Annotated in this window: 65 protein-coding genes and 2 pseudogenes (1 of these 67 only partly in view); 13 read left to right on the forward strand and 54 right to left on the reverse strand. The window is 51.9% G+C overall.

What is annotated here, in order from left to right; genetic code table 11:
• From C1N62_RS21815 to C1N62_RS21845, 7 genes are all read right to left on the reverse strand, one after another.
• Positions 1-182, reverse strand: partial view of a phage tail tape measure protein gene (locus C1N62_RS21815; protein ID WP_137765839.1) — the start only. Its footprint begins 832 nt before the window's first position; the window shows 182 of its 1,014 coding nt (coding positions 1-182); it begins with the start codon at positions 180-182; its stop codon lies beyond the left edge, outside the window.
• Positions 182-1,021: a hypothetical protein gene (locus C1N62_RS21820; RefSeq protein ID WP_137765840.1), complete on the reverse strand. Its 840-nt coding sequence runs from the start codon at positions 1,019-1,021 to the stop codon at positions 182-184. The genes C1N62_RS21815 and C1N62_RS21820 overlap by 1 nt, the downstream gene beginning before the upstream one ends.
• Positions 1,008-1,814: a phage tail protein gene (locus C1N62_RS23415; protein ID WP_240775852.1), complete on the reverse strand. Its 807-nt coding sequence runs from the start codon at positions 1,812-1,814 to the stop codon at positions 1,008-1,010. The genes C1N62_RS21820 and C1N62_RS23415 overlap by 14 nt, the downstream gene beginning before the upstream one ends.
• A complete protein-coding gene (locus C1N62_RS21830) occupies positions 1,814-3,028 on the reverse strand; it encodes a phage tail protein (RefSeq protein WP_137765841.1) in 1,215 nt (404 codons plus the stop codon). The genes C1N62_RS23415 and C1N62_RS21830 overlap by 1 nt, the downstream gene beginning before the upstream one ends.
• 9 nt (positions 3,029-3,037) lie before the next feature.
• The gene (locus C1N62_RS21835) at positions 3,038-3,385 is read right to left on the reverse strand and encodes a hypothetical protein (RefSeq protein WP_168195931.1); all 348 of its coding nucleotides are present in this window, start codon (positions 3,383-3,385) and stop codon (positions 3,038-3,040) included.
• Positions 3,382-4,026, reverse strand: coding sequence for a maturation control protein (locus tag C1N62_RS21840; RefSeq protein ID WP_137765842.1), 645 nt, complete (start codon positions 4,024-4,026; stop codon positions 3,382-3,384). Before C1N62_RS21840 ends, C1N62_RS21835 begins: the two co-directional genes overlap by 4 nt.
• A 315-nt stretch (positions 4,027-4,341) precedes the next feature.
• On the reverse strand, positions 4,342-5,514 hold the full coding sequence (locus C1N62_RS21845) for a DUF3800 domain-containing protein (protein WP_137765843.1): 1,173 nt from the start codon (positions 5,512-5,514) through the stop codon (positions 4,342-4,344).
• Positions 5,515-5,772: 258 nt separating this feature from the next.
• Between C1N62_RS21845 and C1N62_RS21850 the strand changes: the two genes are divergently transcribed.
• Entirely contained in the window at positions 5,773-6,228 is a 456-nt protein-coding gene (locus tag C1N62_RS21850) for a hypothetical protein (RefSeq protein ID WP_137765844.1), read from the forward strand.
• Between the two features lie 166 nt (positions 6,229-6,394).
• On the opposite strand, the gene C1N62_RS21855 is transcribed toward C1N62_RS21850, so the two are convergent.
• A complete protein-coding gene (locus C1N62_RS21855; RefSeq protein ID WP_137765845.1) occupies positions 6,395-6,805 on the reverse strand; it encodes a type II toxin-antitoxin system death-on-curing family toxin in 411 nt (136 codons plus the stop codon).
• A complete protein-coding gene (locus tag C1N62_RS21860; protein WP_137765846.1) occupies positions 6,802-7,179 on the reverse strand; it encodes a type II toxin-antitoxin system Phd/YefM family antitoxin in 378 nt (125 codons plus the stop codon). The genes C1N62_RS21855 and C1N62_RS21860 overlap by 4 nt, the downstream gene beginning before the upstream one ends.
• Before the next feature lie 165 nt (positions 7,180-7,344).
• Here C1N62_RS21860 and C1N62_RS21865 point away from each other — a divergent pair, with 165 nt between their 5' ends.
• On the forward strand, positions 7,345-7,830 hold the full coding sequence (locus C1N62_RS21865; RefSeq protein WP_137765847.1) for a PH domain-containing protein: 486 nt from the start codon (positions 7,345-7,347) through the stop codon (positions 7,828-7,830).
• A gap of 331 nt (positions 7,831-8,161) precedes the next feature.
• Here the strand turns inward: C1N62_RS21865 and C1N62_RS21870 are convergent, their stop codons facing one another.
• The 11 genes from C1N62_RS21870 to C1N62_RS23420 all read right to left on the reverse strand — a co-directional run bounded on the left by C1N62_RS21870 (position 8,162) and on the right by C1N62_RS23420 (position 14,182).
• Positions 8,162-8,809, reverse strand: coding sequence for a Ref family recombination enhancement nuclease (locus C1N62_RS21870; RefSeq protein ID WP_240775853.1), 648 nt, complete (start codon positions 8,807-8,809; stop codon positions 8,162-8,164).
• Between the two features lie 3 nt (positions 8,810-8,812).
• Positions 8,813-9,103 carry a hypothetical protein gene (locus tag C1N62_RS21875; protein WP_137765848.1) on the reverse strand — a complete coding sequence of 97 codons (291 nt, stop codon included), beginning with the start codon at positions 9,101-9,103 and terminating at the stop codon, positions 8,813-8,815.
• A 20-nt stretch (positions 9,104-9,123) separates the two neighbouring features.
• Complete coding sequence (locus C1N62_RS21880; RefSeq protein WP_137765849.1) at positions 9,124-9,537, reverse strand: hypothetical protein; 414 nt, start codon at positions 9,535-9,537, stop codon at positions 9,124-9,126.
• 164 nt (positions 9,538-9,701) lie between these two features.
• Positions 9,702-10,301, reverse strand: a complete 600-nt coding sequence (locus tag C1N62_RS21885; protein ID WP_137765850.1) for a hypothetical protein — start codon at positions 10,299-10,301, stop codon at positions 9,702-9,704.
• Positions 10,302-10,485: 184 nt separating this feature from the next.
• Positions 10,486-10,980 carry a hypothetical protein gene (locus C1N62_RS21890; RefSeq protein ID WP_137765851.1) on the reverse strand — a complete coding sequence of 165 codons (495 nt, stop codon included), beginning with the start codon at positions 10,978-10,980 and terminating at the stop codon, positions 10,486-10,488.
• A gap of 102 nt (positions 10,981-11,082) precedes the next feature.
• Positions 11,083-11,529 (reverse strand): hypothetical protein, encoded by a 447-nt coding sequence (locus tag C1N62_RS21895; RefSeq protein WP_137765852.1) that lies wholly within the window; start codon positions 11,527-11,529, stop codon positions 11,083-11,085.
• An 83-nt stretch (positions 11,530-11,612) separates the two neighbouring features.
• Positions 11,613-11,957: a hypothetical protein gene (locus C1N62_RS21900; protein ID WP_137765853.1), complete on the reverse strand. Its 345-nt coding sequence runs from the start codon at positions 11,955-11,957 to the stop codon at positions 11,613-11,615.
• 58 nt (positions 11,958-12,015) lie between these two features.
• Positions 12,016-12,381 carry a hypothetical protein gene (locus C1N62_RS21905; RefSeq protein ID WP_137765854.1) on the reverse strand — a complete coding sequence of 122 codons (366 nt, stop codon included), beginning with the start codon at positions 12,379-12,381 and terminating at the stop codon, positions 12,016-12,018.
• Positions 12,382-12,433: 52 nt separating this feature from the next.
• Positions 12,434-12,799 carry a hypothetical protein gene (locus C1N62_RS21910; protein WP_137765855.1) on the reverse strand — a complete coding sequence of 122 codons (366 nt, stop codon included), beginning with the start codon at positions 12,797-12,799 and terminating at the stop codon, positions 12,434-12,436.
• A gap of 56 nt (positions 12,800-12,855) precedes the next feature.
• A complete protein-coding gene (locus C1N62_RS21915) occupies positions 12,856-13,890 on the reverse strand; it encodes a tyrosine-type recombinase/integrase (protein WP_168195932.1) in 1,035 nt (344 codons plus the stop codon).
• Positions 13,853-14,182: a helix-turn-helix domain-containing protein gene (locus C1N62_RS23420; protein ID WP_240775854.1), complete on the reverse strand. Its 330-nt coding sequence runs from the start codon at positions 14,180-14,182 to the stop codon at positions 13,853-13,855. The genes C1N62_RS21915 and C1N62_RS23420 overlap by 38 nt, the downstream gene beginning before the upstream one ends.
• A gap of 659 nt (positions 14,183-14,841) precedes the next feature.
• On the opposite strand from C1N62_RS23420, the gene C1N62_RS21925 reads away from it, so the two are divergent.
• Positions 14,842-15,054 (forward strand): hypothetical protein, encoded by a 213-nt coding sequence (locus tag C1N62_RS21925; protein WP_137765857.1) that lies wholly within the window; start codon positions 14,842-14,844, stop codon positions 15,052-15,054.
• Between the two features lie 163 nt (positions 15,055-15,217).
• The gene (locus C1N62_RS21930) at positions 15,218-16,096 is read left to right on the forward strand and encodes a hypothetical protein (RefSeq protein WP_137765858.1); all 879 of its coding nucleotides are present in this window, start codon (positions 15,218-15,220) and stop codon (positions 16,094-16,096) included.
• A 19-nt stretch (positions 16,097-16,115) separates the two neighbouring features.
• Here C1N62_RS21930 and C1N62_RS21935 read toward each other — a convergent pair whose 3' ends face one another.
• Both C1N62_RS21935 and C1N62_RS21940 read right to left on the reverse strand, forming a co-directional pair.
• The gene (locus C1N62_RS21935; protein WP_137765859.1) at positions 16,116-17,615 is read right to left on the reverse strand and encodes a terminase; all 1,500 of its coding nucleotides are present in this window, start codon (positions 17,613-17,615) and stop codon (positions 16,116-16,118) included.
• A complete protein-coding gene (locus C1N62_RS21940) occupies positions 17,599-18,816 on the reverse strand; it encodes a hypothetical protein (RefSeq protein ID WP_137765860.1) in 1,218 nt (405 codons plus the stop codon). Before C1N62_RS21940 ends, C1N62_RS21935 begins: the two co-directional genes overlap by 17 nt.
• Positions 18,817-19,019: 203 nt before the next feature.
• On the opposite strand from C1N62_RS21940, the gene parM reads away from it, so the two are divergent.
• From parM to C1N62_RS21965, 5 genes are all read left to right on the forward strand, one after another.
• On the forward strand, positions 19,020-20,129 hold the full coding sequence (gene parM / locus C1N62_RS21945; protein WP_137765861.1) for a ParM/StbA family protein: 1,110 nt from the start codon (positions 19,020-19,022) through the stop codon (positions 20,127-20,129).
• A gap of 1 nt (position 20,130) precedes the next feature.
• A complete protein-coding gene (locus C1N62_RS21950; RefSeq protein ID WP_137765862.1) occupies positions 20,131-20,673 on the forward strand; it encodes a hypothetical protein in 543 nt (180 codons plus the stop codon).
• Positions 20,674-21,500: 827 nt separating this feature from the next.
• On the forward strand, positions 21,501-22,064 hold the full coding sequence (locus tag C1N62_RS21955; RefSeq protein WP_137765863.1) for an RNase A-like domain-containing protein: 564 nt from the start codon (positions 21,501-21,503) through the stop codon (positions 22,062-22,064).
• On the forward strand, positions 22,061-22,687 hold the full coding sequence (locus C1N62_RS21960; RefSeq protein WP_137765864.1) for a contact-dependent growth inhibition system immunity protein: 627 nt from the start codon (positions 22,061-22,063) through the stop codon (positions 22,685-22,687). Before C1N62_RS21955 ends, C1N62_RS21960 begins: the two co-directional genes overlap by 4 nt.
• A 54-nt stretch (positions 22,688-22,741) precedes the next feature.
• A complete protein-coding gene (locus tag C1N62_RS21965; protein ID WP_137765865.1) occupies positions 22,742-23,098 on the forward strand; it encodes a hypothetical protein in 357 nt (118 codons plus the stop codon).
• Here the strand turns inward: C1N62_RS21965 and C1N62_RS21970 are convergent.
• From C1N62_RS21970 to C1N62_RS21980, 3 genes are all read right to left on the reverse strand, one after another.
• A complete protein-coding gene (locus C1N62_RS21970) occupies positions 23,092-23,505 on the reverse strand; it encodes a hypothetical protein (protein WP_137765866.1) in 414 nt (137 codons plus the stop codon). The two genes, C1N62_RS21965 and C1N62_RS21970, sit on opposite strands and share 7 nt — an antisense overlap.
• Before the next feature lie 71 nt (positions 23,506-23,576).
• Positions 23,577-23,906: a type II toxin-antitoxin system RelE/ParE family toxin gene (locus tag C1N62_RS21975; RefSeq protein WP_137765867.1), complete on the reverse strand. Its 330-nt coding sequence runs from the start codon at positions 23,904-23,906 to the stop codon at positions 23,577-23,579.
• Positions 23,875-24,111, reverse strand: coding sequence for a ParD-like family protein (locus tag C1N62_RS21980; protein WP_137765868.1), 237 nt, complete (start codon positions 24,109-24,111; stop codon positions 23,875-23,877). The genes C1N62_RS21975 and C1N62_RS21980 overlap by 32 nt, the downstream gene beginning before the upstream one ends.
• Positions 24,112-24,968: 857 nt before the next feature.
• Here C1N62_RS21980 and C1N62_RS21985 point away from each other — a divergent pair.
• Positions 24,969-25,361, forward strand: coding sequence for a peptidase (locus C1N62_RS21985; protein ID WP_137765869.1), 393 nt, complete (start codon positions 24,969-24,971; stop codon positions 25,359-25,361).
• Positions 25,362-25,403: 42 nt separating this feature from the next.
• On the opposite strand, the gene C1N62_RS21990 is transcribed toward C1N62_RS21985, so the two are convergent.
• From C1N62_RS21990 to C1N62_RS22125, 29 genes and pseudogenes are all read right to left on the reverse strand, one after another.
• On the reverse strand, positions 25,404-25,574 hold the full coding sequence (locus C1N62_RS21990; protein ID WP_137765870.1) for a DUF2834 domain-containing protein: 171 nt from the start codon (positions 25,572-25,574) through the stop codon (positions 25,404-25,406).
• Entirely contained in the window at positions 25,574-25,837 is a 264-nt protein-coding gene (locus C1N62_RS21995; protein WP_137765871.1) for a hypothetical protein, read from the reverse strand. Before C1N62_RS21995 ends, C1N62_RS21990 begins: the two co-directional genes overlap by 1 nt.
• Before the next feature lie 181 nt (positions 25,838-26,018).
• Positions 26,019-26,147 (reverse strand): annotated as a pseudogene (locus C1N62_RS23660) (ead/Ea22-like family protein); the annotation flags it as partial.
• A gap of 213 nt (positions 26,148-26,360) precedes the next feature.
• Entirely contained in the window at positions 26,361-27,038 is a 678-nt protein-coding gene (locus tag C1N62_RS22005) for a hypothetical protein (RefSeq protein WP_137765872.1), read from the reverse strand.
• Positions 27,031-27,327, reverse strand: coding sequence for a hypothetical protein (locus C1N62_RS22010; protein WP_137765873.1), 297 nt, complete (start codon positions 27,325-27,327; stop codon positions 27,031-27,033). Before C1N62_RS22010 ends, C1N62_RS22005 begins: the two co-directional genes overlap by 8 nt.
• Positions 27,328-27,342: 15 nt before the next feature.
• On the reverse strand, positions 27,343-27,708 hold the full coding sequence (locus tag C1N62_RS22015; protein WP_137765874.1) for a hypothetical protein: 366 nt from the start codon (positions 27,706-27,708) through the stop codon (positions 27,343-27,345).
• A complete protein-coding gene (locus tag C1N62_RS22020; protein WP_240775855.1) occupies positions 27,705-28,052 on the reverse strand; it encodes a hypothetical protein in 348 nt (115 codons plus the stop codon). The genes C1N62_RS22015 and C1N62_RS22020 overlap by 4 nt, the downstream gene beginning before the upstream one ends.
• Before the next feature lie 30 nt (positions 28,053-28,082).
• A complete protein-coding gene (locus C1N62_RS22025; protein ID WP_137765875.1) occupies positions 28,083-28,283 on the reverse strand; it encodes a hypothetical protein in 201 nt (66 codons plus the stop codon).
• Complete coding sequence (locus C1N62_RS22030; protein ID WP_137765876.1) at positions 28,280-29,449, reverse strand: hypothetical protein; 1,170 nt, start codon at positions 29,447-29,449, stop codon at positions 28,280-28,282. The genes C1N62_RS22025 and C1N62_RS22030 overlap by 4 nt, the downstream gene beginning before the upstream one ends.
• A gap of 232 nt (positions 29,450-29,681) precedes the next feature.
• Positions 29,682-30,377 carry a GDSL-type esterase/lipase family protein gene (locus C1N62_RS22035; protein WP_168195933.1) on the reverse strand — a complete coding sequence of 232 codons (696 nt, stop codon included), beginning with the start codon at positions 30,375-30,377 and terminating at the stop codon, positions 29,682-29,684.
• Between the two features lie 195 nt (positions 30,378-30,572).
• Complete coding sequence (locus C1N62_RS22040; protein WP_137765878.1) at positions 30,573-31,412, reverse strand: SPFH domain-containing protein; 840 nt, start codon at positions 31,410-31,412, stop codon at positions 30,573-30,575.
• A gap of 270 nt (positions 31,413-31,682) precedes the next feature.
• Positions 31,683-32,408, reverse strand: coding sequence for a hypothetical protein (locus tag C1N62_RS23430; protein WP_240775856.1), 726 nt, complete (start codon positions 32,406-32,408; stop codon positions 31,683-31,685).
• Entirely contained in the window at positions 32,405-32,782 is a 378-nt protein-coding gene (locus C1N62_RS22050; protein ID WP_137765879.1) for a hypothetical protein, read from the reverse strand. The genes C1N62_RS23430 and C1N62_RS22050 overlap by 4 nt, the downstream gene beginning before the upstream one ends.
• 5 nt (positions 32,783-32,787) lie before the next feature.
• Positions 32,788-33,795 carry a hypothetical protein gene (locus C1N62_RS22055; protein WP_137765880.1) on the reverse strand — a complete coding sequence of 336 codons (1,008 nt, stop codon included), beginning with the start codon at positions 33,793-33,795 and terminating at the stop codon, positions 32,788-32,790.
• A gap of 354 nt (positions 33,796-34,149) precedes the next feature.
• A complete protein-coding gene (locus C1N62_RS22060) occupies positions 34,150-34,746 on the reverse strand; it encodes a cytidylyltransferase domain-containing protein (RefSeq protein WP_137765881.1) in 597 nt (198 codons plus the stop codon).
• Between the two features lie 3 nt (positions 34,747-34,749).
• Positions 34,750-35,019 carry a hypothetical protein gene (locus C1N62_RS22065; protein ID WP_137765882.1) on the reverse strand — a complete coding sequence of 90 codons (270 nt, stop codon included), beginning with the start codon at positions 35,017-35,019 and terminating at the stop codon, positions 34,750-34,752.
• A 2-nt stretch (positions 35,020-35,021) separates the two neighbouring features.
• On the reverse strand, positions 35,022-35,330 hold the full coding sequence (locus C1N62_RS22070; protein WP_137765883.1) for a hypothetical protein: 309 nt from the start codon (positions 35,328-35,330) through the stop codon (positions 35,022-35,024).
• A 22-nt stretch (positions 35,331-35,352) separates the two neighbouring features.
• Complete coding sequence (locus C1N62_RS22075; protein ID WP_137765884.1) at positions 35,353-35,547, reverse strand: hypothetical protein; 195 nt, start codon at positions 35,545-35,547, stop codon at positions 35,353-35,355.
• 41 nt (positions 35,548-35,588) lie between these two features.
• The gene (locus C1N62_RS22080; protein ID WP_137765885.1) at positions 35,589-36,758 is read right to left on the reverse strand and encodes a helix-hairpin-helix domain-containing protein; all 1,170 of its coding nucleotides are present in this window, start codon (positions 36,756-36,758) and stop codon (positions 35,589-35,591) included.
• Positions 36,759-37,219: 461 nt separating this feature from the next.
• Entirely contained in the window at positions 37,220-37,936 is a 717-nt protein-coding gene (locus C1N62_RS22085; RefSeq protein WP_137765902.1) for a hypothetical protein, read from the reverse strand.
• A complete protein-coding gene (locus C1N62_RS22090) occupies positions 37,933-38,535 on the reverse strand; it encodes a hypothetical protein (RefSeq protein ID WP_137765886.1) in 603 nt (200 codons plus the stop codon). Before C1N62_RS22090 ends, C1N62_RS22085 begins: the two co-directional genes overlap by 4 nt.
• A 151-nt stretch (positions 38,536-38,686) precedes the next feature.
• A complete protein-coding gene (locus C1N62_RS22095; RefSeq protein ID WP_137765887.1) occupies positions 38,687-39,043 on the reverse strand; it encodes a hypothetical protein in 357 nt (118 codons plus the stop codon).
• A 112-nt stretch (positions 39,044-39,155) separates the two neighbouring features.
• Entirely contained in the window at positions 39,156-39,752 is a 597-nt protein-coding gene (locus tag C1N62_RS22100) for a VRR-NUC domain-containing protein (RefSeq protein ID WP_137765888.1), read from the reverse strand.
• Positions 39,753-39,986, reverse strand: a complete 234-nt coding sequence (locus C1N62_RS22105) for a hypothetical protein (protein ID WP_137765889.1) — start codon at positions 39,984-39,986, stop codon at positions 39,753-39,755. It lies immediately after the preceding gene.
• 24 nt (positions 39,987-40,010) lie between these two features.
• On the reverse strand, positions 40,011-40,262 hold the full coding sequence (locus C1N62_RS22110) for a HigA family addiction module antitoxin (protein WP_137765890.1): 252 nt from the start codon (positions 40,260-40,262) through the stop codon (positions 40,011-40,013).
• A 48-nt stretch (positions 40,263-40,310) separates the two neighbouring features.
• Positions 40,311-40,481 (reverse strand): hypothetical protein, encoded by a 171-nt coding sequence (locus C1N62_RS23255; RefSeq protein ID WP_168195934.1) that lies wholly within the window; start codon positions 40,479-40,481, stop codon positions 40,311-40,313.
• A 190-nt stretch (positions 40,482-40,671) separates the two neighbouring features.
• Positions 40,672-40,905: a hypothetical protein gene (locus C1N62_RS22115; RefSeq protein ID WP_137765891.1), complete on the reverse strand. Its 234-nt coding sequence runs from the start codon at positions 40,903-40,905 to the stop codon at positions 40,672-40,674.
• A 9-nt stretch (positions 40,906-40,914) separates the two neighbouring features.
• Positions 40,915-41,349: a peptide-binding protein gene (locus tag C1N62_RS22120; protein ID WP_137765892.1), complete on the reverse strand. Its 435-nt coding sequence runs from the start codon at positions 41,347-41,349 to the stop codon at positions 40,915-40,917.
• Between the two features lie 38 nt (positions 41,350-41,387).
• On the reverse strand, positions 41,388-41,897 hold the full coding sequence (locus tag C1N62_RS22125) for a hypothetical protein (protein WP_137765893.1): 510 nt from the start codon (positions 41,895-41,897) through the stop codon (positions 41,388-41,390).
• 731 nt (positions 41,898-42,628) lie between these two features.
• Between C1N62_RS22125 and C1N62_RS22130 the strand changes: the two genes are divergently transcribed.
• The 3 genes and pseudogenes from C1N62_RS22130 to C1N62_RS22140 form a co-directional block, all read left to right on the forward strand.
• Entirely contained in the window at positions 42,629-44,656 is a 2,028-nt protein-coding gene (locus C1N62_RS22130; RefSeq protein WP_137765894.1) for a hypothetical protein, read from the forward strand.
• A 403-nt stretch (positions 44,657-45,059) separates the two neighbouring features.
• On the forward strand, positions 45,060-45,293 hold the full coding sequence (locus C1N62_RS23435; RefSeq protein WP_240775857.1) for an MbeB family mobilization protein: 234 nt from the start codon (positions 45,060-45,062) through the stop codon (positions 45,291-45,293).
• 270 nt (positions 45,294-45,563) lie between these two features.
• Positions 45,564-45,758, forward strand: a pseudogene (locus tag C1N62_RS22140) (MbeD family mobilization/exclusion protein); the annotation flags it as partial.
• Between the last annotated feature and the right edge of the window lie 141 nt (positions 45,759-45,899).

Below are 45,899 nucleotides of genomic sequence, written 5' to 3' on the forward strand. Positions count from 1 at the left end.
TCAACCAGGTAGCCCGTGCTGTCGTGTATCTCCAGCTCCAGCTGGGGACCCGACAAGTCCGCCACCTCGATGTAAGTGCACCGGGCAATCATCGAGCGCGGGATCTCCGTGCCGTCCTTTGTCACGCTCTGCAAAAAGAGTTGTGTGCGCTTGCTGGTGGCGCTGCCGGCAGTGCCTGCCATCAGACCACCTCCACCAGCTGCACCGCCGGAGCGGGCGGCACAATCGGCGCTACGGTGGTGTAGGATACCCCGTCGCTGATGATTTCAATCTTGCCGCTGCTGGGTGTGCCAAGCCAGGCTGTAAAGAGCGGGGCAATGACGGTAACGGGGATGGCGGCAGCATAGATCCGCTCATTGGCCATTGGCAGGGTCAAATCATTGACCATCGACCCGCGCGGATCGCGCAGCAGACACTCCAGCTCCAGCGGACAGCCCGCCAGGCGGGTTTGGGCGGTGAAGTTGGTGTTGCCATAGGTGGCGAACTGGCGCAGCCAGGTAAGCAAAGCACCCGTCAGGGCGTTGAGCGTCTCCTTCTCGTTGGCCAGTACCATGATCGAGTATTCAATCTCCACCGGGTTGAAGGTCAGCAGCGCACTCGGAACGCCCTTGTCATCGGTCAGGTAGCCCGCATTGAAGTCGTCGACAACAACCGTGTTGTCATGCATCTGGAAGCCCGGAGTGCGCCCCAGGTTGATGATGGGCAGGGCATCTGCATTCAGCTCACCATAGCTATTGGGCTTCTCATCCCGTAGCCCCGCGCCGGCCGCGCGCACCGCCCGCAGGAAGGCCTCCACATCGTCATAATTGCCAAACTTCAGTTTGTCCCGGGCGGAGCGCTTGAGAAAGCGCTTAAGCGGCCGCGCCGTGGCGCGCGTGTCACTCACGCTAAGGCCATCCAGCACCGCTAGCAGGGCATTGGCCAGCCCCGCGTCTACGTCGCTGGTGGAGGACAGCTCACGCTTGCCATTGGGGGCAAACATTTCGCGCTTGAAGCGCATCATCAGCTCATTCTGTGCCATCAAACATGCCCTTATAGCTACGGCTTGGAATGCAGTAATACAACGTGCCCACGGCGGCGGTGCCGTAGTTGAACTTGCGGTGGACATACCACCAGCGCCGCACCGGCTCCCCGCTGGCCATATCCTCCATCCATTCCAGGATTGAGCCGATCGGCACGTCATGGGCGGCAATGCAGAGGATCAGCGCGTCGTCTGGCGCGCCGGTGTTTTCGTCAGTGTCGTTCATGGCATAGAAGTTGGGCATTTCATCGGGACAATCCACCACAACCACCAGCTCCGGATCCGCATAGGCCAGAGTCTCCTGGTTCGGGTCGATTTTCTCGGCCGGCATCACCTCATAGCCATCATCATCGATTTGCACCTCGGACAGGCTGGCCGCGCGGAACAACACTGCGTCGAAGGCGTCAGGGTTAAGCTTTATCGCCTTAATCCAATCCTCACGTACCAGGTCATTAATTGCCTGATGCCCATGGAAGCGAGTACGCAGCCCGCTGACAATAGGGCGGCTGGCAATAGCATCAGGTACAACGGTGCCACTATCAGCCCCGTCTGTGCCCGCAGGCGAAGCCTCAGCAGCATCAATCTCAGTTGTGTCATGTTGTTCCTCAGTATTAGCGGCTACTCCGCCTGTTTCTTTGCCATCACCAGCAGCATCGGCGGTGGGGTCGGTGCCGGTGTCGGCGGCCGGGGAGGCCTGTTCTGCGTCAGGGTGAGGAACATCCCCAGCAGTAGCACCACTGGAAGTAGCCGGCACAGCCGGCACGTCATCGAGCAGATCGTCATAAAACCCCATCAGTTAGTTTTCCCTATTTGCTCAGAGAGCCATTTGTTAAAGGCATTCTCAGCCTGCTTGTCGGTCATGCCGGTCAGTTTCATGGCATCCTTGAAGCCCTGCTTTCTCATGCGGAGCTGCTCGGCCACCAGCTTTTTGGCGTCGTCGCGCTCCTGCTCCGCCTTTTTGGCGCGGGCAAGGGCAAGCTTCAGCTCGGCCGCCTTTTTGGCCGTGGCGGTGCGCGCGCGGGCGGCTTTTTTGCGGAGCTGCTCTATCTGGTCGCGGCTGGTGGCCTGCTTCTTGGCCATGGCCTGCTGGGCGGCCTGATAGCGGGCAAACTCCTTGCGCACCTTGTCTTGGTCAGTCTCGGCGCTCCGGTTGCGCCCCATGGCCTTCTGTTCGTCTTCAGTGAAGGTGCGGGTGGTTTTCTTTTTGTCATCACCAAAGGCAACCTGGGTCGCGGCCTTCTTCAGTTGCTGGCCAAGCTGGCGCTGCCATGTCATCGACTGGAAGCGCGTCATGGTGTGGATCACGTGCTTGCAGGCGACGCCAGTCAAATCGGGGTTTCGCACCTTGGGGAAGGCGTATTCCGCCGGCGGCTTCAGGGCGTAATTGCCGGCCGTGGCCATGTAGCGATACCAATACTGGTGACGGCCGCAATCACAGTCGAAGGAAACGCGGCCGGCGGCCAGCTGGCGGGAGAGGGTCATCAGGGAGGCTTTCTCATCCCCCACGTCCTCTACATACCGATCCCACTCCTCAAAGCGCACCCGCACCAGGTGGTGATCGTCCATTGAGATGTCCGAGGCCTCGACCTTCACCATGGCGGTATTGTGCTGGAGGCGGATGAATATCGCCTTTTTGATGCCGCTGCCGTCATCCACTTTGTTGCTGGCGCGCTGCACATCGATCTTGGTGGATTGCGCCACCAGCTGGGCATAGGTGATGCCTGGCACATCGCTATTGAACTGGGTGCGGTGCGCCATGCGACCGGTGATAAACCGCTTCATGTCCTCGGGGGTGAAGAAGGTCCCCTCTTTTTTCTTGCCCAGCTCAAGGAACTTCTCCAGCTCCTTGTTACGCATCATGGCCGGCGTCAGGGTACGGCGCGCGCCCTGGCGGTTTTTGCGTTGGGTCTTGCGGATCCGGTTAAAAACCTTCAGGAACTCGGCCGCAGACAGGCCATGCGTGGCATAGCGGCCGTTCTCCTTGCGGTCAAAATCTGGGGATGGCATCGCTTATCCTCAGCTGACGTAGAGAGAGCCGGAGATCTCCGGGCTGGTGGCGGAGAAGGTGTTGATCTGCTCACGGATCCACGCCAGGGTAGGCACCGTGATTTCAGTGCCGGCAACCATGGCGTCGCACTCATCCTCCAGCCCACACACCAGCGTGACTACCCAACGCAGCTCGGCAGTGCCCCAGATACGGTAGGCAATCAGGTCAGGGCGATAAATTTCATCGGCCAGGATGTCATAGGCCAGCAGGTCAGAGTCATAGCTCAGGGACTTGGCCATAATCTCCTGGCGCATATAGGCGCGCAGGATGGGATCGGCTACGTTCCGGTCGTCCAGGCGACTAATGGCATCACTCACAGGTAGTTCCCCTTGCCCGTCAGCGGGCTGTAAGAGGCCTGCTCGATAGATTGGCGCTCAAAGGCGCTGACGATAGTCCGCAGGGGATTAAGCGGCGAGGCTGGCTCCTGGGCGCGTGTGAAGCCCAGCATCTTTTCCAGGTATTGGACGCTGGCCACGTTGTTAAAAGTGGTGGCAAAGGTGCACAGCATGGTAAGGCTGTGCTCACCGCGCAGCTGTTCCCAGTCGATACGGTAAATGGTTGACCCTTTCGCATCCCGCGCCACGTCTACCAGGGTGTCAGGAATGTTGAAGCGCCCGCCGGCATTGCGGGGGAAGGTGATTGCTTTCTGGCGCACCAGCTCGCGGTAGATGTCCAGGGCTTCCACCAGCACCGGCTTGCCGCTGGCACCTGCATCCCCCAGGCGCACCCGCACCCCGGCGCGCGCGGTGATGAAGTCGCTGGACTCATCCACCAGCACCTCAAAACCCTTCTGCTCCAAGTCGTGGATTGTCTCAATCAGCTGCTGCTCGAGCTGGTGGCGGTTATCAGGCAGCTTGATGGCATCAGCAATGAACAGCTCTCCATCCTTCCAAGCGGCTTTAGCCAGCATTGGGGGGCTGGTGGTCAGGCAGATGGCACAGATTTTTTTGTTGATCATGCAGGGTATCCCGTGGCGCGCCCGCCTGGATTGGCGAACAGGCTGAAGAATACAGTTACTTACATTTGCCTGGGCATCGAAAATGGGATAGTTATTGCTTTCACAGTGAGGTAAGAGCAGATAAATAGGCTCCGCTTGTAATACTTAAATTACTTGCACTTAGGCTGCTTCGTACAGGTCTCAATCAGCATTGACCAGGTGCGCTTTGTGCTAGAGGCGTATGCTGGTGCATTATGGCACGTTAATTACAGTGCTGGGCAAGAAAATACGGTTAGAAAAAGGCCGCTAATGCGGCCATATTGCGCAGAGAGTTAGCTATTGATATTGGGAGAGATAATCTGCAACTCCGTTCGCTGGATTTATCCCGCCAGTATAGACTGTTCCTAGCTCTTGAGGCGTAACGGAGGTTGTAGGCCATATAACCATACCTTCAAAATAACTATCTATTTTAATTCTTTGAAGCTCTTTGAAAAGGTGGTCTTCTAATTCATTTTTTTTTAAGCAATTAACATAATAAGCGGCTGCACTTGCTACTATGTCTACAATCTGTAGTTGAGGATATTCTTGAGATGAATGGAATGTTAAAGATCGAGCTTTGATTGGTAACTCAAAGGTTCTTCTGTCATAGCCATACACCTCTGTAATCCTTGACAAGTCCATAAATTTATTAAATAAGTCTTGTTTCTCTACAATCGCTTTGGAATCGTCATGCTTGATATAAAAACCGCTGGGGTATGTTTTACCCCACTCTATACAGTGATTGAAGAGGCTGGGTATGGAAGGGTCTAATGTATTTTTTTCAACATTTTCTAATATATCATTAATTTCGCTTTTGGTAATGCTAATTCTATCTATTGTAGATTTGAATCTTTTGTCCTTAGAGCAAGCCTTTAGTTCATCAACTGATTCGTAAAATTCAGCAATAGACTCAGAGGATTGAATCCTAATCATGTTCATGAACTTCTGGTACATTTTATCTGTTTCTTCCTCTCCACACAAAGCAGGGAGGCAATAATAGTAAACATTAGACAGAGCAAGGTTGTGTCCATCTTTATAAAGATCCCACCCTCTATTAAAACACCATGTTTCGATTAGAATATCAACAATCTTTGTTGTTAACATGTATTTTTTGTCGATTAAACAGATTTTAACATTCTCTTTATTGATATATTTACTTTCAAGGAGCCTAATGATTCCATCCTGACCTGATTTCCTACGTTTAAGAGTTTTAAAGTGAGCTTCTATAGGGGATTTACTTCCTGTCAGCTCTAATGCTTTGAGCGCATCTTGTTTATTAATGCTGCTTGAGCTTAAAGTGAAACAAGGTTGCGTTGGGTCAAGCAAGTTCCCGCCGGTATTTCCTGATTCATCAAAAAATATATCAGGCTTTATATGCATCATTTTATTTTTCTTTGCGGTCAGCTCTCTTTTATTTTCGTTACTCTTCTTTATTTTGTTTGCGCGCCGAAGTTGGCTATTTGCACCCATAAATACCTCTAGAATGATCTGAAAAAAGGCGTTCTACTTTATTGCAAGATTATAATACCACTTAATATAGGTTGGGTTATATAATTAATGTCAAGTTTGACTCACTATTTCTTGATAAGGCAATAATAATAAGGAGGCCTGCTCCCAGCGGCCTGCCATGCCTGCTTAAGAAACAAGCTTAGGCTAGAATACTCTCCGTTTTCCAAGCGAACCCTGTAATAAGTGCCATGGCATCGGCCAGCAAGGCAAGAGGACTATATGAAGCAACACCACAAAATCAGCCAGGCAGATATAGCCGCACAGGATGAAGCCCGCAGGATTATCAGCTTTGCGGAGACACTGCTGATGAAAGTACAAAGGCACCCTGGCCGCGTCGCATCGGCCTATGTCCCCGATCTACAGGCCTATGAAATCTATCTCAGGATGAAGGATGGCACCGCTCAGCTACATGGACTTGATGTACTCGTTGTGGCAAACATATCAGCGGCAAAGCCCGGTACGGGCGGATTCACGCTGTTGCTCCACCAGCTCAAAACGTATGCCGAGCAGCGTAGATGGGTGCTGAAAGTCGAAAATGTTTTGGACGCGCGTTTCCGGGCATTTTTGGAGAAGGAAGGGTTTGTTTTCCCTGATGTAGGGATGCACTACCACGGCTCAGGATACTGGGCAGCGAAGGGAGTGATGTCTACAGAGGAGCTGGTGGCATTAAGATAGCGTGAGCTGGTGAAGAGAACCGCCCAGAAGGGCGGTTTAGGTAAAACGCATTAAAGATCAGCGAACTATTCAGCAGGAACCAATATAGTTATTACGCATCGGGGCGCATGATAGGGCAGGCGGCTGACCAGTGCAAATTGAGTATGTTGGTCAGCTGTCGGCCACATTAGAGATAGTCTCCTTCGTAACCATCCATCAGATCCTCCCGGTAGTTGGAAAGCAGGCGCAGCGCATAAGCTGTCTCCTGAACGGTTGCATCACTTTCAGCAGCGAGAACGGTTGTCTTTACCAGGTGATAGGATGCATCCAACTCAAAGCCATTCATCATCAGGAATATCGATGCGGCCTGAAAGGCTGTGCGTTTATTCGCATCATTGAAGGCATGAGCCTTTGCAATGCCCACCAGGTACATGGCTGCCAAGCTAAACACATCATCGCAATTTTCATAATGGTGAAGAGTTTGCACTCGATTAAGTGCTCCTTCGAGCCTATCTAGGTTTGGCGTACCACTGTTAGGCAAAGTTACTCTCTGAAGGTTAATGACCTGTTCCGTAGTCAGGAAAATGATCTCCATCATTTATCTTCCAGAGCCTTAATTATTTTTGCGTGTTTCTTGCGTGTTTTTTCAATCGCTTCATCAAAAGAAAGCGATCTACCCGGAGGTAAAATTGATCTGTGCGGGTGCGCTAAATCTTCGACCTTTTTAACGGACTCAGTTAGATGCTTAGGTAAGCCCATAGGATCCCAAGTAGTGGCGTTTCCAGCGTAGATGTCAGCCCTATCATCAGACTTATTCATAAAACCTAATACACCCACGCCACCAGCAGCTCGGGCACTCAGCAAGATGTCAGGTTTACCGCGTTGGGTGACTATGATTTGCTCGCCGTTGCGTAATGCTTCAAGTACATCTGCAAGCTCATCGCGCATACGTGTATAGCTAATATTTTTCATAGCAAGCTCCTAGATATGTACATGTACAGGTTAGCGCTAGGATGAAGGATTAGCAAGCATGCTGAAGTTAAAAAGCCGAAAGTGGAAAATCCTCAAGTGTTCCTTTTAAGAATGTTCCTAATAAATTATAATGTTTACGATTTTTTACATATTTAAGGATGGTGTATGGCTAGTTATGTCGATTCAAATCTTTCTAAAGGTGAAGAGGTAATCACCCGCGCCCATGTATCTTGGCTTTCCTTCTTATTCGTAATAGTAATTGGTACAGTGTGTTTGCTGATAGGGCTGTTAGGAGCACTTATTCGTGGGAGCGGTGGCGGCGACATTCCTGGCATTTCGTGGTTTTTCATTTTAGTGGGGGCATTTCTCCTTCTTAAGGTCACCCTGATCATCGTAACTACAGAGCTTGCATTAACAAATAAGCGCGTCATCGCTAAATTTGGCTTTATCCGCAGAACTACTGTTGAACTACGCCTTGATAAAGTCGAAAGTTTAGAGGTAAATCAAGGAATTATGGGGCGCTTGCTCGGGTATGGGAATATTGTTGTTAAAGGAACTGGCGGCACAGGCACCCCAATTCCATCTATCAAAAAACCCTTAGACTTTAGACGAATCGTTAACAATTACATTGAAGAAAGAGAAGCAGTTTAAGATTTGATAGCGTTTAGAAGGCCATCTTTAAAGGGTGGCCTTTTTTATTTCATTTGAAAATGATAATTGGCAAGCGCCAGAAAAGGGAAGAGCCGCCCGGGGGCAGCTCTTGTTCATCAAGGTAAGTTGAATCTTAACTGAAATCGATAACGACGGTCATGTGAATGCCAGGGCACTTTAATGAACCCAGGCACCAAAAACAATACGTGATGCTCGGTCAGGCGGCTTTTTTTTCGGGTGGTGGAGTGGCAGTTTTTTGTTTACTGACGTGCCAGAAAAGCTTTCTGCGGCGATTACTTAGGCGATTTTTGTTCATAAAATAAAATGCATTTTAGATTAGGGGTATATCGATGCGCGCCATCTGATATGCCAGCGCCAGCAGCTCGTACTGAGTCCCATTCAAAGCCTCAAAGGTTCGCTTTCCGCCTACAGTGCCTGCGGCATGTACGGGCACAAGCCACGGGTAACAATCACGAACCCTTGCCGGCGCGGCCAGCTGGTGGTGCCACTCGCACAATGGCAGCACCAGCTTGTGCGCGCCCGGCTTTACCCGGCCGTCAATGTGGTGCAATGAGACCTGCTCTGTGCGAATGCCATGCTGTAGGCAGGCAATGCATGGGAGAGTGCCCAGGGCGGCCATGATGCCGCGCTCCTCGGAGGTAGGGCTACGCCCCTTGGTTCCCAGACTGCGCGCCGGCTTTCGCGTCCTGGCCGCCGCTGGTGGCTTGCTAACTGCCTGCTGGCGCTTAGCCTGGGCTTTCTCCACCAGCTGGGCACGGTACTCAGGAGATTGTTGGCGCGCGCGCTGCTTTTCCTGCTGCCGCTTACCGCTGGCTAAGGCTTTTTCCTGCATGGCCTGGCGGTAAGCCGGATCTGCCTGGCGGGTGCGCTGCTTCTCCCGCTGGCGCTGTTGGGCATCCCGCTGTTTTTGCAGCTGGCGCGCCTTCTTCTCTTCCGTCAGTCCATTAATGGCCGGCACAGGCTAAAGGGGCATTGAGGCATTGACGGCGCTATTCATCAGCCAGCCATGGCGCTTGAGCACCATTTCTTCATCCAACATATCGATACCGTGTAGTGCCATATCGATACGCATACGCATGTTTTGCTTTTGGATCCGCTCGTATGCCATGAGGTAATCACCCGGGAGCGCAGGCACACGGAATTCACGCAAGGCTGCCATGGCCGCCATTTCGGTCAGAACGTCCGGGGTTGGATATTCATCAATTGCGCATTCATCAATGACAATGGGTTGAATGTCTGGGGTGTGCTGCATGAGGAAAACTCCTTTAGGAATTAATTAGCCAGCTGTCTGGCGGCAAGGCGCTGATTGAAGACACTCTGTAGTTGGTACATGGCGCTGTTACGGCGGCACTCATCGAAAATCGTGTTGCCACGGCGGTCGGCCGAGCTACGCAGGAATTGCATGGGTAAGGGGTTTTCGGCGCGCGGACGCACAGGAAATGGGTGCTCTGCAAATGCACCAGGCGTTGGAGCATCTTTGAGATAAATGCGGCGGCCGCCAGCGGTGATGATGTGCAACATCCCTTGAGCCTCCATTTCTTGTACCAGGCTCCTGGCCACTGAGATCCCACGGCTCACGGCGGCCAGGATGTCACGAATGGTCAGGTAACTTTTATGCTCAAATTGCGCCATAACCAGCTTGGCGCGCTCATCGAATAGGTGAACAGAGGAAAGGGTGTTGCTCATGTAATCTCCTTGATACCGCCTGCCAGCGGCTATCTATTACGGTTCATGCGGTGGCATCTGCCAGGATAACGTTGCGGCTATCGTCAAAGGGGTGGCCGGCTTATTCTCTCGGGAACTCTTCCACTTTTAGCGATGCCAGCTCCTTTCTAAGAAACTCGCAGATCTTAAGGACGGCGATGAATCCCACTGTGCCGCACAGGAAGACCCAAGCCACGATAAGGGGCATATAAATGCTTGGCTCCAAGGCCATGTACATCTCGAACACTCTTAGGGACACTCTGCGCTACCCAGGCGTGATGGCCATTAAGCCATGTTTGGTGTAATGCGAACTCCTCAAGCAACTGGTCACTCACAGAAGAGGCCAAGCTCTCAATGCTCGCCAAAATAGTCTTAGGTTTCTCGTCAATCCCGCAGATATAAAGCAACTGCCGGCAGCGCAGCCACACGATGCGCATACGCTCCATGGGAAGCCAGAAATAGAAGGTCTGGCCATTGGCGCGGGGATGGCTGGCACCTTCATCAGAGTGCAGTGCGTCCGTTTCCACCAGCGACCGGATCCGCTTCAGGCTATGGCCTACGCTCAAGTCGATATTCAGCCGGTGACGCATTGTGGCCAGCTGCATGACACTGCGACGCAGATTGAGTGGCTTGTCAGGCTGTAGGGCATACCGATCGCCCAAAGACTTCTCAATAGTCCGGTAAGGCATCTCACGCAGGGTAGCGATGAAGATGGCCTGCATCATCTCGTTGTCGCTGACTTTCATCAGGCCACCAGCCGGGATGATGCATGGAAAAGGAGGGAGGCCATCAGCATAGAGCTGGTGGCCAGGGCAAAGCGGATTTTGGGGCTGGAAAATATCATGGATTAACGCAAAACCTAAATTGGGGACAAAGATTTTAGGATGGGCGTCTACGTTAATCCAGAGATATTTTAGGATTGGCGTCTATTTAGGGTGCGATTGCGCTTTCTTCCGGCAAAACAGCGGGTTGTTGCTGCTCTGCCTGCTGCTCACCCAGGAAAAGAGTACGCGGCACATGCACCATCTGCCCCTTCACCACCGGTGGGAATTGCTTATTTTCGATAGCATCCACCAGCATATCCCAGGCCTCGATCGCGGCCTCGCTGTTGCTGTCGCGTACCAGCTTCACAGTGATTTCACCAGGGCGGTCGGCACCGATCACATCAACGCCCATGGCCAAGCGAATGCCGGCATCGTTCGCCAGGTCTGGCAGGCTATACACGTTGAGCTGGTTATCCAGATCAAACGCCAGAGCGAGGCCGGTGGCCACAACCATGCTGGCCGGGGAGTCCTTGGATCGCTCTTTACGGGAAATCAGGCGATGGCCAGACAGCTGGAAGCATGGAGAAGCCTCGCTGGTGATGATCGGTGCCGGAGAATCAGAGAAAAGGTGCTTAACTTGGGCAAGAATGCTTTGGGACATGGGTTTCCTTTATTGATCAAGGTCAATGTTTGCTATAGGATCTGCGCGCTTTCAATTTTTTGATAGATTGCGAGAGCACTACAGCCCCTCCGGGGGCTGTTTTTACATCTGCTGCCATATTTCCCCTGTATCCACGCACACAAAGCCATGACACCGCCTGTCGTAGACATCCTTGTAAGGGATGGCTGAAGGTGATTGCTGCTCATGCCAATGCTGATGGCCAGCCAGGAACGCGACCGGGCAGGAGTGATAGGCGCTATAGTCCGTCCCTTCACTACGCGATGCAGCCCGGGCACCGTCAAACCAGCCGGCCAGCACGTCAAAGCGCTCCACCAGCTGGACGGTGAAGTCATCTTCATCACCGAGGAGGCGCACTATACCCATCTTGGATAATTGTTCCAGAACCCTCCCGTCGCCCACGATGTCATCCCCGCTGTAATTACCGGCATCATCCACGTAGGAGAAATGCGTATAGGGCGTAGGGCTGTCAATGTGATGGGCGCGGGCAACGGCCGTGAAAAACTTCATCATGCGGCGTGAGACTTTCATGGTGGCATCCTTATCGTTGGGTAGGTGCATAGCAAAAGCGCCCTCTAAGGGGCGCTGTGGGCTTTTGACTTGGTGAGGCCGCCTTACAAGGGCATACGCAGCCTATACCCTGAGAGCTTACATGCGGCCACCACAAACTGTGCCGCCAACTCATTTTCCTGTGGAGTTGCATCACGAGAAGAAAGCTTCAGGTGGGCAGCGATATCAGCAGTGACCTTACGCTCGATATAGGCCTCATTCACTTCATTGAAGTAAGCCTGCTGAGATGGCTGGGTACGGAATTTAAACCCTCCTGCCAGCATCATGTGCGCCAAGATAGTTAACATGTAGGCAAAGATTGTCAGCCCAATATCGCCATATAGGGTAAGCGCAATAGAGCACAGCATCAGGCCATTGAATAGCTTGTGGTGCGTAGACATATGGAACATAGAAATCCCTGGAAGGCCGGGTAAAGCCCGGAAAAATTAAAAGTGAGCGCCAGGCGCGTCACCGGGTGCGCCGGCGCTCCAGCTGGTGGACGCGGGTTGCCACCTGTGATGCTGGGGCGCTAAATACGCGGTTAATTGCTTCAATGATATGCCCCTCAGAGCGCTGGATGTCATTCACGATCTGCTGGGCGGTATGCTCATCTGCTGCCTCAACAAACTGGGCGGCCTCTTGCGGGTTGGCCATCAACTTATCGAGCGTCATATCCCTGATCGGCGCACCGGATGGGAATATCAGGGTGCAAGCGACAACCGCGCGGCCGTCACGCACCCCACTGCGCAAATGAACCTTTATCCCGTCAACCACCAGCACTTTTGCCATAAATTCCTCTGGGGCTAACACGAAGTGAATCAGGTGGTGATTCACGGTGATTCATTTTGAATCACGAAATAAAACACGTTTTAGTATAGGGGTATCTTTAGTCTTGCGTCCAGAACACCACATCTTTGGGCGGGGACAGCGGCGTTTCTTCGAACCGTAAATAAGTGCCGATACTTATGCCTTCTTTTGTCAACTGGCAAAGCGGCGGTGCCTTGGGATTGTCCGGCTCCGAATGGATGATCTGGACAGCACCGCGCTTAACTAAGCGACATAGAGAATTCCTGAAATTGCTCAATGTGAGCGATTTTTTGTGCATTTTTTTCAGGTATCTCGGCCTAACTTGCAAGTAAAGGGCGGATAGATGAATTTGGCAGTGCTTACCTTTACGGAGGCTTCCGTTACAGTGTTGCTCTGCCAAATAAGACAGCGTGACCTTTTGCAAGATCGAAAACTCTCTTGGCATGGGGATGACCTTATTGTTCTTCTTTCTTTTTCTTTTGGGCGTCTTGTGGCGTTATCTCAGCGAAACATACGCAACATGATGCTGTTATCTGCCTCCAAATGTCTGATGTAGCCCATAACCTGCTTAGGCGTCTTCCAGGTGCCCTCATGCATAATCTGGGGAAGGGATGCACCACTTTTGGCCATGTCCTGCGCCGCCCCTACGCGGGGGCTGTGCCCAGTCCACGTGCGATAGCGCTTGGTAGACTTTCCGTCCTGGGTGCCATAGAGCGCTGACCAAGCATCAGAGAAAATCTTCTCAATTGCACGGTGAGTAAGGGGATTTTTGGTTTGACGGAGTTTGTTGTAGCGGTCAACACCGCAAAAAACAAAGGCGTCAGGCTGATCGGCCAGGCCAGACATTTCGAGCCAGTTGACCAGCCACTCAGTGACGATTGGAGCCAATTTCTTAATGACGCCGTACCCATCGATGATGGTTTTGGTGTGCTTGACTAGCAGAATAGCGGTGCCGTCAGGGGAGAACGTCACATCACGAACACGTAAGCGGGAGATCTCCGCAATGCGCAGCAGAGTAATGTAGGAGATACCGATGAAAGCCAGATTCCGGCGTTGGTAAAGGCGGGTATTGGACTCCCACGCGGCAGCTACCTTGAGCAATTCCTCTCGGTGCAGCGGAATAGCCTGGCCGATCATCTCACCTTTTAGGACAGACGTTCTGCGGATTTTACGCATCCCACGATCAACGGAGCGCACGTCATCAGGGCGCAGCAAGCCGGCCTCGGCGTGAATTTTGTTAATCATGGTCTTGTGCTGTGCCACTGTGGAGGTGGCACGGCCAAGCTCCTCTTTCAAATAGAAGAGGTAATCACGCACATCATCATAGTCAGCGGGGAGCCACACTTTGCCGCGCTCGTCACACCAGCGCGCCCAGCTCCGCAATACCGAGAGCATCTGATCCCAGGTATTTTTGGCAAACGCATCCTTGTCGGCTAAGAACCGGCGAAGATGATCGGCTACCCGCTCATCGAAACTTGCCGCGTTTAATGAAGGAAGGTCACGTGGATTCACCTTCTTCGGAGTCATTTTCGTCATCGATTTTCCTATGTCGTTTGCAGATTTTGTAATCTGGATGCTCATCTTTCAGGAGCAACCCGATTTCTTCAGCCGTAAACGGCCGCTTAGCGTTTCTATCGTGCAATTGAAGGTCCGGGTGCATATCCGCAAGGAGAAGAAGGAACTCAAACTCACTAGAGGCCATAGGCCGATGGTCATGTTCCTTCTTTATCCAGCCGCCAACGGAGTAGCCAAATCGTTCGGCCATCTCTGCTTGCGTCTTGCCTAGCTTTATGCGGGCTGCCTTAACCATTTTACCGGTCGGTTGCATAAAAATGCTCCTGCAACTATCCCGCCCGGGATAGTGATTTTATAGTGGTCTGGGTTAAATACAACGCTAATCCCAAAATTAACTGGTAAACCGGTTTATGAGCGTGGGACTAACGTTTGGTGCTTCTACGCTAAAAATGCACAGGGATTACCCACAATCTGATTAATTTTTCACGTAACGCTACCAAGTCTGATCTTCAAGTTATGGCTCATGCTGATAGCTAAAAACGCCTGCATATACGACGAGATTGGGATGAGATGTCGCTCTGAGTATCGGTTTCATAGTGTGCCAACCCCTAAAGTTAAAAGCCTGCTAATTTCGTAAGGAAAACGTCACAGGACTGAAACGGCTTTGCTAAACCGTAAAGTACCAAATGTTGTCAGGTATATATATGGGTAGTTATATATACCTGACAATTTTGTAAGGGGGTAAGCATATTCGATTTATTGTTATCTCACCAGAGACCTATTCCGTTAAGTTATTATTACCATGATCAATATCACCAATGGTATCAGTTCCATAATTGTCGAAAAAGCCCGCAATTCAGCACTATTTTCAGTTTCTGATACCGGTAACCTTCCCCGTCACAATGGGCTAGTGGTATATAGGGATTGTCCGAAAACGATAGTGGATTGGAAATTTTTTGCAGGGTTAGAGCAATGACACGTAACACCATTTTACCTTTAGTGAATGACATTACATTAGCCGCCAAAGAGCTTGGGCTTGTAACCTTGGCAACACCTGCCAATATGGAAATCATCGTGCAACACTTCGCTATGACGCTCTCAACCCCCGCTCCTGGCACAAAACGTGTCTCCATCAAAGAACTCCGCCGATACTTAAAGCAAACCATTTACTACTGTATTTTGTGACCCAGTTGTTCATAGAGTGCTCGTGTCCCACATATAGGACAAGTTTGTCCAGTTATGAGACATTTTTGTCCGGGTATTGTGTAACGGCTAGTAGACCTATACTAAAATAATGTTTATTTTAAGCTGTCGGCGCTATGCCGGCCTTGAAAGAGACATTTTGTTGATGAAAAAAATCCAGCGTGTAGAGAAACTATACAAAGAATTCTTGAGCTTCCGGGAGAGGTTCTTAAAAGAGGCCATGGAGTTGGCCACCGTCACCCAAACCGCCATTCTTACCGGTGAGGCTTATCGTCCCATCGTCATCGTCCCACCTGAGAAATTCTTGCAGTTTGAAAGTGATATAGAACTTTGGGCTAAATACGCCTTCAATTTGGAGCAGCTGGCGACTGACGTTAAGCAATTTGGTGCGGCTAAACGCTTGTTTTACCCCTTCCCCAAGCTGATCACCAATGCCAGCAACGTGACCTACTATACTAACGAGGCTTCAGCCCAGCAGACGCGCACCGTCAAAGCTGCATTGCGCCAGCTCACTGTAGCCGTCCGTTCTGCCCGCACCCACCAGCCCCCTGAGCAGCTCGAGCAAGTGCTCGATGGTTTGAATAAAGACCGAGAAATTCTCTCATCCCTTCCCCCTGAAACCGTGCTTATCTGCCGGCGCACAGGCTATAACGACCTGTATTGCAGCTATGAAACGCCGGATGCATCTGGGCGCGTTGTTACCCGAGTTTCAAGCAATGGCGCATTCTTTGATGGCCGTGAAGTGACAGAGATCAAACTTGCTGAAAAGGCGCAGACCAATAAAACCTCTTTCTATGACCAGCTGACCCCGCTCCCCATTAAGATGTATGGTGGCTGCAAGGTCTATCTGGAACATGAGGCTAAGGCCTTAAAAGAGCATTTGAAAGGAACAAAGCAAGAGCGTCGCATTCAATCCAGAGTAAAGCGCGCCGCTAAGCAGGCCGCCGAACGAGCCGCTGCCAGGCGCGCCCGAGAAGAAGCCGAGGCTGCCGCCCCCACGCCACCCGTCAACGATATTGAGTAGCCACCCACAGCTGGTGGCTTTAGCCATTAAGCCAATCCTCCGCTTCGCTTCTGCGACCCTCATCAGCCCGACTCAATACCTCACTGGCCGGCACATAGTCCGCTAACTGGGTAAAGCAGTAGACATCCCATCGGTCGGGCGACTTCAGGTTAAGCTTCAACCTCATTTGCTCCTTCTTCATGATCACCCATTGCCCTGCCTCATTGAGGAAGGCCGGGATCTTGCTGGCCTGGTCAGCTGTCTTGGCATCAGGGTCAAGTCTCATGCGCCCCTGGCGCACTGCGTTAGCCGCCAGTACGTTGGCATAGGCGCGCTGGTTGACATAGTGCCGCTTTAGCGCCTCATTGTGCATACGCTTACCCCAACGAATGCGCTGGGCAAACACCCCGTGCTTTTCCTCCAGCACGTCGGCCGTAGTAGCACCGATCCCGTCGCCATCGATGGCAATGGAGATATTGGGATACTTGTCATGGGTGCACTCGCTGAAGATGACATCAGCGAAACGTGACGGTGTAACGGTAGATTCCATCTCATAGACAATATGCGGCACCACCCGGCGATGTTTGCCATATCCAGACACCCGGAAAATACCCAACACGGACTTGTCTCGACCGTTCCCCACGTCACAGCAGGCCAGCCAGCCCCAGCCCTTGGCCAGCGGCACACGCCGGCGCATGGCGCGCTCACACACATCACGCCCCAGTAGATAGCCAGAAAGCGAGGTCGGAAACTCCCCGCGTACCTTGATCAGGTATTCAGGGCTTTCGCGGCCGCCATAATCCATCAGCTTCTCAGCAATGAACCGGAGGGTAACCAGGGGGCTTTCCTCAGAGTTGAGCTTAATGGCGGTGTAGATACCCTTGGGGTTCTCTGGGGTCTTGGCCAGGCGGTGATGAGAATCGTAAAACTCGCCGCTGGTTCGCGTGGGCTGGGAGATCAGCAGTAGGCGGTTATCCTCCTGGGTCAGTGCGCCTTTGATGAAGCCAAATGCCTTGTCAGAGACACCTGACGCCTCATCGATAATGTAGAGCATGTGATCAGCGTGCTCACCGGCCAGCGCCTCCTCATTGCCCAGACGGAAGCCCTTGGGCACCACTTCCCAGCTGCCCTTTGAGCCGTTCGCAAAGAACTGCATATCAGTTAGCGTGAAGTATTGCGCCAGCCACGGGAAGTTTTTGAGTGCAACTTTCCAGTTTTGCTTAAGGTACTTAAAAATACCCGTCTTGACCTGCTGTAGCTTGTTTGCTATCAGGATAACGCGGGCTTCAGGGAAGAAAATCATGTAGCAGAGGATCATGATAGAGGTCATGTCGGACTTACCCGTACCGTGTCCTGACGACACTGAGGTACGGCTACCGTGCTCCTGCACGGCCTCTATAATCATCTCCTGCTGCCAAGTTGGGGTTTTCCCAAATATCACTTCGGCGGCGGTGATCCAGTCATACCGATACATCACGACCAACCGTTGCCAGCGCGGGTCATCCAAGACCGGCGATCGCAACTTAGTGCTGGTGGCCATCTATTTCATCATCTCCAAAAAGCAGTTGGTTAATGTCGTCGTCTGGTTCTTCATCGTCAGCAAAGCCAACCGACAGGTTTAAATCGTTAAGGCTCCCATCCGCTGCCACGTCACCGTGGCCACCCTCATCGACCAGCTGGTTAACGGCCTCCCGCTTACCGGCCAAGTCTTCATCCAGGGCGGCCAGGCGCGCAGCGCGCATCTCCCGGGCTTGCTTGTCCAGCTCCATCAAATCGATGGGCACAGCTTGAATGTCATTGGTGGCGGACTGCTTGATCTCATGGCGCGCCAGCTCCAGCAGCAGGGAGGGCACCTTGTCGCCGTGTGACTCAATCATGATTGCGGTATCGAGGGCGCTGCGGCCGTGTGCCTGACGCTCCTGGTAGGCTTGCTGGATGCGCTCCGGCTCCTGGAGCTTGCGTAGGTGTTTTTCCTGCTCTCGCTGCTCCCGGGCGTAGCTCTGGCGTATGCCGGCCATGGTGCGGGCAGCGTCATTGATTGCGCCGGCGGCAGCGGTTACCACGGAAAGGGCTTTAACTAAAGGGGGCTGGCCACCTTCATCGCCTTCTGGTGCCGGCTGTGAATCTAGGAACTCCAGCAGCTCTATGCTGATGCGCTCTATCTTGAAGAGATTGACGAGGCTTTTTTCAATCACGATAGCCTCAAGGGCATCAACGCCGGCAGCGGCCAGCAGCTCCTGTGCTCGGGCTACATCCTCCTCCGCTGGCGCGGTGCCCATCAGTAACTGACCGCCCTTCTTAGTCTGGTCTGACACACGCCCGGACTTTGTGCGGCCGGCAACGGCCGTGATCACTTCGCCAACAAGCACAGCAGCAGGTGTCGGCACATCACTGAGGGCGCTGCCCCCGGTGCCGTTTTTAATCTGTGCGCTTAGCTCCCTGATTTTGCTGGTTTTCTCTGAAGCGGTGATCACACTGCGTTGATCACTGGCGTGATCATCTTTATTGGCGTGATCATTTGATCGTGGGGAAGACTTTGATCGCTGGGATGATCGCGGAACTGATCGCGCGGGGCTGGCCTGTGGCTTTTCTTTGGCAACGACGCTATCACCGGCACCCAGGTAACGGCGGGCAGTGTTGGGGTTTAGTCCATACAATTCAGCATATTGCTTAATGCTGATGTCCTGCTTTGCCCGCATCTGGGCGAAGCGCTCTCTATGCTCTCCCCAATCTGTCTTCACTGCGATCACCTTCAAAGTTGCCAATTTGATCGCAGTCTACTGATCGTTACATCTCATCCATCATCATCAGCGCCACCAATTTGGTTACCAAAATTATGACAAAAGGATACCAAAAGTTGATTTTACGTCCCGTTTCTGTATTATTGGCACCGCGTTAAGCAATCTATCAATCAATAAATCAGTAACTTAAGGAAAGCACGAATATGACAGCGAACAATCAAACCCCAGTCTTTGTGGCTATGGATGGCGGCTCAGGCAACATCTCTATGCGCTTCACTAACGACAGGGGCGAGGTGATCAACATCATCACCCCATCTCTGGTGCGTAGAGGCCGCCTGCAACACGGCATGAATGAGTCAACCTCAACGTGGAAGACACAATCTGGTGAGCTGTTCTCTGTGACCGATGACGGCACAAGCATGGAATTGGTGAACACCTGCGATCCTGAATACCAGCTCAGCGATGCAAACCGCGTCCTGGTGCTCAACGCAGTGGCACAGGCAGGATTGGGCGGTCGCCCAGTGGTGATCGGTGACACCCTGCCGGCCGTGCAGTATTACGGTGGCAATGGCATTGACACCGCACGTATTGAGGCCAAGCGCCGGAACCTCATGCAGCCCATCACCAACTATTCTGGTGAGTTGAAAGCGCCAATCGTTAAAAAAGTGCTGGTATTCCCCGAGGCGGTGACGGCTTACGTGTCCGCCAGCACCCTGCCAGATGGCTCAGAGCACCCTGAGTTTGAAGGCGTGAAGCGCAGCATCATCATTGACCTTGGCCGCTTCACGTGTGATATCGCCATTGTGAATGAGCACCTGAAAGTGCTTAGCTGCAAAACCACAGAGCACGGCATCCACGTGATGATTGACCGCCTTCACCTGCTGCTCCAGGAACACGCAGAGGAAATTGGCCTCACCAACGCGCATGAGATCCAAAAATCCGCCTTGGATGAAATCATCCGTCAAGGTTACATCGGCTCCCGCGCTGAATCCCGCAAGCACCTGCGCCGTGACATCACCAAATATGTAGAGCAGGCTGCCATGGAGCTGGCCACGCAGATCCGGGAAGATATCCGCTCTGTGCTGCATAACATGCTATCTATCGATATGTTGCTGTTCGTTGGGGGCGGGGCTAACTGGCTGGGTGGCAAGCTCAGCTATTTGCCGAACCTGGCGGAAGCATGGCACGACTTCGTTTTCGTGCCTGACCACCCTGAATTAGCCGTGACAGATGGCGTTCACATCCTCATGGAGCAGCGCAAGCCGCAGATCTTGCAAGAGCTGGCCATGACTGAATTAACCCCGGAGGCCTAATATGGCTGGCGACAACTCAAAAAGAGATAGCTTAAACTTTCGCATTACCGCTCAAACCCGGCAGTCGCCGGCGGCTGCTCGCTTCATTGATGAATTTCGTGAGAGCAGTGAGTACACCATCAAGCGCAGCAAGATAAACGCTGCCTTGCAGGCAGGCCAAATGCTAATGGAATGTGGGTTGTTGCCGGTCTTGAACTTCTTGGACACGCCGCAGTTTGCGCGAATGAGCGAACGTGAGCGCCAGCAAGTCTTTCTGGTGCGGTTGCAGCAGTATTTGGGGGATAACCCCCAGATTATGCAAGCGGAGGCTTCTGAGGTCGTACAGAAGGCTCTGGAGCCGGTGACCGCCCAGGCCACCAGCCCTGAACCAGTAAAAGCAGAAGAGCCGGCGCACGTGAGTGAACCAGCTCAAAGTAAGCAGGAGGCACCCGCAGCGCCACCAGCTGAAGCAGAAAAGGAAAGCACAGAGCCATCAGGGGGAAAGGCCAAGCCAGAAAACGCCCGTCTCAGTCGCTTTAGCGATGCCCTGAATGGCGGCTTCTAACGTCTAACACATGCGGCGTCTAACCGCCGCACCCATCAGCTTATGGGCGAGATGCCACATCCGACTCTCTGCCCTTTCCTTATCTTCCTCAGTCATCAGCATCTTTTCCCGTCTTACCGGGTCAATCCGCTCTGGATTCCTGCACCGCTTGAAAAATGCATCGTCTAATCGGGTCAGGTGGAAGGTGCGCGGCCTAACTGAATCATCGACCCGGCAGTCTGAGTTGTGCGACTTGGCGATCGAACTCATGCGCAAGTAGATCTCACTCACCGATGAATCATACTGCGGGTAACGCGCCTTCAACCCCTTCGCCACCTCTTTGGCTGTAGCCGGCCGGCCAAGCTCAATCAGGTACTGCGATATCTCCCAAGACGTAAATCTTGAGTGTTTGGCTGCCAATAGACCCCCAATGGGTATACGGGTTTCATTGCTGTTTGTGTGTTGCCGGGATGAGAGTTATGGGAGGGGCATTGCGAAGATTAAGGCGCGAGGATGCGCCTTATCGCTACTTCCTTTTCCCCTGCATGGTGCGGGGCATAAAGCTACTTGGCATGTACTCACCAGATGACGGTAGAGACAGGGTAAGCACAGAACAAGGAGCCTCTCATTGCCTCTGTGCTTGGCACAGGAGCGGGCGGTGGTGACTATATGAAAAGCCACGCAAATAATCAAATTGAGGGCGCTGGTCGCTGGTGGTGGCTTTGCTGGCCATCAGCATTCCAACCACCAGCCAAACCCCGACACAACTCTGATTTTTGTCGCCCAAAATGGGAATGCGGGAGTGTCAGGCGTAGTATTAGCGTTTTCTTTGCATCTGAGGGATGTTGATGGCAGACACTATACTGAGGGACTTGTGGAGAGATCCTCTTCCTGCTGATATCGAGGCTGGGATAACCGCTGAAAAGCTGGTGCTGATGATTCGAGACATCATGCGCACAGACCTGAATGAGCATGAGAAAGGCACCAGACAGCAGGGCGGGCACACATTAAGGGATCATGTCGGTAAGACAAGGCCTGAGATGATACAGCGCCTACTCGATGCCGAACGGTTATATGAAACGTCTACCTTTTATCATGGGCAAGAATTTGCTGAGACTGTAGTCGCCAAGGCTATCTTGAGTGATCTGCATAGGGTCTATAATTGGTACTATAAGATAGACAACCCCCCAGGCGGGGTTATAGCGCGCGCTGGTGGAAAAAAAGATTTTATCCTCATAAAGGTTGAAAGTAACTTCCCTGTGGGCACACAGGTTAAGTTGCTCAACGATGGTACTTTTGAGGAGGCGATTTGCTCACATGTTTTTGTGAAAATCATTCGCGGAAACATTGCCGGACGCAATAAGTATATTGTGACCAGTTTCCCATGCATTCCTAGGCCGGAGGCATCATGACCACAGCCACCATTGAACGATACCCACATCTTGATGAGCTTATGATGGGATTCATCAATCAGGATGCCGAGTCTATGGCCGGCTCCGACAAATATGCAGACATGCTGAAATGCTATTTTGACGTTATGGATCGAGATCTTCTGCCCGAGCTGCTGAAAGAGATAGAAGCTTACCAAGCAGAGCATTCTGACAATCTGGTTGAGGATTTTGCCAGAGACTTTCCTTATGGTTACCGTGTAAGTGAAGCAGAAGAGTTTTTCAGCCTATTAAAGGGTGGCATTGTCACCCAGATTGATAACAAAGAAAAATATCAGGAAGAAGCTGCTGCATGGCACAGGGCATTTTGGACTGTTTCTAAAGACGGTGATCCATCTGAGGAAACTGAGGCGACCGTAAAGCCTGACCCGGCAAAAATACAACAATGGCTGCAAAGTGTGGCAAATTTGTATTCAGTCAATTCGCCAGAATTTGTCGCAGCTCAGGCTGAAGCATTAAGGCTGTTGGGCATTACTGTTGCTGAGCCAGCTTCTCAGACGACGCCCACTCAGGAGGATAAGTCGAGTGCGAGTCACGCCGCGTCCTCATCAGCCAAGCCAAGGAAACCCCTTACAGTTATGCGTTAAATCCTCGCCCGCTGGCAGCCGCCGGCGGGCTTTACTTTGGCCGGAGCCACCAGCTTGATCACCCTATCCTCTTCCTATACGCCCTCCACCATTACCAAGCAGTTTGATGTCATCGCGTCGCTGATCGTGCGCGGCAGTGAGTATCTGGCCATCTTTGACAGTCGCAAGCCCCTGGCAGCAGCCGTACAGTCGCATATCTCCCCAGCTGATGGGGAAATGCGGTATCGGGTGGTAGCGATGCTGGAGCTGGCACACCGGGACGATGCTCGGAAAGCCTATGCGGTAGTGCGGTACTGGGAGGAGGCGTCATATCTGCCGGCTGGCGTCATAACCGGCGATACTGGGGAGCTGGCCACAGGGCTGTATCAGATCCTGGCACGCCGGCGCGGCCTGACGTTCGTCAGTTACTGAGCTGCGCTTTTCGCGTAATCCTCCAGAAGCTCCGCAACGTGACTATCCACCAGCACCTGATCGCCTGGCACATAACGAGGCCAGTCCGGTGCATATGCCGGGCGCACGATGACTGGCGCGCACCCAAACTGATCGGCAGTAATGTCCACAACATAATGCTCCCCACCGCTGGACACTTCACACCAGTAGTGGCCATATCGGCCATGCGGCAGGAACAAGCCGCCATCCTCTAGCCCGTCACCACCTCGGATAACCGCCGCATAGCCGGCCAGTGCCGCCGCGCGCTGCACCAGTGTGCAAGCCATCAGGCATAAGCCGGTAGTGACAGCAATACCCGACATAGAAAGCGCTTCTTCGATTAGGGTGCGGCAGTGGGTGGCAACCTGTAATAATTGACACTCAGTCATTTTCCCTTTCCCAATATGAAAAACCCGGCATCGAGCCGGGTGTGTGCTGTATATCTTTGACGCATGGCAGGTTAGCTCACCAGCTTCAAATCCTGCTTGCGGTGCTTCTTATGGTCATCATAGAAATTCTCATGAGTTCCAATAGACAGCAAATACAGCTCAAGCTTTCCTTCTAACCAAGAATAGCCCAAAAGATACAGCTCTTTTTCGAGAGAGAATTTGTGAACACGCAAAAATTTGAGATCCCCTTTTTTCTGTTCGCCAATCAAGGGATCGGCAATAACGCGTTCAATTTCATCTTCTACAATACGCAGTTGCTTGCCGCTCAGTTTAGACAATGCTTTTTCAAAGCGACGAGTTTCGTAAACATCAACCTTGTTTACGCTCTGTTCTCCGGACATATTTCTTGACCCTTCCATTCTCAACTTCACTTTTAGCTAGTAAGGCTTCGAGAATGAAGGAATACGGCAGATCAGGGTTGTCTTCGGCAATCCTACCTATTTTAGCCCAATGCTCAATCTGCTTTGGTACGCTGCGGCTTGAAACCTCAGCATACACTTTCACATCATCCACAAAGTCCTCATCAAGACGGACACTAATAGCCATGGGGTCTACCTCTTCTACTCGGATGTGTTCAAAGGATAGTCCCTTTTATCATCATTTATACGCTTTCCTTGCGTGACTTGATTATGCGACAACATGTGTATTAATGCAATCTTTTGTCGCTTTTATGGAGGTTATCGTGCCCTCTGCCTTAGTGCTGTAGTGTTAGAAACATGTTAAAAAGCTGCGGTTAGGCAGCTTTAGTTTGCTTTACAAAATCACTTACAACTGTTGTAAAGATACAGCTATTTCTAGGCCGACACGGATAAATTCCATTAAACCCAAAATAAACATAAATATATTTGTATTGTCCATAAAAACCTTTTTAAAAAAGGTACGCTATAACAAACAGTTATTGGCTTTATAGCGCACATGTGAATAGATTATTGGCAGTTTGCAGCTGCCCATGCTTGGCGTTTTTTAACAAAAAGTGCTAATTATTCATTTTGCCCTCCTAAATTCCTTGCAAGGTAGAATCCAAAGACTTACCGTTAATGAACAGTTATTGGCTTTATAGCCTACAGCTTGTAGCAGTTTGCAGCTGCTCAGCAAATGAAAACCTGGACTTCTGTCCGGGTTTTTTTTTGCCTTAAGTAAATATCTTTCCATGGATTTGATGAATGTGCAACCACCTGTCAATAATTTAGCACTTTTTGCCTAACCCACCTAGGTCAACCTGTGCTATTTGCCTTCAATCTCCTGTCTTACTCAGCGTCAGGCTCAATTAAGAAAGCCTGAGCTTAACCACATTTAATTTTATGAAAATAAAGGGTTTTAACTCGCTGCGGCTTCACTCTTGACGTACTTGCCAGCCCACACTACTGTATGAATATACATATAAATTAATGCAGGTGATTTTTATGGGCTTCCCTTCCCCAGCGCAAGACTACGCGCGCCCCCGGCTTAGCCTGGATGCTATTGCTCGGGTCTCTATCCCTGCCACCTACTTCATGCGGGCGGCAGACTATTTACCATCAGTAGGTATTCTCAAAGGCTCAGTATTGGTGATCGACCGCAGTTTAGACCCCAAACACGGATCGCTCCTGATTGCCTGGCTGGGCGGTGAATTTAAGGTTGTGCGTTACGTGAGTGTGCCGGAGCCGGCATTACAGCGGTTAACAAAAGAGCATGATGTAATTAAATTGAGCGATTATGCGGTGTCTGGCGGTGATGACTCGCCTATCTGGGGGGTGATTGCGTATGTGCTGTCTGACGTGTCGGGGCGCGTGTTTAATCAAGCACCAGGCATTTAGCTTATGCAGGTGAAGCAAGGCCGCTGATGGGCGGCCTCTGAGTTAAATGGCGTGAAGATGCTGGTAAAGGGCGAACTCACAAATGACAGAGGTGGCCACCAGCGCCAGGATGCGTAACCAAGCCTTTTTCCAGCCGTGAGTACGATACTCAAGCATTGCCCATACAATCAGGACACTGACAGTCACAGTGATGCAGAGCGTATAAATCGACATCAATGTACCCTCTTCATCACAAAGACTGGAATATCAGGATCTACCTGAAGGCCGCGGAAAAGCGTCGCAGAATGCGCAGGAGCATCATCACAGGGCTTAATTTGTATAACTGAGACCGGATTGGCGACATCTAACCAAAAACGCTCTAAGAGCGCTTCCACGAATCTATACAAATAGGGGTGTAAATCCATCGATCCATCTGGCTGCTGCGTTGGCTTGAGGCCGTGAGCGAGGAGCATGGCCTTAATGTCTTGCTTATTCATCTTGTCCTTCAAAATGGGTAAAAACAGGCAGAGGCTGGCCATCGTAGTCAGGAGAGATCTTAAGCATGTCTTGGTATTTTTTTGGGAATGGTGGACTTTCCCACGCCACGCCAAGCGCGCGCGCCATGTCGATGGTCGGAGCGATAGGCAACGCCTGCCAGCCCGGTGCCAGGTCAGCGCCTGGATCCAGGTCGGGCGTGGTAACGCCCAGGAGCATAGCCAGCGCGCGGTAGTTTTGCTCTGAGTGGTAACGCCCTTTGCAGCGTACCAGTTTCACTGCGGCTTCTTTGATGGCCACCAGCTCCTGCATAGCGGTAACCTGGCCGCGCAGTTCTAGCAGCTCCTTAGCCATGGAAACCGCTAGATCATGGTTAGGGGTGATGACGGCGCCGTTTACTGGTTCGCGGATGAAGGCTTCCAACTCGCGATCTGTGGCTTTTTCGTTAATCAATTATCTGTACTCATTAATCTACTGTGTAGTTGGGGCGGTATGCCGCCCGCTTAGAATTCAACATACCTATTGTCAGCCGTAATGAATCACGCCCCCCACCACTTCGCTACCAGCGGCTTGGATTGTGAGAGCGGCCAGCTCATGTGGCGGCACCGCTGCTAAGGGTGAAACGGTATAGACAATGCGGCAATGCTCTTCACATCCAGGATGCTTTTTCGATGCATCCCACTCAGCCTCGGTAACATCACACCAAATGTCAGGGGCGGGACTGGTTTGATAGATAAGCTCTTGCGTCCGCAGCCGCTCAAGGTCTGCCGCCATAGCATCGCGCTGTGCAGTGGCCAGTAGTACATGCTGACCACGGAATTCTGCTTTGGCTTCAGCAGCCTCTACCCGGTCGATAAGCTCTAAAATAGTGACGCTGATGACTGCAAGTGACGCATTATCGAAAGCGCCCAGCGCAACCTGTGCCTTCAGCTTGCGTAAATCAGAAAGCTGTAGAGGGCTGAAGATGCTTTCAGCAGGCGCGCGGTTTTCTTCACCTTGCTGCCCTAGCCCCGAGTCTGATAGCAGACAATGAACGAAAGATCGTGCTTCACGCTGGGCAATGCCTCGCTCTGAGATGGCCTTCGTAGCAGCCTCTGCTGGGATGTCAGCGTCTTGCAAGTGCATCTGGTAGCGACCAAGAATGTCATCCGGTATATGCCCCTCCAGCAGCTCAGGAAGGAAGCGCACCTGCTCATCACTCATCTTTTTCTCCTTCGAACCAGTCCCAATCATCTTCACGCTGGTAGGCCTGAAGGGGGTTTGCCTCTTTGCGGGCTGTCTTTTCGTAATCATCCAGCTCGAACGGTGTCAGCTTGCAGGTGTCCGCCACGGCCACACCGATTTGTGCCAGTGACATCGCGGCGGTGTGGATGTCCAGGAGCCGGCGAGCCTCATCTGCTGATGGACTTAAGCGGTCGTCGCGGCGCATTGCCTCACGAATGTCGATCGCTTCCCCTCGGAGGCGCACGGCGTGTTGTACTGGTGCTGTCATTGTCTGTTCCATTGCTTAAACGCCAAGCCTGTAATGGCTGGATTGTGCGAAAAGCATGGCATCCAGCAGCGGGGTATTCGGTTTCGGGCGGCCGGAATCGGCCAAGGTGATATCCCGGCGGCCAGCCTGGACAAACTTCTTCAACGTGGTGGCCTCATCAAGCAGGCTTTCGCGCTGCTGGCGCTGGTAATCCAGCTCCTGATTGGCCGTTGCCAGCTGGTGCTTGAGCTGCTGCACCCCGTCCACCAGCTCCTGGCAGTCGCCGGCAGTCAGGCTTAACAGAGGTGTGCCAATTGTGGCCTGGCGCTGCCATTCAGCAGGGGCATTGATGAACATCTCCAGGCTGTGGAGCAGCTCATCAAGGCGGGTTTCAAAGCTCATTTGTTTTCCTTCGAGGGTAACGTGGTGTCTACCAGGGGGATAGCATCCTTTAGCGCTTCCAGATCTAACACGCGCTCGGCCATCGCCAAGCGCATAGGGATGTTCATGCGGTCATTGGCCAGGAGGAACGCCGCCGCGCCGGCACAGTGCTTTTCCACTCCCTGCTTTCTTGTGATTTGCTCAGTAGTTTTGTGACAGCGGAAATTAGAGAAGTCATCATCCAGCATGTCGCGCTTAATGCTGTCCAGCCGGCCGGGTGCCAGCTCATAGCCGCCGTCTTTGAGGAACGGGCATTCAGGGCATGGCTTTTTCAGTGCAAAGAACCGTTTGAAATCCATAATCATCGATCTCGCTCAATGGGTAGCCAAGCGCGGTTATCGCGTTTGCGCATACAGCTCGTTGCCTAAGAAGCGGACTTTTCTGATCTGCTCTTCAAAGCCATAGCTCTTTAGCAGCTCATGCGCCGCGCGCTCCAGCTCCGCTTTGAAGGCAAGATACCCACCTTCCGGCAGTTGCTCCATTAAGGCCTCTATAGGCGTAAGCTGCGGGAGATTAGAGGGTTTTTCTTGGATCATAGCGATGCCTCGTTATCACCCTCACTGGATATGGGCTGAAGTGTGAAAAACTCCTGTGGGCGCAACACCGGCGCAGGATCTTTCATCACCTCAATAGTCTTGCTGTGCAGCTGCTCCAGCTGCGCGATAACGCTATCGATATGCTCCTGGGTCAGGTCATCCGATACCTTGGCCATCGGCACTAGCTTGCGGTGAAAGTAGGCTTTGACGTCCATTACCCAGATATCTAACCGCTCCTCTAAATGCTTGGCATAGGCCACCTTCTCCGCCAGCTTGCCACCACGTGAAAAATGCCTTTTGATCTCCTCCAGCATGGCAAGCGCGCGCTCAATGACCACCAGCTTCATGCGAGACGTATCCCCCACGTTGCGGGCAGATAGGTAAGCATCCATGCAGCCATACCGGGAAATCATGAAGTGAGCGAAGTCCTTAGACATCCCCTCTTTTGGCGGCGCGCCAGCAGCACAGCTCAGGACATTCCGCCAAAGAGCTTTGGACAGGTTCAAGCACTCCTCCCGACTCACTTTACGGCCGTTGGGGCACAAGTAGATCTGTTGCGGGAAATGCTCATCGTCATCGGTGGCGTCAACGAAATAGTTAGCCGCTTCGCCCATCTCCTGAGCTTCGCGCACACTAAGGCTAACGTAGCGTATCAGGCCGCTCATTTTAGGGCGGAAGCGGTTTAGGCGCTTTTCCATGTAAATGCGCTCTTCATCAGTCACACATTGGGAAGGGTGCGTCGCCTCAATAAGCAGCTTCATCTTGTAGCACATCTTCGCCAATGCATTGGCTTGGGCAGGTGTTACTAGGGCGTTGCGAGACAAGGCAGTAGCCACCTGAATCTGCTCCCTGGCCACCTCGCAGACTGGTATGCCTCGGATGCATAGCCCCTCCTCCCTCTTATCTTCCCTTGCCTGCTGAGTGCCAAAGTTCGCGTGAACGGCTATCAGTGCTTTACGGAATGCAGGCAGGGTATTGCGTGGCAGTCTGAAGATAATCGGCAGATAGCCAGCCTCAGTCACTGCCTGGCGCTCAAAGGTAGGGTAATCAGCACTCAGAAGACTTTCAGCAAACACGACTACATCAGGACGGCCAACAATAACCACATTGATGCACCCTTTCTGATAGTCCGGACTGCCTTTAGGAATGAAGTGACATTTAATCATGAGAAAAGTCTCAAATCCTTGTTTTGGTGTGTTGAGACTATATCGGGTATGCGGCCTGGTATCAATGTGTTTTAGGATTGCCGCACACGTTGATTTAAAGAGATTTTGTTGACTTTTCTATAGCTGGATTCGCTATGCTTCACATACAGTGGCGCATCAAGGCAGCGGTATTAATCACGCCTAGTTTGTATGGAGTGAAGAGTGCGCCCCCGGCATGACGGGGGCTGATATATCAGAACAGGTTAGCGATCTCGGTGCGCCAGGCCTTATAGCCTTTGTAGTTGACGTGGGTATCATCTACCGAATATTCGGGGTTTAGCAGGCCATCAATGGTCATTGCCGGGTTGATATCCACATAGTGATATTGCTTTTCAGCACAGAGTGCCACCAGTCGGCGGTTTACGTCGTTGATAACGCTGTTTTTCTGCGCCAGAGTTTTGCCAGACAGCAACGTAGATTCAACCACCACTTCCATACCTGCCGCTTTAAGCTTATCCGCGATCAGAATGATATTGTTGGCGATCCCCTCAGCGCTCACGCCACGGTCAATATCGTTGGTGCCCAGCATGATGAAGGCCTTTTTCGCCCCAGTGGAGGTGATATCTTCGATGCGCTCGAGTACGCCCGCCGTGTCATCGCCGGCAATACCTCTATTGACGATTTTATAATCCGGGAAGATATCATCCCATCGGGCATTTTCTGTCAGGCTATCCCCGACCATCACATAGTCGCCTTTACCTTGGAAAGCGCTATACATGGCTCGTTTGAACAGATAGACAGGGTTCCGCTCAGCTTGTACTTGTTCTTTCGTGAAATACGTGTGCTTCAGTTCGTAAATGTAGTTATAGGGGAAGACTGCATATTTCCCCAACGCAAAGCTGTAGCCCATTGCGGCTAGCAACCCCACCCCTATTGCGACCTGCTTCATCCTTAATTGCATATAAATCCCCAAAGTAGTATCAGAAAGTTCAGAAAAAAACGTGCACATACTACCCCAGCTGGGACAGGAAGAAAAATGCTTATCGGGGGTTTTGAGAGGTGGGTTTAGTTTCAGTGGCAGTGCTGGTGGCGTGGCGCCACCAGCACACATAGGTAGCCGGCCTTTAGAGTAAGCCGGCGGCTATTATTTCAGGCTCAGGAACGGCGTCGCCGCGCCACTTGTGAGGGTTTGTGGGAGGGTGCCATTCCACTTGTTGATCGCCTCCAGTTGCAGCACTTCTGGGTTTTTGCGCAGCGCATCACCACGCAAGGCGATTGCGTCAGCCTCAGCTTTGGCGCGCAGCGTGGTAGCCTCAGCCTCTCCCCGCGCCTGCTCAATAGCTTTCTGGGCTTCAGCCTTGGACTGGGCGATCTCATTTTCACGCAACAACGCGCGCTGGGTGGCTTCGATTTTGGCGTTAATCGACTCTTTGACCTTTTGCGGATAGTCCAGGTCGCTAAGCCAGGACAGCTTAACGACGCGGATACCCATTGGGTCTAACTTGGCCTTCAGATCCTTAGTGACCTCCTCCAGCAGCTCAGTTTTGCCACCAGCTGCCAGGGAGTTGATATCCATCTTGCCGGAGTGGTTGATCAGCGCATCGCTGATGTTCTGGCGAATGTTGATCTCGGTGATCTCATCAACACCCTTACGGTACTTTTGGAATATTTTGGTCACCTGCGTTGGGTCAACAAAATACTCCACCCCTACTTTTGCCTTCACGTCCATTGAGTCAGAGGTTTGGAAAGTAAAGGGTTCGCGGTAGTTATGCAGCTGGTTGAAGGTCGGGAACTGGTAAATATCTTCGTTCCAGGTCAGCCAGTATTTACCAACACCCACTTCCTGTTGTTGGACGCCCTTTTCAGTACCGTATAGGTCAACCTTCACGCCCACATAGCCCGCTGGCACGGTAGCGCGCTCGCAGCCAGTCAGGAGCGCCGCTGCACCGATGATGCAGGCGATCGCAAAATGTTTCAATTTCATGCTTTTTCCTTCTTCATAAATTTCTTGGTGGTAAATGCCCAGTACACACCCACCGGATAGACCAGTGCCAGCACCCCGCCAAATAGGCATAGCAGAGTTGAGCGACTAGACATCATGGTTGGGAGGGCTAGGCCATATGTGCAAAGGGTGGCCAGTACAGCGGCCAGGAGTTTGAAATAAGCTCGGATCACATAGTGCTCTCATGGAAGCCCGGGAGGGCTGGGGGAATCGTACCGGCATGGCCTCTATCAAAGACCATGCCGGTACGGCTTAGGCGGTCAGGTTCTTCAAGCGATCCGTGGCCTGCTCCATCTCGGCCATGGCATCAATCAGCTCATCAGCGGCGTTACGCAGCTTATGGGCAGCGCGCAGCAAATCGGTTTTGATGGGACCCAGCCGTTTTTGGAACATGTCCTTTTCCTGGGTTTCACGCTCCTGCATTTCTGCCTGGCGCAGCATCTCTTCTGCCTGACGGCGCAGCTCGGCCGGGGTATGTTTAAGAGCCTTCAGGACTGGCTCAGTAGGGAGAGAGGTTTTGCTTTCTTGGATCGGCATTTCTTTGATGGTTTCCTTTTCCACAATTGGCATGGCGGGTTCAGGGGCTGCACCCCACTTCAGATTAGCGGCGATATCTTTCAGATCGCCCGGCACATAATGAGGGGCTTGGGTTGGTTGGCGTTCTTCTGGCGGCGTGAGGGTGTGACCCATAGGTGCCATGGGTTCGCCGTGCCGGCTATGCCGGAGGTAAATGGCGCTGCCCGGACGGCCGACCGGATAAATGGTGTAGACGTGGATGCGCTCACGGACGTGCACAAATTGAACCAAAAATTCCAGCTCTTTGCTGGTCATGGTTTGCAGTACGCTAACCTTACGCTGCACCATGGCCAGGCTTACCCCATCTACCTGACGATCGACATACGACTTCAGCTCAGAGAGGTGACGTTGGAGCTTAGGCGGCAGCTTCGGCACGTTTTTGGGCGTGTTGTTCAGGTTCATATTTTCTCCGCGTTGATGCGGTGACGGAAAGCGGCAGCGGCAACCATGCCCAGGCACATATTGATCCCTGGCAGATAAACGTCTGCCACTCCCTCGCTCACCAACTTTTCCAATTCGCCCCGGAACAGATCCATTCCGGTGGCTTCTCTCTCGCTGATGGCTTTGGCAGTGACCGGCGCGTGATTGCACTCCTTCACTGCCAAAACCAGCGCTTCCCGGTTGGCTGGCGACCAATCGTTGTTAGCCACTAGCTTCATGGCCACCTCAAAAACGCGAACGAGGCTCGCGTTTTCAGCTGTGAGGTGGGCAACATTGAAGGTGAGCGCATCAATATGCTCACTCACCACTTTTAACGTAGGGTTTAGGCTGGCCATATAGCTTAAGCACCACCCTCGCCACGCGCCTGCAAGATCGCCCCGCCCTTGCTGCGCGAGATGCGCTTGAGGGTGGCATCTGTGGGTTTGTTGCTGTAGTAGATGTAATTGAAACTACTGATACGACGATCGTAGAAGCGGATGCGATACCGCTCTTCCCCCTCAAAGTAAGGGCGCGGCGTCATTCGCTCAGAGCAGAAGGCGTTGTCCTCAGATTTTTCACGGAAGGTGCAATACTCATCGGTGATCCGATGGGAGGTATAACGGCCATCAGATTCCATGATGTGCACCTTGCAACGGTTATCGCTGCGGGCGAACAACGCATAATGCTCATCGAATTGCTCCTGGGTTGGGCGTTCGCGGAAGTGAACTGCGTAGCTTAAATCGCGCCGTGCGTCGTCGAACGGTACGACCGTGATCCGCCAGCGGTATTCCGGCATCCAGTCAAAATTTTTGCTTTTGATGACTGGCGGCACAGTGCGCAGCAGCGCCATTGGGGAAGGCGGATCAGATAATTCCTCCACATTCGGCATCCGCTCCAAATCTGGCTCTTCTGCTGGTTTCGGTTCAGCTTTAGGATCAACTTCAGGCGCTGGCGCTACTTCCGGTGCAACCTCTAACACCTCTACCGCACCCGCTTTAGCGACATCTGCGATCGCAGTCTCTTTAGCCCCCTCTACAGGCATAACCGGTGCGGAGGTAGGTGCTGTAGCAATGGATTTTGGAGCTGCTGGAGCAGTGCCGGGGATTGCGGGTGCTTCGGGTGCCAGTTCGGCCTTTTCAGAGGTGGCCTCTGGGGCGGAGGAGGAGATTTTCTGTGCTTCTTGCTTCGGGGCTGGAGCCTGCGGTGCGTTAATCCCCATGACCATGTTCAATACAGAAAGAAAGTGATAGGCCTCACTCACCTCAAGATTTTTACCGGCCATCACATTGAATGCAGTGACGGCTCGGGTCATTACGTCTTCAGATGGGGATGGGAAACCGTCACCAGCTGGATTGAGCATATTTGTCATATAGTTACCAGAATTGATAAGCGCGTTTAGCGGCCGGAAATGTACAGGATGCAATTTTGAAACTCAATACTAAAACGTTGGTCACTCATGCCGATTTAGTGTGCGATTAGTTCAATATACTTAACTAAATCTAATGCTTCTTTCGAGGAAGCATAAAAAAACCGCCGGGTGGCGGTCTTTACATCGTGGCGAGTAACAGTGATTCAGGTACTTCTAACATCCTTGCAAGCGTCTCATTGTCCTTAGAATCATGCATCGTCAAGTGTCCCAGGTGGGATAGCTCCGTCACGCGAATAGTGCCACCATTCCACAACACCCGCAATTGCTCTAAGCCCTCAAAATACTCCTGGGGACTCATGCCCCATGTGCTGTACTCCCGCAAAGTTTGGGGGCGGCAGGCGAAAACCTGCACCTGGCGAAGCCTGTAGCGGCCGGCGACCGGGGCATGTTTGGCTGATGCCCTGCCATGCAAGGAATGCTGCTACGGGAGAAATAGAGTGCACGACCATATTTATCAGTCACCGTCTTCACAATGCCAGGATCTGCGGCCTGGGCATCAGACACGTGCTGCACCGCAACGGTTGCCATGTCTGCCGCGCGCTTGTCGAAGTCACCCACCAGCTGCTTGATGTGGCAGCCCGGAAATAGCGGCTCATTGGCCGGCAAGCTCACGGTGATGACGCTGGCCATGATCACCTTAGCGTCTACCAGCTGCGTCACGGCGGCGGCGACACGCTCAAGGTCATTCACGCAACCATTCACCATTACTGCCATGGCACCGTGCTGTGGCACGTGGCGCGCAATGTCCAGGCACTCAGTGGCCACTATCACCATTGATGCACCTGACTCATGCGCCCGCTGAATGGTATGGGACAGAATCGATCTTCCGCCTACCTCAGCCAGGGGGTCAAACAGGCCTGCGGCAGAACATGGTTCCGCGGGGACGACCACAAATTAGGCGGAGGTGCTTTCTGGGAACTCGATAGCGAAAGCTTCCTGGGTAAGGCGATCGGCGCGGCGAACGGCGCTGCCAAGAGCCTCAATGGCATTCTTGGCCACCACCCACAGAGAACCGTAAAGCTCTTGGGTGCCACACGATTTATGGGCGAACACCAGACGGTATTCCCCGGCCTCAACGCGCATTGAGACGTTGTGCCCCAGGCGCTTTACCCACCAGAAAATTTGCTCGATGGTGTAGCCCTTATGGATCTTCTCGAAAGCCATGATTATTCGCTCTCCGACTCGTAAAGAGCCTGATGGGCTTCATGCTCAATGGAGCTTTCGACAAGGCCATACGTCAGCGCAGAGAGCGTATCGCGCACCTTGCTGATATGTGCCTCTTGCTCAACGTCCGGGGAAATATCCAGGAATGCCGCGTTCAGGACGCCGGCCAGGGTGCCGGTATAGGTGAAGGTTTCACCCTGCTCATTGGTGATAGTCAACTGGGCGCTACCATCGGCCGCCTTAGTCAGCTGCGGGGTAGTCTCCTGGAAGAGCCAGAAGAGCTTTGCATCTAATGTCAGTTGTTGGTTCATAGGGTTCCTTTAAGGTGAGGAGTTAATCAGCGCGCTCAAGGGCAAGCAGACGGAGATGAGCTTTACCGCGCGGGTAGGTGCGGTACACGGTCTTATTGATGACCTGAAGATAACTCTCAAGGCTTACAAACCTTTGGCTTTCATAGGGTTTGATGGTATGGGTTAATTGATTAGCCCAGCGCAATTTAAGCTCTGGGAGTTTGGTTGCTTTAGACATGTGGCCTCATAAAAAAGCCGGCAGGGCGCCGGCCGGGGTGGTTATTTCTCAAAACGGGTTTCCACTGCGCCATGTTCGCGCTCCCATGCATCAACCAGGGCGTAGCAGCGCTCATGCAGCTCCAGGGCGGTTTTCTTGCCCAAACCCTTGATGCTTTCCAGCTCGTCCACGTCATGCATCACCACGTCACATAGCGTGTTGTAGCCGTCTGCTTTCAGCGCGGTCAGGATGGCCGGGCGCAGCCCTTCTACGCTATCCAGCTCGACTGACTTCGCCCAGTCCAGGCGCGCCACCAGCAGCGGGTTCACCTCGCTCAGTTCCTCACGGTAGATGGTAAACAGCTCCTCATAGAGGTCATCTGGCCAGATGTCACGCAGCAACGGGATGATGTAATAATGCGGGCGACCCCACTCATTGACCTTCACATCACAGCTGATACCAATGGTGGTCTTGATGGTCAGTGAGAACGTCAGGTTATTGACATAGCGCGGGCGCTCCGCGTAATTCCGTTCAACTCGCATCCCGGTAAACTCACGGCGCAAGAAGAAATGCACCGGCGATCCGTCTTTGGACTTGGTTTCGTAGCGGTAAGCCTCATACAGGCCGTTGGCGCGCTCAATATGGCGCGCCAGCTCGTCATTGCGGGAACGGCACTGTTCGAGCTGGGACATGGCCAAGGTCACATCTGATTTCATGGCAGTTTCACGGATCCGGGACTCGTTCAACTTCTGGCTCAGGGTTTTGACCGTAGCCCGCAGCTCGCGCGCCTCGGTCTGGTACTGCACCTTTTTGGCCTTCAGCTTTTCTGGCTGCAATTGCTCCAGCTCACGCAGACGTGCAGATAACCGTTTTTCCCGCTCGACATAGGTGGCCACCATGTTCTCTTTGGTTTGCACCTGGTTTTTCATCTGGGTGGCCTCGGCCTTCAGGCTTTCAACCATCATCTCCAGCTGGAAAACAGCACTGGCCACGCTGTCGGCAAGCTCTTCATCAAAGCCCTCACAGCGCGCCTGGAATTCGGCTATTTGTTCCTTGGCCTGGTTGAGCTGGTGCTGTAGAAGGCCGGCAATCGTCCTTTTACTCTCCAGCTCGTCCAATACAGCATCTTGTTGGTCTTGCTCTGCCTCAGCGATCTTAGCCAGCTCCGCAGTCAGCAAGCGGATCCCCTCGATGCTCAGCTCAATATAGCGGGAGCTTTCATCATCCTTCACGCGGTAAAGCGCGTAGTTGAGGTTGCCCAGCAGGTTACTAAAGCCATGGTTAATGGCCTCGATAAGCGGGGGTGTTCTGCTGGTGGAGTGGCTGGCAAGGGCTGTACGGACATCGGAACCTCTAGAATGTGTGGCTGGCCGTGTGTAGGGACATGCGACCCAGTGGGTTAACCGAGAGCACTGGCGCGGCAGGGAAACCCTCTTGGTTAAGCAATGTGCCCAGGCGCAAGGGGGTCATCAGGTTATCGGGGTAATGCACCACCACTGATCTGACGCCGCTGTCGGTCATGAAACTTACCGACCAAAAGTAATGGCGGCGTTGGAAAAATCTCAGAATCTTGGACATTTGCACCATCTTACGAATAGTTAAACATCCTAAACATTTAGCGGCCGTAATATGAAGTATTTAGGATGGGATGTAAAGTTGTGCCCGTTACCCGAATCAGTGACCTTTTTCTGTATTAACAGGTCACTGATTCGAACACCGGATCGGTAGCATCGTGGGTCAGGTATGCGGGCAACCAGGGTTCGCCGCTTTCATGCGGACGCGGGTTGCCGTGGAACACCACCACGCGCGCGCCGGCCGGCAAGGTGCCATCACCGCGTGAATAGCGCTCGGTTGCCCAGCGGTTCTCTCCGACCTTCACGATGTCTGCCTTGTAGCTGACGAACCAGCCCGGATAGAGGTCTTGCCAGTGCAGGCAATCCCCGATCACGCCCCGGATAAAGCCCTGGTCGCCCCACTTCGCCGTTACGGTGCACTCAGCAATATGGCGCTGCGGCTCCTTCCAGAAGGCATTCCAGATCTGCGCCTTAGCGCTGTTCGGGATGAACATCACCGAACTCATAAGGTATTGCGGGTGGTAAAAGTCAGTGAGCATCACCATCTGGTCACCGGTGGTCTTCAGCAGCTTCTTGATGTCACCGGTGATCACCGTGTCCAGGTCAAAATAAAGCAGGTCATCCGTAATGTCCGGGCGGAACAAGTCGATCTTCGCCCACCAGCCACGCATCCCCTGGTAGGGGGTGGTCAGTGGGATGCAGGTCACGCGATCCATGACAAATGGCGCATCCGTCAGACAGATGACCTCCGCGCCCTTAGGCAGCTGTGCCACCAGCGTTTTGACGTCATTCGGGGTGTAGTCGCCGCCGGCGCGGTACACCAGGGCAATTTTCAGGGGTTTTTTAGCCATTCTCTTAAGCTCATTTGAAGGATTGAATTAAGTTTCCCGCAGGAAACCACGTTGATCTGCCCTAGCGCTGACTTGAACAGCAAGGGCAAATGGGAAAGGTTGTTGGGGCGGCCGCCTACCTTGTAACGCGCTTCCTGGGTCGCATCCACGCCCACCAGCGCCACATTTTTAAAGCCCAGGTGATAAGCCAGCCCCAGTGCGCCCCAGGCAGAGTTGCCGTTATTGATCCGGGTAGGGTCTTCAGACAGACCGGGCTTTGCCGACCAGCGCCATAGCCACCACTCTGGGGAGCCTTTTACCGGCGGCTCTGCGGCACGGTAAGAGACGCGCTCATATTCATAAACGCCCTCCTGAGTGATGCCGCCAGAAAAATAGCGCACGTTGCTGCGGCGCGTGGCCAGCCGGCGCATGTTGTCAGGGGATGGATCCAGCGTGAAGAAATAGGATGCCCGGGCAATCCAGTCAATGGCACCATTGACGGCGATCACTGGCACATCACGCGGTGGCAAAAAGCCACGCGCTGAAGGTCCAGACGCCACGATGATTACCCGATCACCTTCTCCAGGCTTTTTAGTGGGAAACATGTCAGTTCAGTTCTCCGGGAGCAGTTAACAATGTCGATGTGCCGCAGCTCTTCACGGACATCGGCAAAATGCTGTTGCCACTTGGCAACGCTGTCGTCTGTCGGGTTTCGCAATCCGCCGGTATGCAAGCCGTGGTAGTGCACACCCTCTTTCAAAGAGCAGTCATAGCCCAGAAGGAAGATGCGCGTTGCCCGAGGCTTGCCGCAAACTGGATGGCCATAGAGCCGGAGTTGAATTGAATGTGGGAGTCGCCAAAGCGCTGGTATTCGATGCCCAGGCGATTGCTTGCTTTGCGTGATGCGGTACACCGGCGGATCCCCGCAGGCACATCATTGCCATAGTGTTGCCACCAGGCATCATCACCAGCAAACAAGGCATATGGCTGTCGGAACATGCCATATGCGTTATTTACTGCCACAACGGGATACCCCGCCCTTTCAACCTTTTCACAGTCTGCTTTTGTCAGTGACGGCGCGGGTGCCACACAAAATACAGAGTCAAAAATCATTCATTTCTCAGGGGAAAACAGGACGCCGGCGCGTCCTGGAGATCCACAAAATTAAATCACAATTGGACTTACAAGACACTGCAAGCCCGCCGGTTTGACGGAAGTTTTACGCTTAGGCGGCGGCTGGCAGTGCCTGCCCCGGCTCCAGGAGCCAATAGCGCAGTATCAGAGCAACCGCTTCTTCCCAGCCCCACACCACCTCAGCCACATAGCCTTGTGCCCGTAGCCGCACCTGCCAATCCAGTTGCTCAGCAGAGGGCTTGTTAGTGCCATACTTCAGCTCAAACCGCAGGCCATGGTAGATGCCGCGCGCTGCGTCCAAGGTGACATCGGGGTAGCCCTTCTTCACCCCCTCGGCATTCAAGTCATTGGCGGTTTTCTGCGACCGCAGGCCGCCGTTCGGCGTGGCATGGAGCAAATCATATATGTCCCGGTGATGCCGGTACATGTAGTCAAAGATCCGCACCTGGTCATAATGCTCATAGTTACCTTTGAGCAGATCCGGCTTTTTTCCCAGCTGGATAAGCGCCTTTTCATGTACGGAGACCGCAAAGGCATCCTCCAGCGCATTCAGCTGCGCCAGCGGGCTTTTGAGCCTTGTCGTCAAATCCGGCAGCTCATTCTTGGGCTTGAGCTTTTTGCCCTTGACCAGCTTGCCGCTGGCGTCTCGGTTGTTGGCCTTAAGCCAGTCTTCAGTAATGCGAAACATCTAACCCCATTCACCAGGCTTAACCCCAAACTTACGCACCTGGGCATTACGCTCCCTGTGCCAGTCCTGGGAACAATCTTCATCACAAAATGGCTTTTGCCCACACGGCTCATCACAGTAGTGGCAAAAGCCGTTAATCATCAGCTGCGCGCCGGCAGACTGGCGGGACATTTGGATCTGGGTGTCCAATACTTTTTGCTCGGCCTCAGCCAAGCGGTCGATTTCGTCGCTCATAGGTACTCAAAAAACATGGTTTGGTCATATTTGCGCGTCGTCCCCCATAATTTGGGCAAGGTCATATCGATTTTGGATGGAGAGTAATGCTAATGGCGTCTCATTACAAAAACCCCCAAGCTTCACAGCAGCTTCCGCAGTGAGCTGGGCTTTTTTGTTGATAAGTCTTGATAAGGTAGCGTGGCTAATCCCCACTTTCTCGCCAACCTGACGCAACGTCAGACCGCTGGCCTCAACTGCGGCCTGGATAACCTCACCAGGATGCTGCACGGACATGATGCCCCTTAGATGAAAAAAGCGCCCTCATGGGCGCTTTGCAATCAGTCAGTGATGGCGGCTTGCATGTTCCATCACCATGTTGAGTAAGTAAATTACTGTGAAAACGGCAGGAAATACCTTAATTGTGGTGAGAAGTTTCACCTTTACGCTAGTTTCGCTATTGCGGGTTGCTTGGTTAGCGGCTACTGCGTTGTCTCGACGGGCATAATCAATCATGTTAGAGTCCTTTTGCTCATTGGCCGGGGATCCTTGTTTTGGTGACATGTCCCAGGCCATGTGTAGAGGCTCACTTCGGTGAGCCTTTTTCATCTGGGCATATTGCCCCGATTGCTTGTTACGTGGTACGTACCACGTAACGAATAGTATAGGGTCCCCCTTTAGGTGCAAGTATTAATGAGGTCTTTTGCTATTTACTGTCTTCTTTCAGTGACTTCGCCAGCTGTTCAATCACCCTTCGCCATTCGTCCGCTGTTAAATCACGCACATTCCTGACTAGCTCATCCGTTTTGGGGTCACAAACAAACGTCCATTGCTCCCCATAATGCAGGGTAAATGTCGTCACCCTGTTATTGGACTTACTCAGCTGGCAACCGTATTCCTGCGCCAGTGCTTGCCAGTGCCGTAAATCCCCGTACCGCATCGCCGCTCCTTAATGTTTAGGCTTAACTTTGCTCTCAAGTGTGATGTCTTCGGACACATACTCGTAGTCACTGTCATCCACCTCATCCGGCACCTTCAGCTGGTGGATGGAAGAAAACAGTAACCCGCTCTCCAGCCGTTCGCGGTGATAGAGAGACGCGGCTACCACCGTGAGCGCCGGCCGCTCATAGCTATAAATCGCTGCTACATCGCTATCAATCGCGCTGTCAGCCGGCATCAGCCCCTGCTCTACCAGCAATGCTTTCAGTGCTGGCCAATAAGCCCCCATGCTGCGGTAATAGCGCGGCTCATCCTTCAGGTACTGGCTCATACTCTTAAGGTAGTCCATCAGGTACTCTTCTTCACTGCGGCCGGCCAGCGCCACCGGCAAACAGGCTTCCAGGTAGCTCACTTCCGGTTTCAAGGTGTCTTTCAATGTGGTCATGCAATTTTTGCCGGGTTTCCCCGGCAATCTCCATCAAATTAGTATCGGGAAACAACTTTTAAGACTTCTTCACGGTCGTACCGGGACGGGATCAGCCACCAGCTGCCGGCGAACTCTGATCCGGGGCGCGTCCCATTGAAGAATTTTGCCCCATACTTCTCTTTCAGCTCATCTTTGGAGCGGTAGAGCGCCCCCTCTTTGCCTTTCGGATCCTGAAGGCCAAAGCACCCGCCGGCGGCAAAGTTGATGCCACGCTTGGAACGTACCGCGCCGGTACTGACCCGCACCGTGATGCCCGTTTCAGTTTGCAGGCCATCTACGACGTGCCTTTCTTCCGCTTCTGCCTCAGTTTTGGCAAGGGCAGCCGCTACAGCCTTGGCGTCCTCCGCCTGCTTGCCCTGCTCGGCCTCGGTCGGCTCCTGGCCACCCGTGGGCAGCCCGTGTGCCTCCTGGTAGGCGCGCTTGATTTTGGCGCGCCCCTCCTCACCCATAACCAATAAGGCGTGATCGGCCTGGCGGGCAACATCACGGACGCGCGCCGGCGCCACCAGCAGCTCTGGCGTGACCTCCTTCGCCGGCTTAAGCCGGCAATGACGATAGTCGCGCAGGCTTCCGCCGTTCTATAGCCCGCATATCCGTCAAATTGATGCTCGAAGGTCTTTTCCCCATCTAGGATCTGAAGATACGCGTTCTGCTCTGGTGCCACGTCAGGAGTTACCAGCTCTTTGAACTGCTCATAACGCGCCTGGGCAGTCTCGGCCTTGCCAGCTTCCAGGGACTCGTGCGCCTGCACCACCCGGCGCGCCCTTTCCGCGTCCATGCCCTTGGCAAAAGCGCTTTGGGTTATCGCCGCTTTACAGCGGTGGCCGTAGCCAACTGGCTTTAATCAAATACACCACTATTAATGTACTCGCACAGTCACCCGGTACACTATCGTGAATTTTCACAGTAATTTATTGGCAAACGCCTTCGCCATCTCTTCATCAAGGTGTCAGTTTTGCTATTGAAAGTTATTGTACGTTAGGAGAATTTTTTGTACCTCTGAGCTATGGTAGAGCTTGACCATGTTGATAGGCAGTTTTGAGCGAATAGCGGAAGTTCGAAATTGTGATCTGATCTTTGTTGATTAATGTCTCCCAATGTTAGTAGTTTCTTCATATACAACGCTATGATATTCCCATTAATTCGAGTTTTCGAACGAACAAATCAGAGACCAGTGGTCACCTGCCGAGCACTGACTTGCATGTATGGATTTAATTAATCAAGGAAATTAATCGTTATGAGTGATAATTTTGTTAGTAAAATTGTTAAGGGAAGAATCAAACCACCAATACGTGCTGATTTTAGTCTTGAAAAATGGAATGAGGAGTGGGCTAAGGTTGAGGCAAACTCTTCAGCAAGAGATAAAAAAGTCTATACAATGGGTATAATTATTGATGGTGTGCTCAGTGATATTAGAGAAAAACTAGCGGATTTATATCGACAAGCACCGAAAACAAACCATGAAAAACTGATGATCTCGTATATTGCAAGCTCCAATAGGACATCAGCTGTTGCTCTTAAACTTGCAAAAAGAACACCAACGACAAATGTTAATGACATAATGCTAAAAGCAAATGGTCGAGTAAACAAACAAAGCTTAGGAGAGATCGTTCATGGAGCTGTTGATGGTTTTCAGCTTGCCATAAGAGAATGCATAAAAGGCATAGAGAATAATAGTCAAATAACAAGTTCTGATGATCCAATAGATGAAATGATTTTCATCCAACAAGAAAGCTGGTTATCTCAGTTATATCATACTTACCTCCATCTTTGGCAATGCATTTTATGGAGTGATTATAATTTAGTAGAGATTGATGTTGAAAATAAAATATTCAGAATCGAACAGCCAAACACACCATTTGAAATTGCATTTAATAATAGTAGCCAGCGAAAAGAAAGTCTTTCAGCCCAAATGACATTTATCGCTACCCTACCTAATATAGCCCAATTCTTTGATGATGATAAATATATTTTTATTACTCGGGGTAATAAAAAAAGAGTGGCAAAAGTTGCATCTATTAGTAATGCGACTAGAGAATTAAAAACAATCAACGCGCACTGGAGAATGGGGGAGCATGATCTTGAAGACCACTTTCCTAAAGAGTGGTTAAACAATGATTTTGGTAAAGGGTTTTGTTTGTCAGAAGTATTGAATGTAATGAGAGTATTGATGCTCATCGCTAACATTGAGACTGAAAAATATCCAGAAGATGATAGTGCATATAATGTTAATAAATTAAGGGAGTTTTGTCCAACCGTTCAAGCAAGCTCATTAGAATGTGCCTTGTGTGAAGCTACAGAAATTAACGCCCTTAAAATTAGTAAAATTCTTGATTTTCTAACATTTAATTCTTCTCCAACTGGAGATATTTGGTGTCAACCGTTGGTAAAATTAAAGAAAAATAAGTATGCATTATTGACTAGCGCATTAAACGCACCGGTGATACTTAGGCTTTTCGAGCGTTGGGCATATCTTTTTGATATTGATCTCAGTAAAAAAGGAACGACTTACGAAATAAAAGTTGTAGACGAAATAAACAGCGCTCTTAGAAGCAATGTATTTATAACTGACTATGACGATGCAGTATCTAAAAGAATTAAAGTAATATCTGGTGAGGAAGAGATTGACTTTTTGGCAAGGGTCGATGATTTGATATTGATTGGTGAAGCAAAGTCTATAGTTACCACTGATTCAGAAATATCTAAGTATCGGACGTCTGAAATACTTCAACATGCGGGAGAACAGGTTGTAAGGAAAACAGAGTTTTTAAGAACGAATTTACAAACTGTTTTTGAAGTATTGAATTGGAGTTATGATGCGAATAAAGATTATAAGTTTGCAGGGTTTATCATTAACAGCAGTCGCATATTTGTCGGGCATTCATTTAATTCAATACCAGTAATTGATGAGAAAATACTTCAGGCATACTTCTCCTCAAATGAAATAAACCTGTTAACTGTGATTTCACAAAATAAGTCGAAATCTATTGCTTGGTACAGACTTTATAACAATATCAATGAATTGAAGGATAACTTCAGTAAATATATCGCAGCCCCACCACAATTGAATGCCAACACTAAAGATTATGAGTATAATGAAATAGTTTTCCCCCATATAAATAATGACTCTTATAAAATCTCAAAAAAATATCTTGTATTTAAATCACGTGGCCTGTTAGCTCCTATGGAACAAGAACATAGTTTCCCGGTGATCAAATCAGCAGATTACGATTTAGAGATCGAGACTATTAACGTGACACTTTGATTTTTCTAAATATATTGAATGTTATTGTAATGGCGATGTAATTAACAGAGTGTACCATCGCCATTTTCCCCTAGAAAAGCAATGTCCGCTTCTGGCACAAAGCAGACATGCTTCATCCGGCGTTTTGTCGTCGTCAGTTAACCCAATCTCTTTGTACCAGGCACGGCGGCCGCTCCAACTTTCTCGTATCATTTGTTGCCAGAACTGCACTGCAAAGAGGCATGCAAATGCTGTCGCATTTGTCGCCTTTAGGCTGGGAACACATCGATCTGATAGGCGATTATAGATGGAAAAGCAACCAAATACCGGCTTCTGGTAAGTTTCGTCGGCTGAGACCAGCTAAAGTCGAAAGGTCAAAAATAGCCTTAACGTACAATAATTTTCGATATCCAAACTGACCCCTATGAACAGTCTTTCAACGCGAACGAAGGACTTAGAGCAGGAATCGAAAGCGCAGCAGCAGACTATCGGCGAGATGCTGAAAGCCGCATTCAGCGAGCACGAGAAGTCTGTCAGAGCGGAACTGAACGAAAGCGAGAAGAGAATCAGCGCCGCCATCCTCGACCACGACCGGAAGCTGCCCTCAGCCATGAGCCAGCGCACGAAAGGCATGGTGCGCATGGTCAGCCAGACGTGACTGACCATCGTCCTGGTCTCCGCGCTGCTGATAGCATCGAGCACGGGCATTCTGCGGTGGCAGAGGCAACAGATGCTCAACAATTACACTAGCATCTGGAAGCAGAAGGACGCGCTGGAGAAGCGGAACGCGCGGACGTGGGGCGTGAGGTACCAGGAAGACAACCAGGGGTGCTTTCTGGTCCTGCCGGAAGGCGTACAAGCGGACACGAACTGGACGTTCGATAACGGCAGGAAGAACGGCATCAGACTGGTGCAGGAGTAGAGCAGCATGACGGAGCTGGAAAAACAGTTGCTGAGCGCATTAGAGCAGCTACAGCAGGACTACTCGAAAAGGCTGGACGAGTGTGAGAATGCCTTCGCGGAATGGCGGACGATGTCTGGTCTTATGCAAAGGAAGAACGCGGCGCTGAGCGAGCGCGTCACGGGCTTGAGCAGGCAAGTGCAGAGTTTGAGCGAGCAGCTGAACGCCGCGGAGTTGCGCCAGCAGCAGGAGTGGGCGGCGCAGCATCAAAAACGCTGGAACTGCAACATAATCAGCGACAGAATGGTTTCAATTTTGGAATGTAGGTAATCAACATTTTGAAAAATAAAAAAGGGAAACTTA

This window comes from Nissabacter sp. SGAir0207 (assembly GCF_005491205.1).
In the GTDB taxonomy this organism is placed as follows: Bacteria; Pseudomonadota; Gammaproteobacteria; order Enterobacterales; family Enterobacteriaceae; genus Chimaeribacter.

What these genes read in the sequence shown, in the direction of transcription:
- C1N62_RS21830 (WP_137765841.1), bottom strand. Translation starts at nt 3,028, where the DNA reads ATGCCATCCCCAGATTTTGACCGCAAGGAGAACGGCCGCTATGCCACG.
- C1N62_RS21925 (WP_137765857.1), top strand. Translation starts at nt 14,842, where the DNA reads ATGACACGTAACACCATTTTACCTTTAGTGAATGACATTACATTAGCC.
- C1N62_RS22065 (WP_137765882.1), bottom strand. Translation starts at nt 35,019, where the DNA reads ATGGCTTTCGAGAAGATCCATAAGGGCTACACCATCGAGCAAATTTTC.
- C1N62_RS22035 (WP_168195933.1), bottom strand. Translation starts at nt 30,377, where the DNA reads ATGAAGCAGGTCGCAATAGGGGTGGGGTTGCTAGCCGCAATGGGCTAC.
- C1N62_RS22110 (WP_137765890.1), bottom strand. Translation starts at nt 40,262, where the DNA reads ATGTCCGTGCAGCATCCTGGTGAGGTTATCCAGGCCGCAGTTGAGGCC.
- C1N62_RS23255 (WP_168195934.1), bottom strand. Translation starts at nt 40,481, where the DNA reads ATGATTGATTATGCCCGTCGAGACAACGCAGTAGCCGCTAACCAAGCA.
- C1N62_RS22050 (WP_137765879.1), bottom strand. Translation starts at nt 32,782, where the DNA reads ATGGCCAGCCTAAACCCTACGTTAAAAGTGGTGAGTGAGCATATTGAT.
- C1N62_RS23430 (WP_240775856.1), bottom strand. Translation starts at nt 32,408, where the DNA reads ATGAACCTGAACAACACGCCCAAAAACGTGCCGAAGCTGCCGCCTAAG.
- C1N62_RS21900 (WP_137765853.1), bottom strand. Translation starts at nt 11,957, where the DNA reads ATGTTCCATATGTCTACGCACCACAAGCTATTCAATGGCCTGATGCTG.
- C1N62_RS22130 (WP_137765894.1), top strand. Translation starts at nt 42,629, where the DNA reads ATGAGTGATAATTTTGTTAGTAAAATTGTTAAGGGAAGAATCAAACCA.
- C1N62_RS21995 (WP_137765871.1), bottom strand. Translation starts at nt 25,837, where the DNA reads ATGAATAAGCAAGACATTAAGGCCATGCTCCTCGCTCACGGCCTCAAG.
- C1N62_RS21820 (WP_137765840.1), bottom strand. Translation starts at nt 1,021, where the DNA reads ATGGCACAGAATGAGCTGATGATGCGCTTCAAGCGCGAAATGTTTGCC.
- C1N62_RS22055 (WP_137765880.1), bottom strand. Translation starts at nt 33,795, where the DNA reads ATGACAAATATGCTCAATCCAGCTGGTGACGGTTTCCCATCCCCATCT.
- C1N62_RS22075 (WP_137765884.1), bottom strand. Translation starts at nt 35,547, where the DNA reads ATGTCTAAAGCAACCAAACTCCCAGAGCTTAAATTGCGCTGGGCTAAT.
- C1N62_RS22005 (WP_137765872.1), bottom strand. Translation starts at nt 27,038, where the DNA reads ATGAGTGATGAGCAGGTGCGCTTCCTTCCTGAGCTGCTGGAGGGGCAT.
- C1N62_RS21860 (WP_137765846.1), bottom strand. Translation starts at nt 7,179, where the DNA reads ATGAAAAATATTAGCTATACACGTATGCGCGATGAGCTTGCAGATGTA.
- C1N62_RS22030 (WP_137765876.1), bottom strand. Translation starts at nt 29,449, where the DNA reads ATGATTAAATGTCACTTCATTCCTAAAGGCAGTCCGGACTATCAGAAA.
- C1N62_RS23415 (WP_240775852.1), bottom strand. Translation starts at nt 1,814, where the DNA reads ATGGGGTTTTATGACGATCTGCTCGATGACGTGCCGGCTGTGCCGGCT.
- parM (WP_137765861.1), top strand. Translation starts at nt 19,020, where the DNA reads ATGACAGCGAACAATCAAACCCCAGTCTTTGTGGCTATGGATGGCGGC.
- C1N62_RS22095 (WP_137765887.1), bottom strand. Translation starts at nt 39,043, where the DNA reads ATGATTTTTGACTCTGTATTTTGTGTGGCACCCGCGCCGTCACTGACA.
- C1N62_RS21960 (WP_137765864.1), top strand. Translation starts at nt 22,061, where the DNA reads ATGACCACAGCCACCATTGAACGATACCCACATCTTGATGAGCTTATG.
- C1N62_RS21885 (WP_137765850.1), bottom strand. Translation starts at nt 10,301, where the DNA reads ATGAAAGTCAGCGACAACGAGATGATGCAGGCCATCTTCATCGCTACC.
- C1N62_RS21910 (WP_137765855.1), bottom strand. Translation starts at nt 12,799, where the DNA reads ATGCCAAGAGAGTTTTCGATCTTGCAAAAGGTCACGCTGTCTTATTTG.
- C1N62_RS21880 (WP_137765849.1), bottom strand. Translation starts at nt 9,537, where the DNA reads ATGAGCAACACCCTTTCCTCTGTTCACCTATTCGATGAGCGCGCCAAG.
- C1N62_RS21875 (WP_137765848.1), bottom strand. Translation starts at nt 9,103, where the DNA reads ATGCAGCACACCCCAGACATTCAACCCATTGTCATTGATGAATGCGCA.
- C1N62_RS22120 (WP_137765892.1), bottom strand. Translation starts at nt 41,349, where the DNA reads ATGACCACATTGAAAGACACCTTGAAACCGGAAGTGAGCTACCTGGAA.
- C1N62_RS21865 (WP_137765847.1), top strand. Translation starts at nt 7,345, where the DNA reads ATGGCTAGTTATGTCGATTCAAATCTTTCTAAAGGTGAAGAGGTAATC.
- C1N62_RS21955 (WP_137765863.1), top strand. Translation starts at nt 21,501, where the DNA reads ATGGCAGACACTATACTGAGGGACTTGTGGAGAGATCCTCTTCCTGCT.
- C1N62_RS21850 (WP_137765844.1), top strand. Translation starts at nt 5,773, where the DNA reads ATGAAGCAACACCACAAAATCAGCCAGGCAGATATAGCCGCACAGGAT.
- C1N62_RS21985 (WP_137765869.1), top strand. Translation starts at nt 24,969, where the DNA reads ATGGGCTTCCCTTCCCCAGCGCAAGACTACGCGCGCCCCCGGCTTAGC.
- C1N62_RS21930 (WP_137765858.1), top strand. Translation starts at nt 15,218, where the DNA reads ATGAAAAAAATCCAGCGTGTAGAGAAACTATACAAAGAATTCTTGAGC.
- C1N62_RS21840 (WP_137765842.1), bottom strand. Translation starts at nt 4,026, where the DNA reads ATGATCAACAAAAAAATCTGTGCCATCTGCCTGACCACCAGCCCCCCA.
- C1N62_RS22010 (WP_137765873.1), bottom strand. Translation starts at nt 27,327, where the DNA reads ATGACAGCACCAGTACAACACGCCGTGCGCCTCCGAGGGGAAGCGATC.
- C1N62_RS21890 (WP_137765851.1), bottom strand. Translation starts at nt 10,980, where the DNA reads ATGTCCCAAAGCATTCTTGCCCAAGTTAAGCACCTTTTCTCTGATTCT.
- C1N62_RS23420 (WP_240775854.1), bottom strand. Translation starts at nt 14,182, where the DNA reads ATGCAACCGACCGGTAAAATGGTTAAGGCAGCCCGCATAAAGCTAGGC.
- C1N62_RS22025 (WP_137765875.1), bottom strand. Translation starts at nt 28,283, where the DNA reads ATGATCCAAGAAAAACCCTCTAATCTCCCGCAGCTTACGCCTATAGAG.
- C1N62_RS22115 (WP_137765891.1), bottom strand. Translation starts at nt 40,905, where the DNA reads ATGCGGTACGGGGATTTACGGCACTGGCAAGCACTGGCGCAGGAATAC.
- C1N62_RS21935 (WP_137765859.1), bottom strand. Translation starts at nt 17,615, where the DNA reads ATGGCCACCAGCACTAAGTTGCGATCGCCGGTCTTGGATGACCCGCGC.
- C1N62_RS21915 (WP_168195932.1), bottom strand. Translation starts at nt 13,890, where the DNA reads ATGACGAAAATGACTCCGAAGAAGGTGAATCCACGTGACCTTCCTTCA.
- C1N62_RS21970 (WP_137765866.1), bottom strand. Translation starts at nt 23,505, where the DNA reads ATGACTGAGTGTCAATTATTACAGGTTGCCACCCACTGCCGCACCCTA.
- C1N62_RS21990 (WP_137765870.1), bottom strand. Translation starts at nt 25,574, where the DNA reads ATGTCGATTTATACGCTCTGCATCACTGTGACTGTCAGTGTCCTGATT.
- C1N62_RS21845 (WP_137765843.1), bottom strand. Translation starts at nt 5,514, where the DNA reads ATGGGTGCAAATAGCCAACTTCGGCGCGCAAACAAAATAAAGAAGAGT.
- C1N62_RS22040 (WP_137765878.1), bottom strand. Translation starts at nt 31,412, where the DNA reads ATGAAATTGAAACATTTTGCGATCGCCTGCATCATCGGTGCAGCGGCG.
- C1N62_RS21895 (WP_137765852.1), bottom strand. Translation starts at nt 11,529, where the DNA reads ATGAAAGTCTCACGCCGCATGATGAAGTTTTTCACGGCCGTTGCCCGC.
- C1N62_RS22020 (WP_240775855.1), bottom strand. Translation starts at nt 28,052, where the DNA reads ATGATTATGGATTTCAAACGGTTCTTTGCACTGAAAAAGCCATGCCCT.
- C1N62_RS21980 (WP_137765868.1), bottom strand. Translation starts at nt 24,111, where the DNA reads ATGGCTATTAGTGTCCGTCTTGATGAGGACTTTGTGGATGATGTGAAA.
- C1N62_RS22015 (WP_137765874.1), bottom strand. Translation starts at nt 27,708, where the DNA reads ATGAGCTTTGAAACCCGCCTTGATGAGCTGCTCCACAGCCTGGAGATG.
- C1N62_RS21975 (WP_137765867.1), bottom strand. Translation starts at nt 23,906, where the DNA reads ATGTCCGGAGAACAGAGCGTAAACAAGGTTGATGTTTACGAAACTCGT.
- C1N62_RS21855 (WP_137765845.1), bottom strand. Translation starts at nt 6,805, where the DNA reads ATGATGGAGATCATTTTCCTGACTACGGAACAGGTCATTAACCTTCAG.
- C1N62_RS22070 (WP_137765883.1), bottom strand. Translation starts at nt 35,330, where the DNA reads ATGAACCAACAACTGACATTAGATGCAAAGCTCTTCTGGCTCTTCCAG.
- C1N62_RS22105 (WP_137765889.1), bottom strand. Translation starts at nt 39,986, where the DNA reads ATGAGCGACGAAATCGACCGCTTGGCTGAGGCCGAGCAAAAAGTATTG.
- C1N62_RS22100 (WP_137765888.1), bottom strand. Translation starts at nt 39,752, where the DNA reads ATGTTTCGCATTACTGAAGACTGGCTTAAGGCCAACAACCGAGACGCC.
- C1N62_RS23435 (WP_240775857.1), top strand. Translation starts at nt 45,060, where the DNA reads ATGAACAGTCTTTCAACGCGAACGAAGGACTTAGAGCAGGAATCGAAA.
- C1N62_RS22090 (WP_137765886.1), bottom strand. Translation starts at nt 38,535, where the DNA reads ATGTTTCCCACTAAAAAGCCTGGAGAAGGTGATCGGGTAATCATCGTG.
- C1N62_RS21950 (WP_137765862.1), top strand. Translation starts at nt 20,131, where the DNA reads ATGGCTGGCGACAACTCAAAAAGAGATAGCTTAAACTTTCGCATTACC.